The 57,671-nt window shown below is 71.1% G+C and carries 46 protein-coding genes (1 of these 46 running past the window's edge); 19 read left to right on the top strand and 27 right to left on the bottom strand.

Annotation, left to right across the window (positions count from 1 at the left end):
- A protein-coding gene (locus ACIRQH_RS23570; protein ID WP_404227037.1) for an NAD(+) synthase crosses the window boundary here: on the bottom strand, nt 1-1,649 show its 5' portion. Its footprint begins 397 nt before the window's first position; 1,649 of the gene's 2,046 nt are visible here — the first part of the coding sequence; the start codon lies at nt 1,647-1,649; its stop codon lies beyond the left edge, outside the window.
- 234 nt (nt 1,650-1,883) lie between these two features.
- Here ACIRQH_RS23570 and ACIRQH_RS23565 point away from each other — a divergent pair, with 234 nt between their 5' ends.
- Entirely contained in the window at nt 1,884-2,468 is a 585-nt protein-coding gene (locus ACIRQH_RS23565; RefSeq protein WP_388929854.1) for a hypothetical protein, read from the top strand.
- Between the two features lie 95 nt (nt 2,469-2,563).
- On the opposite strand, the gene ACIRQH_RS23560 is transcribed toward ACIRQH_RS23565, so the two are convergent.
- The 3 genes from ACIRQH_RS23560 to ACIRQH_RS23550 all read right to left on the bottom strand — a co-directional run bounded on the left by ACIRQH_RS23560 (nt 2,564) and on the right by ACIRQH_RS23550 (nt 6,139).
- Nucleotides 2,564-4,468 (bottom strand): protease pro-enzyme activation domain-containing protein, encoded by a 1,905-nt coding sequence (locus ACIRQH_RS23560; protein ID WP_404226942.1) that lies wholly within the window; start codon nt 4,466-4,468, stop codon nt 2,564-2,566.
- A 385-nt stretch (nt 4,469-4,853) separates the two neighbouring features.
- Nucleotides 4,854-5,477, bottom strand: coding sequence for a DUF305 domain-containing protein (locus ACIRQH_RS23555; RefSeq protein WP_358815254.1), 624 nt, complete (start codon nt 5,475-5,477; stop codon nt 4,854-4,856).
- Nucleotides 5,474-6,139 (bottom strand): DUF3105 domain-containing protein, encoded by a 666-nt coding sequence (locus ACIRQH_RS23550; RefSeq protein ID WP_358815253.1) that lies wholly within the window; start codon nt 6,137-6,139, stop codon nt 5,474-5,476. Before ACIRQH_RS23550 ends, ACIRQH_RS23555 begins: the two co-directional genes overlap by 4 nt.
- A gap of 333 nt (nt 6,140-6,472) precedes the next feature.
- Here ACIRQH_RS23550 and glnA point away from each other — a divergent pair, with 333 nt between their 5' ends.
- On the top strand, nt 6,473-7,834 hold the full coding sequence (gene glnA, locus ACIRQH_RS23545; RefSeq protein WP_358815252.1) for a type I glutamate--ammonia ligase: 1,362 nt from the start codon (nt 6,473-6,475) through the stop codon (nt 7,832-7,834).
- A 95-nt stretch (nt 7,835-7,929) separates the two neighbouring features.
- Here glnA and ACIRQH_RS23540 read toward each other — a convergent pair whose 3' ends face one another.
- From ACIRQH_RS23540 to ACIRQH_RS23530, 3 genes are read right to left on the bottom strand one after another with little or no spacing between them, the layout of a single operon-like run.
- On the bottom strand, nt 7,930-8,949 hold the full coding sequence (locus tag ACIRQH_RS23540) for a TolB family protein (RefSeq protein ID WP_388864969.1): 1,020 nt from the start codon (nt 8,947-8,949) through the stop codon (nt 7,930-7,932).
- On the bottom strand, nt 8,946-10,568 hold the full coding sequence (locus ACIRQH_RS23535) for an MFS transporter (protein WP_404226941.1): 1,623 nt from the start codon (nt 10,566-10,568) through the stop codon (nt 8,946-8,948). Before ACIRQH_RS23535 ends, ACIRQH_RS23540 begins: the two co-directional genes overlap by 4 nt.
- Nucleotide 10,569: 1 nt before the next feature.
- Entirely contained in the window at nt 10,570-11,442 is an 873-nt protein-coding gene (locus ACIRQH_RS23530) for an alkaline phosphatase family protein (RefSeq protein WP_388865150.1), read from the bottom strand.
- A 352-nt stretch (nt 11,443-11,794) separates the two neighbouring features.
- Here ACIRQH_RS23530 and ACIRQH_RS23525 point away from each other — a divergent pair, with 352 nt between their 5' ends.
- Nucleotides 11,795-14,791, top strand: a complete 2,997-nt coding sequence (locus tag ACIRQH_RS23525) for a bifunctional [glutamine synthetase] adenylyltransferase/[glutamine synthetase]-adenylyl-L-tyrosine phosphorylase (RefSeq protein ID WP_388864973.1) — start codon at nt 11,795-11,797, stop codon at nt 14,789-14,791.
- A 121-nt stretch (nt 14,792-14,912) separates the two neighbouring features.
- Here ACIRQH_RS23525 and ACIRQH_RS23520 read toward each other — a convergent pair whose 3' ends face one another.
- Both ACIRQH_RS23520 and ACIRQH_RS23515 read right to left on the bottom strand, forming a co-directional pair.
- Entirely contained in the window at nt 14,913-15,773 is an 861-nt protein-coding gene (locus tag ACIRQH_RS23520; RefSeq protein WP_358815247.1) for a phosphatase PAP2 family protein, read from the bottom strand.
- Nucleotides 15,774-15,881: 108 nt separating this feature from the next.
- The gene (locus ACIRQH_RS23515) at nt 15,882-16,916 is read right to left on the bottom strand and encodes a LacI family DNA-binding transcriptional regulator (RefSeq protein WP_355870368.1); all 1,035 of its coding nucleotides are present in this window, start codon (nt 16,914-16,916) and stop codon (nt 15,882-15,884) included.
- Between the two features lie 467 nt (nt 16,917-17,383).
- Between ACIRQH_RS23515 and ACIRQH_RS23510 the strand changes: the two genes are divergently transcribed.
- The 7 genes from ACIRQH_RS23510 (at nt 17,384) to ACIRQH_RS23480 (ending at nt 30,269) form a co-directional block, all read left to right on the top strand.
- On the top strand, nt 17,384-18,658 hold the full coding sequence (locus ACIRQH_RS23510; RefSeq protein WP_358815246.1) for an extracellular solute-binding protein: 1,275 nt from the start codon (nt 17,384-17,386) through the stop codon (nt 18,656-18,658).
- 104 nt (nt 18,659-18,762) lie between these two features.
- Nucleotides 18,763-19,767 (top strand): sugar ABC transporter permease, encoded by a 1,005-nt coding sequence (locus tag ACIRQH_RS23505; protein WP_358815245.1) that lies wholly within the window; start codon nt 18,763-18,765, stop codon nt 19,765-19,767.
- A gap of 13 nt (nt 19,768-19,780) precedes the next feature.
- Complete coding sequence (locus ACIRQH_RS23500; RefSeq protein ID WP_358815244.1) at nt 19,781-20,689, top strand: carbohydrate ABC transporter permease; 909 nt, start codon at nt 19,781-19,783, stop codon at nt 20,687-20,689.
- Between the two features lie 256 nt (nt 20,690-20,945).
- Complete coding sequence (locus tag ACIRQH_RS23495; protein WP_404226940.1) at nt 20,946-22,625, top strand: glycoside hydrolase family 13 protein; 1,680 nt, start codon at nt 20,946-20,948, stop codon at nt 22,623-22,625.
- Between the two features lie 235 nt (nt 22,626-22,860).
- Complete coding sequence (locus tag ACIRQH_RS23490; RefSeq protein ID WP_358815242.1) at nt 22,861-24,243, top strand: alpha-amylase family protein; 1,383 nt, start codon at nt 22,861-22,863, stop codon at nt 24,241-24,243.
- Nucleotides 24,244-24,387: 144 nt separating this feature from the next.
- Nucleotides 24,388-29,787: a pullulanase-type alpha-1,6-glucosidase gene (gene pulA, locus ACIRQH_RS23485; protein ID WP_404227036.1), complete on the top strand. Its 5,400-nt coding sequence runs from the start codon at nt 24,388-24,390 to the stop codon at nt 29,785-29,787.
- Nucleotides 29,788-29,912: 125 nt separating this feature from the next.
- Entirely contained in the window at nt 29,913-30,269 is a 357-nt protein-coding gene (locus tag ACIRQH_RS23480; RefSeq protein WP_388864980.1) for a 5-carboxymethyl-2-hydroxymuconate Delta-isomerase, read from the top strand.
- Nucleotides 30,270-30,291: 22 nt separating this feature from the next.
- Here ACIRQH_RS23480 and ACIRQH_RS23475 read toward each other — a convergent pair whose 3' ends face one another.
- The 5 genes from ACIRQH_RS23475 to ACIRQH_RS23455 form a co-directional block, all read right to left on the bottom strand.
- Nucleotides 30,292-30,993 carry a TetR/AcrR family transcriptional regulator gene (locus ACIRQH_RS23475; RefSeq protein ID WP_358815239.1) on the bottom strand — a complete coding sequence of 234 codons (702 nt, stop codon included), beginning with the start codon at nt 30,991-30,993 and terminating at the stop codon, nt 30,292-30,294.
- Between the two features lie 57 nt (nt 30,994-31,050).
- Complete coding sequence (locus ACIRQH_RS23470; RefSeq protein WP_404226939.1) at nt 31,051-32,103, bottom strand: PDR/VanB family oxidoreductase; 1,053 nt, start codon at nt 32,101-32,103, stop codon at nt 31,051-31,053.
- Entirely contained in the window at nt 32,100-33,020 is a 921-nt protein-coding gene (locus tag ACIRQH_RS23465; RefSeq protein ID WP_404226938.1) for a metal-dependent hydrolase, read from the bottom strand. The genes ACIRQH_RS23470 and ACIRQH_RS23465 overlap by 4 nt, the downstream gene beginning before the upstream one ends.
- Before the next feature lie 138 nt (nt 33,021-33,158).
- Nucleotides 33,159-35,087: a hypothetical protein gene (locus ACIRQH_RS23460; protein ID WP_404226937.1), complete on the bottom strand. Its 1,929-nt coding sequence runs from the start codon at nt 35,085-35,087 to the stop codon at nt 33,159-33,161.
- A 50-nt stretch (nt 35,088-35,137) separates the two neighbouring features.
- Entirely contained in the window at nt 35,138-35,647 is a 510-nt protein-coding gene (locus ACIRQH_RS23455; protein ID WP_404226936.1) for a tetratricopeptide repeat protein, read from the bottom strand.
- 157 nt (nt 35,648-35,804) lie between these two features.
- Between ACIRQH_RS23455 and ACIRQH_RS23450 the strand changes: the two genes are divergently transcribed.
- Nucleotides 35,805-36,242 carry a hypothetical protein gene (locus ACIRQH_RS23450; protein ID WP_358815234.1) on the top strand — a complete coding sequence of 146 codons (438 nt, stop codon included), beginning with the start codon at nt 35,805-35,807 and terminating at the stop codon, nt 36,240-36,242.
- A 110-nt stretch (nt 36,243-36,352) separates the two neighbouring features.
- Here the strand turns inward: ACIRQH_RS23450 and ACIRQH_RS23445 are convergent, their stop codons facing one another.
- The 9 genes from ACIRQH_RS23445 to ACIRQH_RS23405 form a co-directional block, all read right to left on the bottom strand.
- Nucleotides 36,353-37,894, bottom strand: coding sequence for a DUF1996 domain-containing protein (locus ACIRQH_RS23445; RefSeq protein ID WP_358815233.1), 1,542 nt, complete (start codon nt 37,892-37,894; stop codon nt 36,353-36,355).
- 212 nt (nt 37,895-38,106) lie between these two features.
- Nucleotides 38,107-38,763 carry a response regulator transcription factor gene (locus ACIRQH_RS23440; RefSeq protein WP_358815232.1) on the bottom strand — a complete coding sequence of 219 codons (657 nt, stop codon included), beginning with the start codon at nt 38,761-38,763 and terminating at the stop codon, nt 38,107-38,109.
- Nucleotides 38,748-40,019, bottom strand: a complete 1,272-nt coding sequence (locus ACIRQH_RS23435) for a sensor histidine kinase (RefSeq protein ID WP_404226935.1) — start codon at nt 40,017-40,019, stop codon at nt 38,748-38,750. The genes ACIRQH_RS23440 and ACIRQH_RS23435 overlap by 16 nt, the downstream gene beginning before the upstream one ends.
- 259 nt (nt 40,020-40,278) lie before the next feature.
- Nucleotides 40,279-41,283 (bottom strand): NAD-dependent epimerase/dehydratase family protein, encoded by a 1,005-nt coding sequence (locus ACIRQH_RS23430; RefSeq protein WP_388864991.1) that lies wholly within the window; start codon nt 41,281-41,283, stop codon nt 40,279-40,281.
- Nucleotides 41,284-41,405: 122 nt separating this feature from the next.
- A complete protein-coding gene (locus ACIRQH_RS23425; RefSeq protein WP_358815229.1) occupies nt 41,406-42,002 on the bottom strand; it encodes a winged helix-turn-helix domain-containing protein in 597 nt (198 codons plus the stop codon).
- A gap of 329 nt (nt 42,003-42,331) precedes the next feature.
- A complete protein-coding gene (locus ACIRQH_RS23420; protein ID WP_404226934.1) occupies nt 42,332-43,261 on the bottom strand; it encodes a DUF6891 domain-containing protein in 930 nt (309 codons plus the stop codon).
- Nucleotides 43,262-43,364: 103 nt separating this feature from the next.
- On the bottom strand, nt 43,365-44,393 hold the full coding sequence (glnII, locus tag ACIRQH_RS23415; RefSeq protein ID WP_358815227.1) for a glutamine synthetase: 1,029 nt from the start codon (nt 44,391-44,393) through the stop codon (nt 43,365-43,367).
- A gap of 412 nt (nt 44,394-44,805) precedes the next feature.
- Nucleotides 44,806-45,492: a hypothetical protein gene (locus ACIRQH_RS23410; RefSeq protein WP_404226933.1), complete on the bottom strand. Its 687-nt coding sequence runs from the start codon at nt 45,490-45,492 to the stop codon at nt 44,806-44,808.
- Nucleotides 45,493-45,705: 213 nt separating this feature from the next.
- A complete protein-coding gene (locus ACIRQH_RS23405) occupies nt 45,706-46,068 on the bottom strand; it encodes an arsenate reductase family protein (protein WP_404226932.1) in 363 nt (120 codons plus the stop codon).
- A gap of 209 nt (nt 46,069-46,277) precedes the next feature.
- Here ACIRQH_RS23405 and ACIRQH_RS23400 point away from each other — a divergent pair, with 209 nt between their 5' ends.
- A complete protein-coding gene (locus ACIRQH_RS23400; RefSeq protein ID WP_388864996.1) occupies nt 46,278-46,586 on the top strand; it encodes a hypothetical protein in 309 nt (102 codons plus the stop codon).
- A 134-nt stretch (nt 46,587-46,720) separates the two neighbouring features.
- Here the strand turns inward: ACIRQH_RS23400 and ACIRQH_RS23395 are convergent, their stop codons facing one another.
- Complete coding sequence (locus tag ACIRQH_RS23395; RefSeq protein ID WP_404227035.1) at nt 46,721-47,857, bottom strand: winged helix DNA-binding domain-containing protein; 1,137 nt, start codon at nt 47,855-47,857, stop codon at nt 46,721-46,723.
- Between the two features lie 242 nt (nt 47,858-48,099).
- Between ACIRQH_RS23395 and ACIRQH_RS23390 the strand changes: the two genes are divergently transcribed.
- From ACIRQH_RS23390 to ACIRQH_RS23365, 6 genes are all read left to right on the top strand, one after another.
- Nucleotides 48,100-48,606 (top strand): FxLYD domain-containing protein, encoded by a 507-nt coding sequence (locus ACIRQH_RS23390; RefSeq protein WP_358815223.1) that lies wholly within the window; start codon nt 48,100-48,102, stop codon nt 48,604-48,606.
- Nucleotides 48,607-48,611: 5 nt separating this feature from the next.
- Complete coding sequence (locus ACIRQH_RS23385; RefSeq protein ID WP_358815222.1) at nt 48,612-49,970, top strand: DUF2252 domain-containing protein; 1,359 nt, start codon at nt 48,612-48,614, stop codon at nt 49,968-49,970.
- Nucleotides 49,971-50,099: 129 nt separating this feature from the next.
- The gene (locus ACIRQH_RS23380; protein ID WP_358815221.1) at nt 50,100-50,699 is read left to right on the top strand and encodes a chemotaxis protein CheB; all 600 of its coding nucleotides are present in this window, start codon (nt 50,100-50,102) and stop codon (nt 50,697-50,699) included.
- A gap of 64 nt (nt 50,700-50,763) precedes the next feature.
- Nucleotides 50,764-52,644: a CheR family methyltransferase gene (locus ACIRQH_RS23375; protein ID WP_388865002.1), complete on the top strand. Its 1,881-nt coding sequence runs from the start codon at nt 50,764-50,766 to the stop codon at nt 52,642-52,644.
- Between the two features lie 9 nt (nt 52,645-52,653).
- Complete coding sequence (locus ACIRQH_RS23370) at nt 52,654-53,502, top strand: ANTAR domain-containing protein (protein WP_404226931.1); 849 nt, start codon at nt 52,654-52,656, stop codon at nt 53,500-53,502.
- A gap of 152 nt (nt 53,503-53,654) precedes the next feature.
- Entirely contained in the window at nt 53,655-54,395 is a 741-nt protein-coding gene (locus ACIRQH_RS23365) for an ANTAR domain-containing protein (protein ID WP_358815218.1), read from the top strand.
- Between the two features lie 93 nt (nt 54,396-54,488).
- On the opposite strand, the gene ACIRQH_RS23360 is transcribed toward ACIRQH_RS23365, so the two are convergent.
- A complete protein-coding gene (locus ACIRQH_RS23360; protein WP_404226930.1) occupies nt 54,489-55,214 on the bottom strand; it encodes a DUF1269 domain-containing protein in 726 nt (241 codons plus the stop codon).
- 274 nt (nt 55,215-55,488) lie between these two features.
- Between ACIRQH_RS23360 and ACIRQH_RS23355 the strand changes: the two genes are divergently transcribed.
- Nucleotides 55,489-55,803, top strand: coding sequence for a hypothetical protein (locus ACIRQH_RS23355; RefSeq protein WP_358815216.1), 315 nt, complete (start codon nt 55,489-55,491; stop codon nt 55,801-55,803).
- A 37-nt stretch (nt 55,804-55,840) separates the two neighbouring features.
- On the opposite strand, the gene ACIRQH_RS23350 is transcribed toward ACIRQH_RS23355, so the two are convergent.
- Nucleotides 55,841-56,425 (bottom strand): hypothetical protein, encoded by a 585-nt coding sequence (locus ACIRQH_RS23350; protein WP_388929837.1) that lies wholly within the window; start codon nt 56,423-56,425, stop codon nt 55,841-55,843.
- A gap of 4 nt (nt 56,426-56,429) precedes the next feature.
- Nucleotides 56,430-57,374: a zinc metalloprotease HtpX gene (gene htpX, locus ACIRQH_RS23345; RefSeq protein WP_358815214.1), complete on the bottom strand. Its 945-nt coding sequence runs from the start codon at nt 57,372-57,374 to the stop codon at nt 56,430-56,432.
- Nucleotides 57,375-57,671 lie beyond the last annotated feature (297 nt).

Raw genomic sequence — 57,671 nt, 5'->3', positions numbered from 1 at the left:
CCCGGTACGAGCTCCGGGCTGATCTCCGTGTCGAGGATCGCGGCGAGCGTCAGGTCGGTGTCCTCGCCGAACTGGCCGCTGCCGATGACCCAGCGGATCAGATGCTGGATCAGCGTCTTCGGGACACCCGAGTTGACGTTGTAGTGACTCATCTGGTCACCCACCCCGTACGTGGACCAGCCGAGCGCCAGCTCCGACAGGTCACCGGTCCCGAGCACGATGCCACCACGCTGGTTGGCGAGCCGGAACAGGTAGTCGGTGCGCAGTCCGGCCTGCACGTTCTCGAAGGTGACGTCGTACACGGGCTCGCCGGAGGCGAAGGGGTGGCCCATCTCGTCCAGCATCAGCCGGGCGGTCGGCGTGATGTCCAGCTCGGCCGCGGTGACACCGAGGGAGCGCATCAGCTCGTGCGCGTTGCCCTTGGTGTGGTCACTCGTGGCGAAGCCGGGCAGGGTGAAGGCGAGGATGTCGCTGCGCGGGCGGCCCGCCCGGTCCATCGCTCGGGCCGCGACGATCAATGCGTGCGTGGAGTCGAGACCGCCGGACACCCCGATGACCACCTTCGGGCCACCGATCGCCGCGAGCCGCTGCTGGAGCCCCGCGACCTGGATGTTGTACGCCTCGTAGCAGTCCTGGGCCAGCCGGTCGGCGTCCGCGGGCACGAACGGGAAACGTTCGACGCGGCGCCGCAGGCCCAGGTCGCCGGTCGGCGCGTCCAGCCGGAACGACAGCGTCCGGAACTCGGAGGTGCGGGTGGCGTGGGTGCGCCGGTTGTCGTCGAAGCTGCCGGTCCGCAGCCGCTCCTGGCGCAGCAGGTCGAGGTCGACGTCCGCCACGGCGAACTGGTCGTCGAGCGGGAAGCGGTCGGACTCGGCCAGCAGCGCCCCGTTCTCGTAGATCATGGTCTGGCCGTCCCAGGACAGGTCGGTGGTCGACTCGCCCAGCCCGGCCGCCGCGTACACGTACGCGGCGATGCAGCGTGAGGACGCCGAACGGCACATCAGCTTGCGGTCCTCGGCCCGGCCGACGGTGATCGGGCTGCCGGAGAGGTTGGCGAGGACGGTGGCGCCCGCCAGGGCCGCCTCGGCGCTCGGCGGCACCGGCACCCACATGTCCTCGCAGATCTCCGCGTGCAGCACCAGGCCCGGCACGTCGTCGGCGGCGAACAGGAGGTCCACGCCGAACGGCACGGTCTCGCCGTCGAGCCGGATCGAGCCACCGCGTTCGTCGTCGCCCGCGGCGATCTGCCGGCGTTCGTAGAACTCCCGGTAGTTCGGCGGGTACGACTTGGGCACGACACCGAGGACCCGTCCCCGGTGCACGACGACCGCGCAGTTGTAGACCCTGTTGCGATGCCGCAGCGGGGCGCCCACGACCAGGACCGGCAGAAGCTCCGCCGATCCCGCCACCACCGTACGGAGCGCTTCCTCGACCTGGTCGAGCAGCGCGTCCTGGAGCAGCAGGTCCTCGATCGAGTAGCCGCACAGCCCCATCTCCGGGAAGACGGCGACGGCCACACCCTCCTCGGCGCACCTGCGCGCCTGGCGCAGCACCGCCTCGGCGTTGGCGTGCGGGTCCGCGATGACGGTGTGGCCCGTGCAGGCGGCGACGCGCGCGAAGCCGTGCTGATAGAGCGACCGGAAGTTCAGAGAAGGCACCCGGCCAGTGTAATCGTCAGAGCGACGCGATGGGGCGGGGGCCCCGGACCCGTCTGCTCCGTTTCCCGTGTGCGACGGCGAGGAACGGGGAGAGTTCCTTTACGCCTTTTCCGGCCGGCTCAGATTCTCCTCAAGAATCTCCGCAATGACTGACGGGCGTACGTACGCGCCTGGATGGTTTCTCCTGAGCCTTTCCACAGGGGGAGAGGGTGACGGGAAGAGGCCATGAACACTACGGCGACATCGAATGGCGCGGCGGGGACGAGACCGGGGCCGCAACGGCGACGGATGGCGGCGCGGCGGCCGATCGCCCTGTTGCTCTGCGGGCTCCTTCCGGCCGCCCTGCTCGCGGGCTGTTCCGGCGGCCGCACCTCGTCGGCGCGTCATGGCGCGCGTCCGTCCACCGCCGTATCCGACGGCGCGACAACGGCACCCGCCTCCCCTGCTGTCGCCGACCCTCGTGCGCCCAGCGCGGCCAGGACTCCCGACCTGTCAGCCCTGGGTGTCGATGTGGTGGTCAGCGGAAAGGCCCTGACCGGACAGCGCGCCTACGCCATTCCGAGGCGCGGCACGGCGGCTGCCGCACTCGCTGTCGCCGTCGACTGTCAGGGCCCCGGGAAGGTGCTCGTCACGCTGGAGCCCAGGGGTATTTCGATACCGCTGAACTGCGAGAAGAAAGTCGTGCCGACCCTGAATGAAATCGGGTTGGCGGAGAACGGCCATTCCGCGTCCATCGGTTTCGTTCCCACCGGGGACGTCACATGGTCGTTCGCCGCGGGCTGGGACGCGAATCCACCGGACCGCGCATAGGACGAAGTGGCCCCCGCCGCCGGGCGGCGGATCACGCGGAACGCGCGATGCGCCCGCCTCCCGGGGGAGGCGGGCGCATCGTGGGTGAATGCCGGTCAGTGACGGCTGTACGAGCTGACGTAGCCCGGGGCGGGGGAGCCCACGCCGGTCACGTCGTCGTAGCCCTTCACGGCCTTCAGCGAGCTGTCCGCGCCGAGGGTGCGCACCGAGGTGAGCAGGCCGTCCGCCGCGTCGATGCCGTTCGCGAAGTCGACGCGCGCCACGGCGAGTCCGGTCCCCGAGGTGGGGTGGTCCGTGACGTCGTGGTACGACTTCGAGCCGGCCTTGGAGTAGATCGACGGGTTGGCGAAACCGATCGCCTTGCCGCCGCGCGCCTCCTGGGCGAGCGCCTGGACGGCCGCGATCACCGGAGCGGCGAGCGAGGTGCCGCCGATGCGGTACTCGCTGTACTGCTCCGTCCCGTCCGGGAAGGTCTGCGTCTGGCCGACCTTGAAACCGGTGTTGGGGTCGGCGATCGCCGAGATGTCCGGGACGACCCGGTTACCCGCGGCGTTGTTCGCCTTGGCCAGCGCGTTCGGGACGACACCCTTCTGGTAGAAGGGCTCCGCCACGGTCTTGCTGGTACCGCCGCCGGCACCCGAGGTGAACGCGCCCGGGAACCCGGTCCAGCTCTTGCCGTCCTCGGACAGCGTGGCCTTCTCGGTGCCCCAGCCGGTCTCCCACAGGTACTTGTCGCCCTTGCCGACCGCCAGCGAGGTACCGCCGACCGCCGTCACCCACGCCGAGTTGGCCGGGGTGTCGACCTGCTTCGTCCCGGTGTTGGCGACCTCGTCGCCGTTGTCACCGGAGGAGAAGTAGAAGCCGATGCCCTCGACCGCGCCGAACTGGAAGACCTGGTCGTAGGCCGCCGCGAGGTCCGGGGTCTGGTTGGCCTCGATGTCGCCCCACGAGTTGGAGACGATGTCGGCCAGGTGCCCGTCGACGATCTTGCTCAGCGAGTCGAGCAGGTCGTCGTCGTAGCAGGACGCGGCACCCACGTACGTGATGCTCGCGCCCGGCGCGACGGCGTGCACGGCCTCGACGTCGAGGGTCTCCTCGCCGTACCAGCCGGCCGCCCCGCACTCCTCGGTCTTCGTGTAACCCACCGGCAGCACCTGACGGAGCTGGCTGGTGGAGTACTTCGCGTCACCGTGCTTCTTGGCGTAGGTGGCCGCGTCGTAGGCGATGGTCGGCGAGGCGTACGCGTCCGTGATGGCGACGCGGACGTTCTTGCCGGTGCGGCTGCCCGCGCCGTACGCGGCACGCAGCTGCTTGCCCGTGTACCCCTGCACGGCGTACGGGATCTTCTTCCCGTACGCGGACGGCAGGGTGCTCGCGGTGTTCGAGCCGTAGTACGAGGAGAACGGCCCGGCGTTCTTGAACACCGCGTCCGGCGGGGGCAGTTGGTCCGCGTGCTGCGCCTTGTGCGGGGCGTTGTCCAGGCCGGTGACGGTCAGGACGGCGCCGTTCAGGGCGGCCGGCGCGGAGGCCGTCTTCGACGGCGCGCGGTAGGTCTTCTTGCCCTTGGTGAAGTTGTGCAGCTGCGTGCCGAACGCCTTCTCGGCGGCGGCCACGTCACCGCTGACGGAGACGTAGTGCTGCGTGGTTCCGGTGACCTTCAGGCCCGCGGACCGCAGCCACGAGGTCACCGCGGCGACCTGCGCCTTGGTGGCGCCGAAACGTGCCTGCGTCTTCTTGGCGCTCAGGTACTTGCCGTACGAGGCCGAGTTCGGGTCGGACACGGACCTGGCGTACGCGGCCAGGCCCTTGGCGTCCCGGCCGGCGAGGTAGACCCGGGCCGAGACCTGGGAGCTGTCCGAAGCGGCGCCCTTGTCGGCCGTGGTGGTGGCCCACGCGGGCTTGGTGCCCGAGAGGGTGTCCCGGCTCGGACCGTCCGCGGCGTGGGCCGCGGGTATGCCGAACGCCAGCGCACCGGCGAGCAGCGGCAGTGTCGCTGCCATGCTCACTCCGGCACGCCTGGTGGCGCGATTGGATCTCATAGAACCCCCTGCGATGCGGTTCGTCGCATGTAGTGGTTGGTCGGTGAACCACGTGGGACCCCACGCCCTACCAGGGCGGGAGGAATGGATCACAGATGGGGGCCACTCTTTCGATGAACCGTTCATGCCAGGGGAATGAAAGTGCCAAGGAAACCCCAAGTGGCCGTGATTAACGGCTGTTTGGGACGATTTGATGGATCTTCATGCCCAAGATCGAGGGTTTTCCCTCGGTCTGTCGGGATCGGCCGCAGGGTCGGAGTCCGGACGGCGGAACCGGCACGGTGTACAGGGGCGGTGGAACCGGGCGGGAGGAGCGGCACCGGAGCCCGGGCCGCCCCCCGTCCTCCTAGTCGCGCGCCTTCGCGCCCCGCTGCTCGAGCAGGCCGGCCATCAGATCGAGTTCCGACTGCTGCGAGGCGACCATGCCCTGCGCGAGCCGCTTCTCGACGCCGACCGTGCACTTCTCGACGCAGCCCTCGGCCATGTGGATGCCGCCCTTGTGGTGGTCGGTCATCAGCTGGAGGTAGAAGACCTCGGCCTGCTTCCCGTCGAGCGTGCCGAGGCGCTTCATCTCGGTGTTGGTGGCCATGCCCGGCATCAGCGAACCATCCTTGCCGGAGGCCATGTCACCCATGCCCATCCAGGTCATCGGCGCGTCGGCCGACACCTTCGGCAGCTCCCACAGGTCGAGCCAGCCGAGCAGCATGCCCCGCTGGTTGGCCTGCGTCTGCGCGATGTCGTACGCGAGCCGCCGCACCTCCGTGTTCCTGGTGCGGTCCCGCACGATGTACGACATCTCGACGGCCTGCTGGTGGTGGACCGCCATGTCCCGGGCGAAGCCCGCGTCCGCCGAGTCGGCGGCGGGCGCCCGCGTCCCCGGGTCGTCGCCGTCGGCCACCGCGTAGGTGATCGCCCCGGCCGCGACCAGCACGGCCGCGGCGCCGCCCGCGATCCACCCGAGGTGCCTCACTGGGAGAGGCCGTTGGTGCAGGCGGCACCCGGCTCGGGCGTCTGCTTGCCCTGCACGAACTCCGAGAGGAACGCGTCGACGTTCTTGTCCGACGCGCCCGTCACCGTGCGCTGCTTGCCCCAGGCGCTCAGCGTGATCGGGTCCTTCTGGTCGTCGACCGGGCTCATCAGCGTGTACGGGGTCTTCTTGACCTTCGCGGCGAGCGCCTTCACGTCGTCCGCGGACGCCTTGCTGTTGTACGTCACCCACACGGCGCCGTGCTCCAGCGAGTGCACGGCGTTCATGTTGTTGATCGCCTTGGTGTAGACGTCGCCGTTGCAGTTCATCCAGACCTGGTTGTGGTCACCGCCGACCGGGGGCTCCATCGGGTAGGACACGGTCTTCGTGACGTGGTTGCGCGCCAGGGTGCCCTTCCAGGTCTTCACCCCGTCCGCGCCCGTGACGAAGTGCCCGGAGGCCTGCTTCGCGTCGCTCGCGGTGTCCTTGTCGTCGGACTGGGACCGGACGAGCACGACACCGCCGACGGCGAGGCCGATCACGACGACCACGGCGGCGGCGATCACCAGGATCCGGTTGCGCCGGTCACGGGAGCGCTCGGCACGGCGCAGCTCCTCTATACGTGCCTTGCGCGAGCCGGTGCTGGTGTTCTTGGCGGAACCCATGCTGAGTCCTTATGAGGATGGGACGGTCGGTCCGCTGATCGTAATCGTGCGGGGAGCGTTGTCGGCAGAGCGGGCGCGGGATTGGCCGAAGCCGTACGGGGCCGGTCGCAGAGTGGGTGAGGGTCGGCCCTTACAGGTGGGGCCGTGAGCAGGCAGTATGGGCACCGGAGCAGGACACCTCCCGTACGCGAGGCGTTCAGACCGAGGTCGCCCGGCCGATCAAGGTCCGCAACGCGCATGAAATGGTGTTGTGGTGGGATGCTCAGGAGCCCCGATCGTCTCCGAGGCGTGGGAGCAGGCGGCCTGACCAGCAAGGATGGGTGGAAGCGGAAGATGGACAAGCAGCAGGAGTTCGTGCTCCGGACGCTGGAGGAGCGTGACATCCGGTTCGTACGTCTGTGGTTCACGGACGTACTCGGCTTCCTGAAGTCGGTGGCCGTGGCCCCGGCCGAGCTGGAACAGGCCTTCGACGAGGGCATCGGCTTCGACGGCTCCGCCATCGAGGGCTTCGCCCGCGTCTACGAGTCCGACATGATCGCGAAGCCGGACCCAGGCACCTTCCAGGTGCTGCCCTGGCGCGCCGAGGCCCCCGGCACGGCCCGGATGTTCTGCGACATCCTCATGCCGGACGGCTCCCCGTCCTTCGCGGACCCGCGCTACGTCCTCAAGCGCGCCCTCGCCAAGACGTCCGACCTGGGCTTCACCTTCTACACCCACCCCGAGATCGAGTTCTTCCTGCTGAAGAACCGCCCGCTGGACGGCTCGCGGCCCACTCCCGCGGACAACTCGGGCTACTTCGACCACACCCCGCAGAACGTGGGCCAGGACTTCCGGCGCCAGGCCATCACGATGCTGGAGTCGATGGGCATCTCGGTCGAGTTCAGCCACCACGAGGGCGCCCCCGGCCAGCAGGAGATCGACCTGCGCTACGCCGACGCGCTCTCCACGGCCGACAACATCATGACCTTCCGGCTGATCATGAAGCAGGTCGCGCTGGAGCAGGGCGTGCAGGCCACGTTCATGCCGAAGCCGTTCTCGGAGTACCCGGGCAGCGGTATGCACACCCACCTCTCCCTCTTCGAGGGCGACCGGAACGCGTTCTACGAGTCCGGCTCGGAGTACCAGCTCTCGAAGGTGGGCCGCTCCTTCATCGCCGGCCTGCTCAAGCACGCCGCGGAGATCTCCGCCGTCACCAACCAGTGGGTCAACTCCTACAAGCGCATCTGGGGCGGCTCGGAGCGCACGGCGGGCGCCGGCGGCGAGGCTCCCTCGTACATCTGCTGGGGCCACAACAACCGCTCCGCCCTCGTCCGCGTCCCGATGTACAAGCCCGGCAAGACCGGCTCGGCGCGGGTCGAGGTCCGCTCCATCGACTCGGGTGCGAACCCCTACCTGGCGTACGCGCTGCTCCTGGCCGCGGGCCTGAAGGGCATCGAGGAGGGCTACGAGCTGCCGCCGGGCGCCGACGACGACGTCTGGGCCCTCTCCGACGCCGAACGCCGCGCGATGGGCATCGAGCCCCTCCCGCAGAACCTGGGCGAGGCCCTGGCCCTCATGCAACGCAGCGAACTCGTCGCCGAGACCCTCGGCGAACACGTCTTCGACTTCTTCCTCCGCAACAAGAAGGCGGAGTGGGAGGAGTACCGCAGCGAGGTCACGGCGTTCGAGCTGCGGAAGAACCTGCCGGTGCTGTAGGCGCGGGCCGGTGCGGGTGCCTCATGGGCTCCGCGGGGAATGACACGCAGGGCCGACGGTCGGTGATCGTCGGCCCTGCGGTGTGTCCGGCGCGGCTAGCCGATGTACGCCGGGGACACCGCCGCCGTGCTGATGCGGCGCGGCTCGCCCGTGCCGTCGGACGGGAGCGAGTACAGGTCGGCGCCGTAGTCGCCGGGGAGGGCGTAGACCAGGGTGTGGTTGTCGCGCCAGACCGCTTGGTCGTCGACGCTGCGGGACTCCGCGAGCGCGGTCTCCCGGCCGGTGCGCAGGTCGAGGACGTACAGGTGCCAAGGGGCGTCCGCGGGAAGGCCCTTGACGCGCTTCTTGAAGGCGACGCGGGTGCCGTCGGGGGAGAGGGACGGGCATTCGACGTTGGTGTGCACGGTGGTGACGGTGCGGGCCCGCAGGTCGCCGCGGACCAGGTGGGTCGAGCCGTGCGTGGCCATCGTGGCGTAGAAGGTCCGGTCGTCGTCCGCGAAGGTCACGCCCCAGAAGTTCACGTCCGCCGCGTGATAGGTCCTCCCGTCCTTGACCACCCGGTACGCCTCCAGCGACGGCGTCAGCCGGCCCGTGCGCGTGTCGACGATCGCCGCCCGCGTCGAGAAGTTCGTGCCCGCGTACGAGTCGCCGCCGACGAACGCCGTCCAGGCCGCGAACCGCCCGCTGGGCGAGACCCTGGCCCGGGACGGGATCCCCGGCACGTCGTAGCGGGCCCTCTCGTGCAGCGTGGCGTCCAGGATCACCGCCCGGTAGGTGTCCCGCACCGCGCCGTGCGCCGCCTGGAGACACACGCCGGTACCCGAAGCGGCGTAGAAGCGCAGGCACTTGACGCTCGACGCGACGCGCGGGCCCGCCGGGTCCGACGCCGGGACGGCCGTCAGCTCGTCGCGGTGCGGACCCCACGCCATGTTGCGGAACACCAGCCGCCGGGAGTCGGTCAGGGACACCGGCCCGGCGGTGATCCGCGGGCCGCCCGGCCGGGCCTGGTTCCTGCGGTCCGCGCGCGCCGAGGCGTGCAGCACGGAGGCCACCGCGACGCCCGCGAGGACGACCAGCGCACAGACCAGGACCAGGATGCGGGTACGCAGTGTCATACGAGGCCTTCTGAGGGGACGGTGGGGCGGATCGGGCGGAGGCTGAGCGCGAGCAGGGCGCACAGGGCGAGCAGGACGGCCGACGCCGTCAGCGCCGTGCGGTCGCCCCACGCCGTCCACGCCGCGCCGAAGCCGAGCGAGCAGACGAACCGGGCCAGCGCCTGGCCGGTCTGGACGAGCGCGAGCCCGGACGAGCGCAGCTCGCTCGGCACGCTGTCCGAGGCGGCGGCCATCAGGACGCCGTCGGTCGCCGCGTAGAAGCCGCCGTGCAGCAGCAGCACGGCGCAGGCGGCGGCCGTGCCCTGCCAGGAACTGAGCAGCAGGGCGTACGCGAGGAGCAGGGCGCCGTGCCCGCCGAGGAACACCCGCCACCGGCCGGCCCGGTCCGCGAGCCTGCCGAGCGGGACGGCGAGGAGGAGGAAGGCGGCGGCGGTGCCGAGGGGCAGCAGCGCGAACCAGCGGTCCGGTACCCCGAGACGCCGCTGGAGGAGCAGGAACACGAAGGAGTCGCTGACCGTGGCGAGCCCGAGCAGCAGAGCGCAGACCGCGATGCGCCGCAGCTCCGGGCGGTGCAGCAGGGCCAGGGCGGCGCGCAGGGTGGGGCGCGGCGGGGGGACCGGTGCGGAGGCCCCCTCGGCAGGGCCACCGGCGCCGGGCGCGGCGGACGGTGCCGCGGATTCGCGGCCGGCCGCCGGGCCGGTCCCGGCTTCACCCCGGGGCTGCGGGGCCACCCAGGCATCACCCCGGGGCTGCGGGCCCACCCCGGTTCCACCGCTGCTCCGGGAGCCGACCCCGGCTGCACCGCCGGCCTGCGCGTCGGCCCGCGCTTCTGTGTCCGTTCCGCCCGCCGTACGGGATTCCCGAGCGGGACGGTCCGGGGCCCCGGGCTCCCGGCCGCGACCGGGGCCGGATCCGGGCCCGCCGCGAGGTGGCCGGCCGGTGCCCGCCTGTGTCGCCGGGCCGCCCGGGACGAAGAGCACCAGGACGAGCACGCCGACCACGGCCACGCAGGAGCTCACCGTGAACACCGCGTCGTAGCCGTCGACGGTGGCGCGCAGGATCAGGAAGGCGACGAGCGGGCCGAGCAGAGCGCCCGCGGTGTCCATCGCGCGGTGCACGCCGAAGGCACGGCCGCGGTTCTCGGGGGTGCTCGACAGGGAGATCAGGGCGTCGCGCGGGGCGGTGCGCAGCCCCTTGCCGGTGCGGTCGGCGGCGAGGACCAGACCGATGGGGGTGAGCGTCTGCGCCACCAGGAGCAGCGGTTTGCAGGCCGCGGAGAGCGCGTAGCCGGCGCCCGCCACCCACTTGTGGCGGCCGCCTCCCCGGTCGGCGAGATGGCCGCCGACGAGGCGGACCAGGGCCGAGAAGCCGTTGTAGATCCCGTCGAGGAGTCCGAAGCCCAGCGGGGACAGGCCGAGCCCCGCCACCAGGTACAGGGGCAGCACCGCCGTCACCATCTCGGAGGAGACGTCGGTGATCAGACTGACCGTGCCGAGGGCCAGCACCGTGGGCGCGACCGCGGCACGGCGCCGCCCGGCTCGGGGCCGGGCGGCGTCGTCCGCGGACAGCGCCGCCGCCGGGGTGTCCGGGGTGCCGGCGCGGCTGTCCGCCACATACATGTCAGGACGTCCAGATGCCCGTGATGTCCTTGGCGGAGGCCGCGTTGCCGGCGTGTGTGAGGCCGTGCATGTCCTCCAGCGTGCGCAGCAGGTCGTAGTGGTTGTAGGTGGTGGCCGAGGAGGAGCCCGGGGTCACCTGCTGGCCGTAGAGCACGGTCGGGATCTTGTTCCCGGCGAGCCGGTTGTCCTCGTCGAAGGTGACGACGAGGAGGCTGTTGTGGGTCTTGGCCCAGGTGGCGTAGGCGCCGATGTTGTTCTTCAGCCAGGTGTCACCGGTGGACACCGAGCAGTCGTGCATGTCGCTGCACAGGTTGGGGACGACGAAGGAGACCTGCGGGAGCGTCGTGTAGTCCGTGGGGAACTGCGCGAACGTCCTGGCGCTGGACGTGGGCACGTTGCTGAAGCCGAACCAGGGGTTGTGCTTGCGGGCGTAGTTGCCGCTGCTGCAGGTCGTCGAACCCTGGCTGGGCAGCGTCTCGTTGTAGCTGCCCCAGGTCTTGCCCTTGGCGATCAGCTCGGAGGCGAGGTTCGGGGCGGAGGAGAAGCCGGGCGTGTAGCAGCTGTCGTCCGTGATCCCCTGGGTGGAGCCGGAGAACAGGGCGAAGTAGTTGGGCTGGCTCGGGTGCGTCTCGGCGTACGACTGGGAGAGGTTGGCTCCGCCGGTCTTGAGCGAGTTGATGTAGGGGGCGCTGGAGGAGCCGATCACCTGGCTGTACGCGTGGTTCTCGAAGACCACGACCACGACGTGGTCCGGGGTCGGGACGGCCGCCGCGGCGTGCGCGGGGGCCGAGCCGGCGAAGCCGGTCCAGACCCCGGCCGCTGCCGCGGTGAAGGCGAGGGCGGATGCCACGACGGTACGACTGCGGCGGTACACGTTTCTGCCGGGCACTGCAGACCTCCGGTGGGGGATGACGACGGGGCGGTGCGGACAGAGCATGCACACGCCAATATTCCCGGGGCCCACGTCCCTCAACCGGCGGGGTGAAGAGCGGATGAACGGCTGCCGTCGGCGCTCGCGGGCGAGTTGCCCGAGAGCCTGGTGGAGCGGCTCCGCCGCCCGGGTCGAGGGTCATGTCCACGGTTCGGCTCCCTTGCCGTACGGCGTCCGGTTCTGTCCATGGAAGGCCTGACCGGCGCGGGGCGCCACCCCGCCGACCGGGGTTAGGCTCGCTTCGCACGACCTTGATCCGAAGGCGGTGCGGGGTCCGATCCGACGGGAGGCCGGGATGACGGCGCCGGGGCGCAGGAGCAGTACCTTCACACGGCTGCTGCGGCACGGTTTCACCGATCCCTCGGCGGCCGAACGTCTGCTGGAGGGCCCCGAGCTGGCGCCCATAAGAGTCGACCCGGTCCTCCTGGACGCCCTCGGCGCCACCGCCGATCCGGACCTCGCCCTCCTCGGACTCGTCCGGCTCGTCGAGGCGCAGGACGGGGACTCCGCCCGGCGGGAGCTCCTCGACACACTGATCGCCGCCAAGCCGCTGCGGGACCGGCTCCTCGGCGTCCTCGGCGCCTCCGAGGCGCTCGGCGACCACCTCGCCCGGCACCCCCAGGACTGGCAGGTCCTCGTCACCTACGAAGCGCAGGACCTGCACCCCGGCGTCGCGGAGTTCGAGGAAGGACTCGCCGACGCCGACGACCCCGTCGCCCTGCGCGTCGCCTACCGCCGCTGCCTGCTCTCCATCGCCGCGCGCGACGTGTGCGGCACCACCGACCTCGCCCAGACCGCCGCCGAGCTCGCCGACCTCGCCACCGCGACCCTGCGTGCCGCCCTCGCCATCGCCCGGGCCGCAGCGCCCGAGGATGCCGCGCTGTGCCGCCTCGCGGTGATCGCGATGGGCAAGACCGGGGGGCACGAGCTGAACTACGTGTCCGACGTCGACGTCATCTTCGTGGGGGAGGGCACGGAGGGCGCGGACGAGTCCAAGGCCGTGCAGGCCGCGACCCGGCTCGCCTCCCACATGATGCGCATCTGCTCCGAGACCACGGTCGAGGGCAGCATCTGGCCGGTCGACGCCAACCTCCGCCCCGAGGGCCGCAACGGCCCGCTGGTGCGCACGCTCAGCAGCCACCTCGCCTACTACCAGCGCTGGGCGAAGACCTGGGAGTTCCAGGCGCTCCTCAAGGCCCGCCCGGTGGCCGGAGACCTGGAGCTGGGCGCGGAGTACGTGGCCACGCTGGCTCCGCTGGTGTGGCACGCCGCCGAGCGGGACAACTTCGTCCCCGACGTGCAGAAGATGCGGCGCCGGGTCGTCGAGAACATCCCGGCCACCGAGATCGAACGCGAGCTGAAGCTCGGACCCGGCGGCCTCCGTGATGTCGAATTCGCCGTGCAGCTCCTCCAGTTGGTGCACGGCCGGGTCGACACCTCGCTGCGCAGCGGCACCACCCTGGACGCCCTGAAGGCACTCGCCACGGGCGGCTACGTGGGCCGCGCCGACGCCGTGCAGCTCGACGACGCCTACCGCTTCCTGCGCTCGATGGAGCACCGCATACAGCTCTTCCGGCTGCGGCGCACCCATCTGGTACCGGAGGACGAGGCCGACCTGCGGCGGATCGGGCGGTCGCTCGGTCTGCGCGTCGACCCCGTCAAGGAACTGAACCGGGAGTGGAAACGGCACGCCTCCGTGGTGCGCCGGCTGCACGAGAAGCTCTTCTACCGGCCGCTGCTGGACGCCGTCGCCCAACTGGCGCCGGGCGAGACCAGGCTGAGCCCCGGCGCGGCCCGGGAGCGGCTCGTCGCCCTCGGCTACGCCGACCCGGCCGCGGCGCTGCGCCACCTGGAGGCCCTGGCGTCCGGGGTGTCGCGCAAGGCCGCCATCCAACGCACCCTGCTGCCGGTCCTGTTGGGCTGGTTCGCGGACTCCGCCGATCCCGACGCCGGTCTCCTCAACTTCCGGAAGGTCTCGGACGCGCTCGGCAAGACCCCTTGGTACCTGCGCCTGTTGAGGGACGAGGGCGCCGCCGCGGAGAACCTCGCCCGGGTGCTCTCGGCGGGGCGGCTCGCCCCCGACCTGCTGCTGCGCGCGCCGGAGGCCGTCGCGCTGCTGGGCGACGGCGAGAGCGGCGGCCTCGAACCGCGCGACCGCGCGCACCTGGAGCAGGAGATCCTCGCCGCGGTACGCCGGGCCGACGGCGGAGAGCAGGCGGTGACCGCGGCGCGCGGGGTGCGGCGGCGGGAACTGTTCCGCACGGCCGCGACGGACATCGTCGCCTCCTACGGCACCGAGGAGACCCCGGCCGTCGCCGACCAGGGCGCCCTGGTCGACCTCGTCGGCGGCGCGGTCTCCGACCTGACGGCGGCGACGCTCGCCGGGACGCTGCGGGCCGTGGTGCGCGACGGCTGGGGCGACACCCTGCCCACCCGGTTCGCCGTGATCGGCATGGGCCGCTTCGGCGGACACGAGCTCGGCTACGGCTCCGACGCGGACGTCCTCTTCGTGCACGAACCCCGCGAGGGCGTCGACGACCAGGAGGCCTCACGGGCCGCGAACACCGTGGTGTCCGAGATGCGGCGGCTGCTGCAGATCCCCAGCGCGGACCCGCCCCTGCTGATCGACGCGGACCTGCGCCCGGAGGGCAAGTCCGGTCCGCTGGTCCGGACGCTGAAGTCGTACGAGGCGTACTACCGGCGCTGGTCGCTGGTGTGGGAGTCGCAGGCCCTGCTGCGGGCGGAGGTCGTCGCGGGCGACGTGGACCTCGGGGGCAGGTTCATCGAGCTGATCGATCCGCTGCGGTACCCGGCGGAGGGGCTCGGCGAGGAGGCCGTCCGGGAGATCCGCCGGCTGAAGGCCCGGATGGAGTCGGAGCGGATGCCGCGCGGCGCCGACCCGACGCTGCACAGCAAGCTCGGGCGGGGCGGCCTGTCCGACGTGGAGTGGACGGTGCAGCTCATCCAGCTCCGGCACGGCTGGGTCGAGCCGGGCCTGAGGACGACCCGGACCAGGGAGGCGCTGGCCGCCGCGTGCGCCGCTGAGCTGCTGTCCACGGACGACGCGGCCACCCTGGACGAGGCGTGGGTCCTCGCCACCCGCGTACGGAACGCCGTGATGCTCGTACGGGGCCGGGCCGGCGACACCTTCCCCTCCGACGGCCGCGAGCTGGCCGCCGTGGGGCGCTACCTGGGCTACGGCCCCGGCCACGTCGGGGACATGCTCGACGACTACCGCCGCACCACCCGCCGGGCCCGTGCCGTCGTGGACGAGCTGTTCTACGGCGCGTGAGGGGCGGAGCCCGCGCCGGCGCGCCGGGATCGGTCCGGCAGCGGTGCGCGGGGAGCAATGACGAAGGACGGTCACACAAAGTGACCGTCCTTCGATCGTCGTGGCCCCAGCGGCTCCTCGGTCAGGTCTTCGCCGGCAGGTTCTGCGCGGCTCCGGTGCCCGGGACCCACTGCGGCAGCCGGTAGGGCAGCGCTCCGTACCAGAGACGGGCCACCAGGAAGCCGAAGGCGAGGCACAGCATGCCGCCCACCGCGTCCAGCCAGAAGTGGTTGGCCGTCGCGACGATCACCATGAGGGTGGCAGCCGGGTAGAGCAGGCCGAGGATGCGGGCCCACGGAGCCGAGGCCAGGGCGAAGACGGTCAGGCCGCACCACAGGGACCAGCCGATGTGCATGGACGGCATCGCGGCGTACTGGTTCGACATGTGCTTCAGGTCGCCGGAGGCCATCGACCCCCAGGTCTGGTGGACCGTGACGGTGTCGACGAAGTTCCCGCCGGTCATCAGGCGGGGTGGCGCGAGGGGGAAGAAGTAGTAGCCGAGAAGGGCTACCGCCGTGGTCGCGAAGAGCGCGAGACGGGCGGCGGCGTACCTGCCCGGATGGCGACGGTACAGCCACACGAGAACACCCAGCGTCACCACGAAGTGCAGCGTCGCGTAGTAGTAGTTCATCCCGATGATCAGCCATGTCGCCGAGTTCACGGCGTGGTTGACCGACTCCTCGACGGCGATGCCGAGGCTGTGCTCCAGCCGCCAGATCCAGTCCGCGTTGCGCAGCGCCTCGCGCCTTTGCTCCGGCACGGCGTTGCGGATCAGCGAATAGGTCCAGTAACTGACGGCGATGAGCAGGATTTCGAACCAGAGGCGGGGGCGACGCGGGGCCCGCATACGACGCAGGAGGTTGTGACCCGCCTTCTCCTCCGCGACGGGTTGTGGAGTGGCCTCATTCCGGCCTTCCAGTGTCGTCACGGTCGTCTCACCCATAGGCGCAGAGTCTGCCAGAAAAGCCTTCGACCACCGATCATCCACCGGATGGGGTCGAGTCGCACTTTCTACGCCCAGAAGAGGCCTTGAAACCGCAGATCATCCTTCTCAGGGACGAATGCGGTCCCCCGGCGCCGAAGCGGTCGAACCGCGCACCACCAGTTCCGGCATGAACACGAACTCGCTGTGCGGCGCGGGGGTCCCGCCGATCTCCTCCAGCAGCGTGCGCACCGCCGCCTGCCCCATCGCCGGCACCGGCTTGCGGATCGTCGTCAGCGGCGGGTCGGTGAACGCGATGAGCGGAGAGTCGTCGAACCCCACGACCGAGACGTCCGTGGGAACCTCCAGACCGCGCTGGCGCGCCGCCCGTATCGCGCCGAGCGCCATCATGTCGCTGGCGCAGACGATCGCCGTGCAGCCACGGTCCATGAGAGCGCTCGCGGCGGCCTGGCCGCCCTCCAGCGTGTACAGCGAGTGCTGGACCAGTCGCTCCTCGACATCCGCGGGGAGAAGGCCCAGCTGCTCCTGCATCGTGCGCACGAAGCCCTCGATCTTGCGCTGCACCGGCACGAACCGCTTGGGGCCGAGTGCGAGCCCGATGCTCGTGTGCCCGAGGGAGGCGAGGTGGGTGACGGCCAGGGCCATCGCCGCGCGGTCGTCCGGGGAGATGAACGGCGCCTGCACCTTGGGGGAGAAGCCGTCGACGAGGACGAAGGGGACACCCTGGCCGCGCAGTTGCTCGTAGCGCTGCATGTCCGCGGAGGTGTCGGCGTGCAGTCCGGAGACGAAGATGATGCCCGCGACGCCTCGGTCCACCAGCATCTCGGTCAGCTCGTCCTCGGTGGAGCCGCCCGGAGTCTGGGTCGCGAGGACGGGGGTGTAGCCCTGGCGCGTCAGGGCCTGCCCGATGACCTGCGCGAGCGCGGGGAATATCGGGTTCTCCAGCTCGGGGGTTATGAGGCCCACCAGGCCCTCGCTGCGCTGTCGCAGACGGACGGGGCGCTCGTAGCCCAGTACGTCGAGCGCGGCCAGGACGGACTGGCGGGTGGTCGCGGCGACGCCCGGCTTCCCGTTCAGGACGCGGCTGACAGTCGCTTCACTGACCCCCGCCTGGGCTGCGATGTCGGCAAGCCGTGTGGTCACAGGATTGGACTGTACCGGTCGTGTCCCGCCCTGCCCACCAACCGGACGCCGTGTGCGGGCGGTTGTACGGCCCGCTGCGGGCTGCTGCGTCATCGCGCTCCCTCGTGTTCCGGTCGGATCGGCGTCCCGGGCGTGCGCCGCGGGAAAGGGTGGCTCCTGCAAGACGCTGACGGCCCGATGATCCCCGTGCGCGACCTCCATGGCAAGAGCTTGCAGAGTCTTGCACAGCGGCCCGGAAGTCCGCTGAGCGGCCTCACAGAAGGGTTTCGGGGTGGCACAAGGGAGGTCACGGGGGCGTAACTCTCGGCAGCTCTTGCACTTTTTTGCTGCAAGGTCTTTCGCGCCGCTTACAACGCTGTTACGTTCACGTCGCCCGGCGGACGCAACGGCGCAGTCGGCAAGTCGGCAAGGGGATCGGGCGGGACCGCATCCCCACCTACTCGGGCATTCACCCTCAAGGAGATCTCATGCGGCGTGGCATAGCGGCCACCGCGCTGGTGGCGTCCCTCGCCCTCGCGGCGACGGCCTGCGGCGGCAGTGACAGCGGCAGCGACAAGTCGGACGGCCCCACCACCATCACCTGGTGGGACACCTCCAACGCCACCAATGAGGCGCCGACGTACAAGGCCCTGGCCCAGCAGTTCGAGAAGGCCAACCCCGGTATCAAGGTCAAGTACGTCAACGTGCCCTTCGACCAGGCGCAGAACAAGTTCGACACGGCCGCCGGTTCCAAGGGCGCCCCGGACATCCTGCGCTCCGAGGTCGGCTGGACCCCGGCCTTCGCGAAGAAGGGCTTCTTCCTGCCCCTCGACGGCACCGCGGCCCTCGCCGACCAGGCCAAGTTCCAGCCCAGCCTGATCGAGCAGGCCAAGTACGACGGCAAGACGTACGGTGTTCCGCTGGTCACCGACACCCTCGCGCTCGTCTACAACAAGGCGCTCTTCAAGAAGGCCGGCATCACCGAGGCCCCGAAGACCTGGGCCGACCTGAAGACCGCCGCCGCGAAGATCAAGTCGAAGACCGGCACCGACGGCTACTGGGGCTCGACCCAGGCGTACTACGCGCAGTCCTTCCTCTACGGCGAGGGCACCGACACCGTCGACGCGAGCGCCAAGAAGATCACCGTGAACTCGGCCGCCGCGCAGAAGGCGTACGGCACCTGGCAGGGGCTGTTCTCCGGCAAGGGCCTGCACAAGGCCGACACCACCGCCGACGCGTACGCCCACATCCAGGACGCGTTCGTCAACGGCAAGGTCGCCGCGATCGTGCAGGGCCCCTGGGAGATCACGAACTTCTACAAGGGCTCGGCCTTCACGGACAAGTCGAACCTCGGTATCGCGACCGTCCCGGCCGGCTCCTCCGGCAAGGCGGGCGCCCCGACCGGCGGCCACAACCTCTCCGTGTACGCGGGTTCGGACAAGGCCCACCAGGAGGCCTCGCTGAAGTTCGTGAAGTTCATGACCTCCGCGAAGTCGCAGGCGACGATCGCGCTCAAGAACTCCACGCTGCCGACGCGTGACGACGCCTACACCGCCGAGGTCAAGGCCGACCCGGGCATCGCCGGCTACCAGACGGTGCTCTCCGCCGCCCAGCCGCGCCCGGCGCTGCCCGAGTACAGCTCGCTGTGGGGCCCGCTCGACACCGAGCTGCCGAAGATCGCGGGTGGCAAGGAGTCCCTGGACAAGGGCCTGAGCAACGCCGAACTGGCGATCGCCAAGCTGGTCCCGGACTTCAGCAAGTGAGCCCGTGTGGCCGCCGGTTCCGCACCCCCGCCGGACGGGGAAACGGAACCGGCGGCCACCGGCTGTGTGCGCCCAACTCCTGATCTTGCAGAAGGTGTCGAACCATGACAGTCGCCATCGACCGAGCGACCGGCAAGCGCCGCGGTGACCGAGCACCGCGTCCCGGCCGGATGCAGCGTCTGAAGCACTCGTACCAGAAGTACTGGTACGCGTACGCGATGATCGCCCCGGTCGTCGTCGTACTCGGCGGATTGGTGCTCTATCCCCTGGTGCGGGGCCTCTATCTGACGCTCACGGACGCCAACAGCCTCAACTCGGCCCGCACGATCGGCGTCAACCACATCGACGCCACCTACAAGTTCATCGGCCTCGACAACTACAAGGACATCCTCTGGGGCCCGACGTCGTACGACCGCTTCTGGTCGCACTTCATCTGGACCATCGCCTGGACCGCCCTGTGTGTCGCGCTGCACTACTGCATCGGCCTCGGCCTCGCGCTGCTGCTCAACCAGAAGCTGCGCGGCCGCACCGTCTACCGGCTGATCCTCGTGCTGCCCTGGGCCGTGCCGACGTTCGTCACCGTCTTCGGCTGGCGGTTCATGCTCGCCGACGGCGGCATCATCAACTCCATGCTGGACGCCGTGCACCTGCCGTCACCGGCGTGGCTGGAGGACACCTTCTGGCAGCGGTTCGCCGCGATCATGGTCAACACCTGGTGCGGTGTGCCGTTCATGATGGTCTCGCTGCTCGGCGGACTGCAGTCCATCGACGGCACGCTGTACGAGGCCGCCGAGATGGACGGGGCGAACGCGTGGCAGCAGTTCCGCTTCGTCACCCTGCCGGGCCTCAGGTCGGTCAGCTCCACCGTCGTGCTCCTCGGTGTCATCTGGACCTTCAACCAGTTCGCGGTGATCTTCCTGCTGTTCGGCAACACCGCCCCGGACGCGCAGATCCTCGTCACCTGGGCCTACTACCTCGGCTTCGGCCAGCAGCCGCGCGACTTCGCGCAGTCGGCCGCCTACGGCGTGCTGCTGCTCGCCATCCTCGTCGTCTTCACCTCCTTCTACCGCCGCTGGCTGAACCGCAATGACCAGCAGCTCGCGATCTGAGGCGGGAGTCTCCATGAGCACCACCACCCTGCGGACGCCGCCGGCCGACCAGGCCCCCGACCGGGACGAGCCGCCGCGTCCGGCGCGCAAGCGCGGTGAGCGCGGCCTCGGCGGCAAGCTCGCCTCCCACGGCATCCTGACCGTCGCGAGCCTCGTCGCGCTGTTCCCGATCGCCTGGCTCGTCTTCCTGTCCCTCGGCCCGGACAAGGACGACTACCTGCACCCCGGACGCATCTGGGACACGATGACGTTCGACAACTACTCCTTCGTGCTCCAGCACACGAGCTTCTTCGACTGGATGAAGAGTTCGCTCATCGTGTCGCTGGGCACCACGGTGATCGGCGTGATGGTCGCGGCCACCACCGGCTACGCCGTCTCGCGCATGCGCTTCCCCGGCTACCGGAAGTTCATGTGGGTCCTGCTGGTCACCCAGATGTTCCCGATCGCCGTACTGATCGTGCCGATGTACCAGATCCTCTCGGACCTGCAGCTCATCGACTCCTACTTCGGGCTGATCCTCGTCTACTGCTCGACGGCCGTCCCCTACAGCGCCTGGCTGCTCAAGGGGTACTTCGACACCATCCCGTTCGAGATCGACGAGGCCGGACGCGTCGACGGGCTGAGTCCCTTCGGCACCTTCTTCCGGCTGATCCTGCCGCTGGCCAAGCCGGGCCTCGCGGTGGCCGCGTTCTACAACTTCATCACCGCGTTCGGCGAGGTCGCCTTCGCCTCGACGTTCATGCTGGACGACTCGAAGTACACCTTCGCCGTCGGACTCCAGAGCTTCGTCAGCGAGCACGACGCGCAGCGCAACCTGATGGCCGCGACCGCGGTCCTGGTCGCGATACCCGTGTCCGCGTTCTTCTACCTCGTGCAGAAGAACCTGGTGACCGGACTGACCGCCGGCGGCACGAAGGGCTGACCCGCAAGGGAACGCCCCAGAACGCCCGCAGACTCCCGCGCGCCGACGCGCGCGGGTGGCGGCCGCGGTGCCCATCCGACCCCGCCGGTACCGCGGCCGCCTGATCACCACCCCGACGCCTCCGCCTTCCGTATACCGCCAGACCTTCCGCGCACCGTCGCTCCCGGTCCCGCGTGCGGCGGGGGCAGCCCCCACCGAACTCCTCCCCACGACCGGCCGCGCCCGGCCGCGGGGAACCCATCGCATCAAGGACGCCATGAGCCAGCACTCCGCCGACCAGGCCCCGAACTCCGTTCTCGCCACCGTCGCCGCGCACCGCGACTGGTGGCGCGACGCGGTGATCTACCAGGTCTATCCGCGCAGCTTCGCCGACAGCAACGGCGACGGCATGGGCGACCTGGAGGGCGTACGCTCCCGACTCCCGTACCTGCGCGACCTCGGCGTGGACGCCGTGTGGCTCAGCCCCTTCTACGCCTCGCCGCAGGCCGACGCCGGCTACGACGTGGCGGACTACCGGGCCGTCGACCCCATGTTCGGCAACCTCCTGGACGCCGACGCGCTCATCCGCGACGCCCACGGACTCGGCCTGCGGATCATCGTCGACCTGGTGCCCAACCACTCCTCCGACCAGCACGAGTGGTTCAAGCGTGCCCTGCGCGAGGGCCCCGGCTCCGACCTGCGCGACCGCTACCACTTCCGCCCCGGCAAGGGCGCGGACGGCGAACTGCCGCCCAACGACTGGGAGTCCATCTTCGGCGGCCCGGCCTGGACCCGGGTCACCGAACCCGACGGCACCCCGGGCGAGTGGTACCTGCACCTCTTCGCGCCCGAGCAGCCCGACTTCAACTGGGAACACCCCGCCGTCGGCGACGAGTTCCGCTCCATCCTGCGGTTCTGGCTCGACATGGGCGTCGACGGCTTCCGCATCGACGTCGCGCACGGCCTGGTCAAGGCGGAGGGCCTGCCGGACCTCGGTGACCACGACCAGCTGAAGCTGCTGGGCAACGATGTCATGCCGTTCTTCGACCAGGACGGCGTGCACGAGGTCTACCGGCAGTGGCGCACCATCCTCGACGAGTACTCCGGTGAGCGCATCTTCGTCGCCGAGGCGTGGACGCCGACCATCGAGCGCACCGCCAACTACGTGCGCCCCGACGAACTCCACCAGGCCTTCAACTTCCAGTACCTGGGCACCCACTGGGACGCGGCCGAGCTGCGTTCGGTGATCGACCGCACCCTCGACGCGATGCGTCCGGTCGGGGCCCCCTCCACCTGGGTCCTGTCGAACCACGACGTGACCCGGCACGCCACCCGGTTCGCCAACGAGCCGGGCCTCGGCACCCAGATCCGTACGGCGGGCGACCGGGAACTCGGTCTGCGCCGGGCCCGCGCGGCGAGCCTGCTGATGCTGGCGCTGCCCGGCTCCGCCTACCTCTACCAGGGCGAGGAGCTCGGCCTTCCCGACGTCGTCGACCTGCCCGACGAGGTGCGCCAGGACCCCGCCTACTTCCGGGGTGCCGGACAGGACGGCTTCCGCGACGGCTGCCGGGTTCCGATCCCGTGGACCCGCGCCGGCTCCTCGTACGGCTTCGGTGACGGCGGCAGCTGGCTGCCGCAGCCCGCCGAGTGGGCGGAGCTGAGCATCGAGGCGCAGACCGGCGTGGCGGGCTCGACCCTGGAGCTGTACCGCGACGCGCTCGCGGTGCGCCGCGAGCGGTCGGACCTCGGGGCGGGCGACACCGTCGAGTGGCTGGACGCGCCCGAGGGCGTCCTCGCCTTCCGGCGGGGCGAGATCGTCTGCACCGCGAACACGGGCGGCGTGGCCGTGACCGTCCCGGCGTACGGCCGGGTGCTCGTCGCGAGCGGCGAGGTGACCGTGCAGCGCGACGGCGAGGCGGAGCTGCCCGCCGACACGACCGTGTGGTGGGCAGCCTGACCCTGCCCCACCACGGCTGAGCGGTGCCCCGGTCCTCCAGGACCGGGGCACCGCTTTTTCACGCGCTGAAATCTCTTACGACATCTTGCTGAAACTTGTTGGCAAGAGATACGTTCCGGCACACGCCCGATTGATTTACCGGGCAACTTCCCTCCAGGGCCCCCCACTTGCACCCCGGAGCCCCGGGCACCCGCACCCGCTCACCCCCACCGCACAACGACGTGCAGGAGATGACATGGCCAAGAGAACTCTTGCCACCGCGCTCGCACTCGCCGCCGGCATGGCCGCCTCGGTGGTCCTCCCCGCCGGCACGGCCGAAGCCACCCCGCCCGGCACCAAGGACGTCACCGCCGTCCTTTTCGAGTGGAAATTCGACTCGGTCGCCAAGGAGTGCACCAACACGCTGGGCCCCGCCGGATACGGCTACGTCCAGGTGTCCCCGCCCGCCGAGCACATACAGGGCTCGCAGTGGTGGACCTCGTACCAGCCCGTGAGTTACCGGATCGCCGGGCGGCTCGGTGACGCCACCGCCTTCAAGAACATGGTCAGCACCTGCCACGCGGCCGGCGTGAAGGTCGTGACGGACACGGTGATCAACCACATGTCCGCCGGATCCGGCACCGGCACCGGCGGCTCGTCGTACACGAAGTACAACTACCCCGGTCTGTACTCCTCGTACGACATGGACGACTGCACCGCCAGCATCAGCGACTACACCAACCGCTCCAACGTCCAGAACTGCGAACTCGTCGGCCTCGCCGACCTGGACACCGGCGAGGAGTACGTCCGGTCCACCATCGCCGGGTACCTGAACACCCTGCTCGGCTACGGCGTCGACGGCTTCCGCGTGGACGCGGCCAAGCACATCCCGGCGGCCGACCTCGCCAACATCAAGTCCCGGCTGAGCAACCCGTCGGCGTACTGGAAGCAGGAGGTCATCTACGGCTCCGGCGAGGCCGTGCAGCCCACCGAGTACACCGGCAACGGCGACGTCCAGGAGTTCCGCTACGCCTACGACCTCAAGCGGGTCTTCAACAACGAGAACCTCGCCTACCTGAAGAACTACGGCGAGGGCTGGGGCTACCTGAACAGTTCCGTCGCCGCCGTCTTCGTCGACAACCACGACACCGAGCGCAACGGCTCGACGCTCACCTACAAGGACGGCGCGAACTACACCCTCGCCAACGTCTTCATGCTCGCCTACCCGTACGGCGCCCCCGACATCAACTCCGGCTACGAATGGTCCGACGCGGACGCCGGACCGCCCAACGGCGGTACCGTCAACGCCTGCTGGCAGGACGGCTGGAAGTGCCAGCACGCCTGGCCGGAGATCAAGTCGATGGTCGCCTTCCGCAACACCACCCGCGGGCAGGCGCTGAGCAACTGGTGGGACAACGGCAACGACGCCATCGCCTTCGGTCGCGGCAGCAAGGGATTCGTCGCCATCAACCACGAATCCTCGTCGCTGAGCCGGACGTACACGACCTCCCTCGCCGCGGGCACCTACTGCAACGTGCAGAACAACACGCAGGTCACGGTGAACGGTTCGGGGCAGTTCACGGCAACCCTGGGCGCCAACACGGCACTCGCGATCTACGCGGGCAAGTCCAGCTGCTGAAAAGTCTTTCCGCATGTTGCAAGACTCTTGCTGTAAACCTTGCGTGAGCGATACGGTCACGCGGGCGTTCGGCACCGAAGCCTGAACGCAGCGCGGGGTCGGACCCGAGTACGCCGTCATCGCTAGGAGTTCACTGCTGTGGACCTGATACCGAGAGGGTCGGCGCGCCGCTTCGGCCGCCCCCGGCTGCGCGCAGCCGTCCTCGCCGCCGCACTGGCCGTATCGCTCGCGCAACCCCTCGCGGCGCGGGCCGAGACCCCGCCCGCACCCCCGTCCGACGCGAAGCTCGCGGCCGAGCCCGCGCGGCACGACGCCACCCGCGACCAGTTCTACTTCGTGATGCCGGACCGCTTCGCCAACGGAGACACCTCCAACGACGAGGGCGGACTGACCGGTTCCCGGCTGTCGACCGGATACGACCCGACCGACAAGGGCTTCTATCAAGGCGGGGACCTCAAGGGCCTGACGAAGCGGCTCGACTACATCAAGGGACTCGGCACCACCGCCATCTGGATGGCGCCGATCTTCAAGAACCAGCCCGTGCAGGGCACCGGCAAGGACGCCTCGGCCGGCTACCACGGCTACTGGATCACCGACTTCACCCAGGTCGACCCGCACTTCGGCACCAACAAGGACCTGGAGAAGCTGATCTCCACGGCCCACACCAAGGGCATGAAGGTCTTCTTCGACGTCATCACCAACCACACGGCCGACGTCGTCGACTACCAGGAGAAGTCCTACGACTACCTCTCCAAGGGCGCCTTCCCCTATCTGACCAAGGACGGCCGGCCCTTCGACGACGCGGACTACGCGGACGGCACCCACGGCTTCCCGTCCGTGGACACCGACTCCTTCCCGCGCACCCCGACGGTGCCCGCCGCGAAGAAGAACGCCAAGGTCCCGTCCTGGCTCAACGACCCGACCATGTACAGCAACCGGGGCGACTCCACCTACGCGGGCGAGTCCACCACGTACGGCGACTTCTCCGGCCTCGACGACCTGTGGACCGAGCGTCCCGAGGTGGTCAGCGGCATGGAGAAGATCTACGAGCGCTGGGTGAGGGACTTCGGCATCGACGGCTTCCGGATCGACACCGTGAAGCACGTGAACATGGAGTTCTGGACGCAGTGGGCGACCGCCCTCGACGCGTACGCCGCCCGGCACGGGCGCAAGGACTTCTTCATGTTCGGCGAGGTCTACTCCGCCGACACGTCGGTCACCTCGCCGTACGTCACCGAGGGCCGGCTCGACGCCACCCTCGACTTCCCCTTCCAGGACGCGGCCCGCTCGTACGCCTCCCAGGGCGGCAGCGCGAAGAAGCTGGCGTCGGTGTTCGGGGACGACTACAAGTACACGACCGACAAGGCCAACGCGTACGAGCAGGTCACCTTCCTCGGCAACCACGACATGGGCCGTGTCGGGTACTTCCTGGACCAGGACAACCCGAAGGCGACCGACGCCGAACTGCTGAAGAAGGACGAGCTCGCCAACGAGCTGATGTTCCTCAGCCGCGGCAACCCGGTCGTCTACTACGGCGACGAGCAGGGCTTCACCGGCTCCGGCGGCGACAAGGACGCCCGGCAGACGATGTTCGCCTCGAAGGTCGCCGACTACCTCGACGACGACGAGATCGGCACCGAGCGCAGCCACGCGAGCGACGCCTACGACACGAATGGCCCGCTCTACCGCCGGATCAGCGCTCTCTCCCAGCTCCGCAAGGCCAACCCGGCCCTCGCCGACGGTGTCCAGACGGAGCGCTATGCCGCGGACGGCGCCGGCGTGTACGCCTTCTCCCGCACGGACGCGAAGTCCGGCACCGAGTACGTCGTCGCCGTGAACAACGCGGACGAGGCGAAGTCGGCCACGTTCGCCACGGGTTCGGCGCGCATGGACTTCCGCGGGATCTACGGCACGTCCGCCTCGGTGCGCAGTGACGACGACAGGAAGGTCACCGTCTCCGTCCCGGCCGGTTCGGCGATCGTCCTCAAGGCCGCGGGCCGGCTCGCCGCCCCCGCGACGAAGCCGACGCTGACCCTGAAGGCCCCCGACGCGGGCGCGACCGGCACCGTCGAGCTCGGCGCCGACGTCACCGGCGGTCAGCTCGACCGCGTCGTCCTCGCCGCCCAGGTCGGATCCGGCAAGTGGCGGACCCTCGGCTCCGCCGACCATGCCCCCTACAAGGTCACCCAGACCATCGGCAAGGACGTACCGGCCGGAACGCCCCTGCGCTACAAGGCCGTTGTCGTCGACTCGGCGGGTCGCACCGCGAGCGCGACGGCCGCCTCGGTCACCGGCACCCCGCCCGCCGCGGAGATCCCGACGGCCTCCTCCCGCGACTACGCGGTCGTGCACTACAAGCGCACCGACGGCGACTACACCGACTGGCGGCTGTACGCCTGGGGCGACCTCGCCGACGGTGAGGCCACGACCTGGCCCGCCGGTCACGACTTCGTCGGCCGCGACGCCTACGGGGCCTTCGCCTACGTCAAGCTGAAGCCGGGTGCTTCCGGCGTCGGCTTCCTCGTCATCGACAAGGACGGCAACAAGGACGTCGCCACCGACCGCACCATCGACGTCACGAAGACCGGTGAGGTCTGGCTGGAGCAGGGCAAGGAGCCGGTCCTCACCGAGCGGCCCGACCTGCCGGCCCAGGACAGGACCAAGGCGGTGCTGCACTACCACCGCGCCGACGGCGACTACACCGGCTGGGGTCTGCACACCTGGACCGGCGCCGCGACGCCCACGGACTGGACGAAGCCCCTGGAGCCGGTGCGCACCGACGCCTACGGAGCCGTCTACGAGGTGCCGCTCGCCGAGGGCGCGACCAGCCTCAGCTACATCCTGCACAAGGGCGACGAGAAGGACCTGCCCACCGACCAGTCCCTCGACCTGACCGCGAACGGCCACGAGGTGTGGATGCTGAACGGGCAGGAGAAGTACCTGCTCCCGCAGCCCGCCGGCAGTGCGGCCGCCCTCGACCCGACCACCTCCAAGGCGGTCTGGATCGACCGGGACACCGTCGCCTGGAACGGCTCCGACGCCGCCGTGTCCACCCAGCTCCTCTCCTCCCGCGACGGGTCGATCGCCGTCAAGGACGGGACCCTGACCAGCGACGACGAGCGCCGGCTCCGACTGCGGAAGACCACCCTGACCGACGCCCAGAAGGCGGCGTTCCCGCATCTGAAGACGTACACCGCCTGGTCGGTCGACCCGCGCGACCGCGACCGGGTCCGGGCGTCGCTCGGCGGCCAGCTCGTCGCCTCGCAACGCGCGGCCGACGGCGCCGTGCTGGCGGCGACCGGTGTGCAGACCGCCGGCGTCCTGGACGACCTGTACGACGCGCGGAACGCGCACCTCGGACCGGTCTTCCACGACGGTGTCCCCACCCTGTCGGTGTGGGCCCCGACCGCGCAGTCGGTGAACCTCGACCTCGACGGCACCACCGTCGCGATGCGACGGAACGACACCACCGGCGTCTGGTCCGTCACGGGCAGGCGGTCCTGGAAGGGCAAGCCCTACCGCTACGTCGTGAAGGTGTGGGCGCCGACCGTCGGCAAGCTCGTCACCAACAAGGTCACCGACCCGTACTCGGTCGCCCTGACGACCGACTCGGAGCGCAGCCTGGTCGTCGACCTGGACGCCCCGTCCCTCGCCCCGTCCGGCTGGTCCTCGCTGAAGAAGCCCAAGGCCGTCCCGCTGCGGGACGCGCAGATCCAGGAACTGCACGTCCGCGACTTCTCGGTGGAGGACACGACCGTCCCCGCGAAGGACAAGGGCACCTACCTCGCCTTCACCGACAAGAACAGCGACGGCTCGAAGCACCTGAGGAAGCTGGCCGCGTCCGGCACCTCGTACGTGCACCTGCTGCCCGCCTTCGACCTCGCGACCGTCCCGGAGAAGAAGGCGGACCGGGCCGGCACCGACTGTGATCTGGCCTCCTACCCGGCCGACTCCGAGAAGCAGCAGGAGTGCGTCGCGCGGACCGCCGCGAAGGACGCGTACAACTGGGGCTACGACCCGTACCACTACACGGTCCCCGAGGGGTCGTACGCGACGGATCCCGAAGGCACCGGGCGCACGGTCGAGTTCCGCAACATGGTCAAGTCGCTGAACGAGGACGGCCTGCGGGTCGTCATGGACGTCGTCTACAACCACACCGCCGCGAGCGGCCAGGCCGACACCAGCGTCCTCGACCGGATCGTGCCCGGCTACTACCAGCGGCTCATGGCCGACGGCAGCGTCGCCACCTCCACCTGCTGCGCGGGCACGGCCCCCGAGAACGCCATGATGGGCAAGCTCGTCGTCGACTCGATCGTCACCTGGGCCAAGGAGTACAAGGTCGACGGCTTCCGCTTCGACCTCATGGGACACCACCCCAAGGCCAACATCCTGGCGGTCAGGAAGGCGCTCGACGCGCTCACCCTCGCCAAGGACGGTGTCGACGGCAGGAAGATCGTCCTGTACGGCGAGGGCTGGAACTTCGGCGAGGTCGCCGACGACGCCCGCTTCGTCCAGGCCACCCAGAAGAACATGGCCGGGACCGGGATCGCGACCTTCTCCGACCGCGCCCGCGACGCCGTGCGCGGTGGCAGCCCCTTCGACGAGGACCCCGGCGTCCAGGGCTTCGCGTCCGGTCTGTACACCGACCCCAACTCCTCGTCCGCCAACGGCACGGCGGCCGAGCAGAAGGCCCGCCTGCTGCACTACCAGGACCTCATCAAGGTCGGCCTGACCGGCAACCTGGCCGCGTTCAGCTTCACCGACTCCGCGGGCAAGGAGGTCAAGGGCTCCGAGGTCGACTACAACGGCCAGCCGGCCGGATACGCCGAGGCGCCGGGCGACGCGGTCGCCTACGCCGACGCACACGACAACGAGTCCCTGTACGACGCGCTGACGTACAAGCTGCCCGCGACGACCGGCGCCGCCGACCGGGCCCGGATGCAGGTCCTGGCGATGGCGACGGCCACCCTCTCGCAGGGACCGTCCCTCTCCCAGGCCGGATCCGACCTGCTGCGCTCGAAGTCCCTGGACCGCAACTCCTTCGACAGCGGTGACTGGTTCAACGCCATCCACTGGAACTGCCAGGACGGCAACGGCTTCGGGCGGGGGCTGCCGCCGGCCGCGGACAACGCCGCCAAGTGGCCCTACGCCAAGCCGCTGCTGACGTCCGTCTCGGTGGGCTGCGCCCAGATCGACGGCACGTCCGCCGCCTACCAGGACCTGCAGCGCATCCGTACCGGCGAGGACGTCTTCTCGCTCTCCACGGCCGCGCAGGTGCAGTCGAGGCTCTCCTTCCCGCTGTCGGGCAGGGACGAGACCCCCGGAGTGATCACCGCGCGCCTCGGCGGCCTCGTGATCGTCTTCAACGCGACCCCGACGAAGCAGGAGCAGACGGTCGGCTCCGTGGCCGGAACGCCGTACGCGCTGCACCCGGTGCAGGCCAAGGGCGCGGACCCGGTGGTCAAGTCCTCGTCCTACGCGCGGACTTCGGGCACCTTCACGGTCCCGGCCCGGACGGTGGCGGTGTTCACCCGGACCCCGTAGTCGGCAGTCGGCAGTCGCACACCACACCCTGGCGCTCCAGGGACGACGCCCCAGCCCTGCCCGGCCTTCGCCGCCGGGCAGGGCTAGGGTGTCCGGGACTTTCCCGCCCGGAACAGGAGCGCCCCATGCCGCAGATCACCGTCGACTACTCCGCGACGCTCGACGACGCCTTCGACCGACAGGGTTTCGCCCTCGCGCTGCACGACGAGGTGGTCGTGACGGCCGCGGCGAAGATCGGTGCCTGCAAGACGCAGTTCCGCCGCACCGAGGACACCGTGGTCGGTGCGGACACCGCCGGGCACGCCGTCGTGCACGTCACCCTCGGTCTGCTCGCCGGACGGACCGAGGAGGTCAGGACGAAGCTCGCCGGGGCGACCCTGGAGCTGCTGAGGACCTACGTGAAGCCGGCCTCGGGAGTGGAGCTGCACGCCTCCGCCGAGGTCCGCGACCTCGACCCCTCGTACAGCAAGTTCGAGGCGTAGTCCCGGTCTCCCGCGCTCGCCCTTACGGCGTGGGCGGGGTGGCCAGTGAGATGAGCCGGACGGCGAGATCGGTGAACGGGCCGTCGCCCGGCTCGCCCTCCAGGCCCCGGCGCAGCAGACCGGCCACCTCGTCGTCGTAGGCCGCGCTCACCGCAGCCAGCGCCGCGAAGTCGTGCACGAGCTGGACCTCCAGCTCGCCGCGCGGGATCCGCCGCCCGTCCAGCCAGATCAGCGCGGTCGACTCGACCAGCGAGATCCAGGAGCGGACCACCAGCTCCAGCCGGGCCGGCGGGTTCTGCACGTTCAGATGCGACAGGACCTGGAGGTAGGCGGCCTGCCGGACGGAGTCGACCAGGGCGTTGGTGGTGGACGAGCCGACGGCCGGGCCGCCCCGCATCAACGCGGCGAAACCGGGCCCGTGATCGTCGACGAAGTCGAAGAACCGGCGCATCACGCGCAGCAGCCGGGCGCCCAGGGGGCCTTCGTGGGCCTCCACGAATCGGCCCGCGAGATCGTCCGCCGCCCGCTGCAAAGCGGCCTCGTACAAGCTGAGTTTGCCCGGGAAGTAGTGGTACACGAGCGGGCGTGAGATGCCCGCGGCGGAGGCTATCTCGTCGATGGAGACCTCGTCGGGCGAGCGTCGGCTGAACAGTTCGAGGGCGACGCCGATCAGCTGCTGCCGTCGCTCCTCGACACCCATCCTGCGGCGTACCCCGGTTGTCATGCGAACACCTTACCGATCGGATCCGGCCCGGAACGGGCCGGTCCGGGCCGCCGGCGCTCACATGTCCAGCACGATGCGCTCCCCCCGCGCGCGGGAGACACAGATCAGCATCGAGTCGTCACGCTCCGCGTCCGTCAGCAGTTCGTCCCGGTGGTCGATCTCCCCCTCCAGGACACGCTGTTGGCAGGTTCCGCAGAACCCCTGCTCGCACGAGTACAGGGTGTCGGGGAACTCCGCTCGGACGGCGGCGAGGACCGTGGAGCCCGCGGGCACGGTCACCGTACGTCCGCTGCGCCGCAGTTCCACCTCGAAGGAACGGTCACCGGATCCGGGTGTCCGGGCCGTGAACCGCTCCAGGTGCAGGGTGCTCCCCTCGGGGACGCGGGCCTCGACCGCGGCCATCAGCCCCTCGGGGCCGCAGCAGTAGACCGCCGCGCCCGCGGGAAGGTCCGCGAACAGCGCGTCCAGGTCGGGCAGTCCGTCCTCGTCCTCGGCGACCACGGTGACCCGCGTGCGGTCGAGCTTCTCGATCTCCTCCAGGAACGGCATCGAGGCGCGTGTCCGGCCGCCGTACAGCAGCCGCCGGTCGGCGCCCTCCCCGACGGACCGCAGCATCGGCAGGACGGGGGTGATACCGATCCCGCCCGCGACGAACACGTAGGCCGGGGCGTCCACGAGGGGGAAGCGGTTGCGCGGCCCGCGCACCTCGACCTCCGTACCCTCCTGGAGCTGCTCGTGCACCTCCCGCGATCCGCCCCGCCCGTCCTCGACCAGCCGGGTCGCGACGGTGTACGAGGAGCTGTCCTCCGGGTCCCCGCACAGCGAGTACTGCCGGACGAGTCCCGAGGGCAGCACCAGGTCGAGATGGGCGCCCGGCTCCCAGGAGGGCAGGTCCGCTCCCTCCAGGCGCAGTTGGACGACGCCGTCGGCGATCCGCTCGTGCCGGGTGACCAGGAGCCGCAGCGCCCGTGACCTGGGCCGGCCCGAGACCGGTTCCTCCAGGGCGGGCATCGGCCACAGCGGTGACGCCCCGATCCGGCGCCGCAGCGCCCGCCGGACCAGCAGGGCCGTACCGGCGACCGCGACGACGGTCCGCAGCCGGGGCGTCACGCGACACCAGCACCCTTCTCGGCGAGGGAGGCCGCCACGGCGGCCGGGGAGGAGGCCAGATAGGCGACGGCCTGTTCGGTGGAGCCCTCCTGCGAGGGGTGGTACGTGCGGCTCAGATAGCGGGGGATCGACCGGAGCATGTCGCCGGGGGACGGCAGCACGCCGCGCTTGCCGCTGACGTAGAAGTCCTTGAAGGTCGCGTGGCCGTCCGTCAGCGTCGGGTCGTTCTCCATGAAGAACCGGGCCCCGCGCTGCCACAGGAAGACGAGCGCGGTGAAGGCGGTCGCCCAGGTCCGCGCGCGCCGCCGGTAGCTTCCGTCGACGTGCTGGAACAGCTCGAACGCCACCGAGCGGTGCTCGACCTCCTCGGCGCCGTGCCAGCGCAGCAGGTCCAGCATGGTGGGGTCGGCGCCGCGCCGGTCCAGCTCCCGCGCGTTCAGCACCCAGTCGCCGAGGAAGGCGGTGTAGTGCTCGATCGCCGCGATCAGGGCGACCCGCTCCAGCAGCCACCACTTCCGTGCCCGGCCCGGTGGCAGGGTCCGGTCGCCGAGCAGCTTCTCGAAGAGCCAGTCGACCTGCGCGGTGTACGGCGTCGGGTCGAGCCCCAGCTTCTTGAGGTGCGGGAGCACCTCGTCGTGCGCCTGCGAGTGCATCGCCTCCTGGCCGATGAACCCGATGACGTCCGCGCGCAGCCGCTCGTCGCGGATGAGCGGCAGCACCTGCCGGTAGACGTGCACGAACCACCGCTCACCGGCCGGCAGCAGCAGGTGCAGCACGTTGATGGTGTGCGTGGCGAACGGATCGCCCGGCACCCAGTGCAGCGGTGTGTCCTCCCACGAGAACGACACCTTGCGCGCCTTGAGCGCCGTCCACTCGGACTCGACCGGCACCGGCAGCCGGGCCTGCGTGTTAGACATGGCGTCAATGTACTGACGGGTAGGCGCGTGGAGAACCCCTGTGCGCCCACTTATTTACGTACGCGTCAGCAACCTGTGGACGAGACGACGCTGCCGGCCACCCCGCCCGAGGTGGTCGACAGCGTCGAGGCGTCCGGTTCAGCGCAGTCCGCTGATGCCCCGGCCGTCCTCCAGGGTCCCCTTCAGCTGGGCCTGCGCCCCCTGCTTCGTCCGTACGGCCAGCAGCGGCCCCTCGGCCGAGCCGCGCACCCCGCCGCTCGCCGCGATCGACGCCGTGTCCTGGGTGCCGGCGGCGAGCAGGTACCAGGACCCGGCGCCCGACTTCCACAGCACACCGGCCAGCACGTGCGGGTCGCGGGAGCCGCACGCGGGGGAGTTCTCGGCCTTCGCCGCGACCGCCCCGTACGTCCCGCCGGGGGTACGGAACTGGGCCAGCACCCGGGTGCCGCCGCCCCGCCAGGTGTCGGCACGGGTGCACACCCAGGTCGCCGAGCCGCTCGCGTCGGGCAGTGACTGCTGCGCGAACTGCCAGGCGTTCACCGACCGCACGCCCTGCGAACGCACCGAGGCGAGAGAGCACGCGAAGGGCGCCCATCCCCGCAGGTTCGCGGCGCCCGTCGCCTCCCGCGGGGCGGCGGGCCGGCCCGAGGTGAGGTGGGCCGGGATCAGCTCACCGAGGTCACTCAGCAGACGGGTGCCCGACCCGTTGTCGACCTGGAGCACGTTCCACGACGTGCACGCGCCGGTCTGCGGCGGGCCCGCCAGCGGCGAGGTGGAGCCGTCGGCGGACAGCGTGAGGTCCATCGTGCCGGTGTTCGGCTTCAGCAGGTCGCGCTCGGCGGCCTTCTTCACCCAGGGCGCGGTCAGATAGCGGACGTTGCCGTCGGCGCGGCTCAGCACCACCGCGCTCGCCTCGGCCCCCCTCGCCCCGTCCACCCGGGCGAAGTCGAGGGCCGCGCCGCTCGTGCCGTCCTTCGGCTCGGCGTAGCGGGCGATGCGCAGACCGTCGTAGAGGAGCACCACCCGGGCCTGGTCGACGGTGCCCGCGTACAGCAGCTGGGGCGGTCCGGGCGGGGCGCCCGACGGGGTGCCGGGTGTCGCCGACACCTGGACGGACTCCCCGGGCCTCGCCCACACCGCGAGCGCGCGGCGCAGCAGCCCGGTGTCCTTGACGAGGTCGCCGCGCGCGGGCCACACGGAGAAGTCGGTGCGCGCGGAGGACTCCCAGGCGGCGGGCGCCACCCGCTCCAGCCGGGCCGGGTTCAACGCGGCCTCGGCGGCCGGGTTCTGCGCGTAGGAAGGGGCCGCGGCGCCGTCCGGGCCCCAGCCGTCGCCCGGCAGTCCGAGCAGCGCGCCGCACACCGTCAGCGCGGCGGCGGCCGCGAGGGCGGCCCTCAGGTGCTGCCTGCGCCGCATCAGGTCGGTGGGCCGTGCGTGCAGTGAACAGGGGTCGAACTCCGGGGAGGCGAGCAGCGCGTCCCGCGCCTCGACGCCGGCCGCCTCCGTCAGCGCCGCCGCCGGGTCCGTCACGCCCGCGGCCGCCAGCATCTTGCGCAGCTGCGGGTCGGGCAGCTTCTCCAGGCCGCGCAGCACGTACGCGGCGCGGGCGGGGCCGGAGAGCGCGGACAGCCGCTGGTCCAGGGCGAGTTCGTCGGCACCGCCCGAACGCGGGAACAGTCGCAGGCCCCACACCTGGGGGAGCAGGGGCGGCAGCTGGGACCGCTTCGGCCAGGCCCGCCGCTTCAGCGGCAGCCCCGCCTCCAGCGCCGAACGCACCACCTGGAGGCGGACGAACGCGTAGCCCGGATCGCCGTCACGGCCGCCGCCGCTCTGCTGGGCCGGGATGACCGACGCGTCGCCGGACGCCCGGCCGCGGGGCAGCGCACGCTGGGTGAGGGCGTGCGCCGTCAGGACCCGCCGGTTGCGGCCGAGGCTCGGCGGCAGCACCAGATACGCGAGCCGGACCAGCCGCGGGTAGTGCTCGACGAGTGCCGCCTCGGCCTGCTCGACGTCGACGACCGTTCCGGAGGAGGCTGCGGGGCGTTTGGCTACATCCTGTGACTGCACGTTCAGCAAAACGAGCGAACGGGTGGATGGTCACCGGCCCCGCCGGGAGCTCAGGATCCGGACTCCTCCGGCTCCACCAGCAGGCGTGCGTAGTTCGCCATCGACCGCTGGTAGCGCGGCAGATGAGGGGCCAGGGCACCGATCACCAGGGCCAGGCCCTCGCGTTCACGGCCCAGGTCGGCGAGGCAGAGCGCGAGACAGGCGCGCACCGCGTCGTCCAACTCATCCGAGGGTGCGACCAGTTCGGGGGTGAGCAGCTTGACGCCCTCGTCCGGCTGTCCGATGTTGCGCAGCGAACTGGAGAGCTGGATCCTGGTGCGCCGGCCCTTGTATCCGCTCAGGCCGCGGGCCAGGGCCTCGCGGTAGAGCGGCACGGCCCGGTCGGAGTGGCCCGTCGAGTCCCAGGCGCAGGCCTGCTCGAAGGGGCCGAGGGGGCTGTCGGCGGGCAGTTCGGCGACCAGGGCGTCGATCACCGCCCGGAAGTCCGCCGCCCGCTCTTCCTCGTAGGTGTCGAAAGTGGCCCAGGCGGCCGCCGTACGCTCTTCCCAGTCTTCGTTCACGAGGGACACCCTCGCACAGCTGTACCACCGGCGGTATCGGGTTCCCCACGCGAAAACGGCGTCCCGTTGAGCAGGGGGCGGCCCGGAGCCGTATCGAAGACAGAGCCCCTGCCGGGGCTCGCTTCGGCGTGAGCGCCGACAGGTACCGGAGGAACGTATGAGGGTGACACGCGAGAGGCTTCTGGCCGGGGCGGCCGTGACCGTCCTGCTGACGCTGACCGGCTGCGGCGGCGGAGCGGACGACAAGGCGGCCACCGCGCGGGAGACCGTCCCGGCCACGGCGACCGGCAGCCTGGAGGACCTGGCGGCCGAGGTGAAGTGCAGTCCGGACATCCAGACCGACGCGGACGAGATCCGCCAGGGGGTCTGCAAGGTCGACGCCGGCAAGTTCATCCTGGCGACGTTCGCCACCGACCGCGGTCAGCGCGAGTGGCTCAACGGGGCGAAGGACTACGGCGGTTCGTACCTCGTCGGTGCCAAGTGGGTGGCCGTCGGCGACCAGAAGATGGTCACGACCCTACGGGGCCGGCTCGGCGGAACCCTGGAGGAAGGGACCTCGCACGGCGCGCACGCCGGTCACGAGCACAGCGGCTGACCGTGCGGACGGGGTCCCGGCCCGACGGGCCGGGGACCTGAGGACAAAGGACCTGAGGACAAAAGAAAGCCGGTGGCGGGATGATCCCGCCACCGGCTTCCTCATGGGGGTCACTTACAACGCTGGCCCTTGTTGATGCAGTCGACCATCTTGTTCATCAGGGCGTCGTCGAAGACGTTGATGAAGTCGTCGTGGTCGGTGGCCGCCTTGTGCAGCTGCTCGGGGAATCCGTCCACCGCGTAGGCGTTCTTGATCTGCCCGTTCTGCAGGGTCGGGGCCCGGAAGCCGTAGACCAGGCGCATCGTCAGCTGCGGAATGGCCTTGAAGCCATTGGCGCAGTTGCCCTGGGCGTCCGCGAAGGCCACGTGCGTGCGGTGGTTGGCACTGTCGGCGTTCACTCCGTCCCAGCAGCTCTGGAAGGCGAAGGTGCGCACCACGGTGCTGCCGCGCGGGCAGATCGGGTACTGCTGTGTGAGCTGCACCTTGTTCTCGAAGCCGGTGCAGGACCAGTGGGCGTTGGCGTTCGCGAGACCGTTGGTCGTGGTCTTCGCGTCACCGGTGATGATGCGCAGGAACTTCGGCATCGCGACGACCTGGCTCTTCGCGCTGCCGACGAACTTGATCTGCGCCTGCTTGACCTGCTGGATCTGGCCGACGTTTCCTTCCTTGCCACCGCCGTCGTTGTTCTGGTCGAAGTCCTGCGTTCCGTTCTGGATACGCACGACCGGCCAGTAGTACGTCGACTTGTCGCCCTGGTTGGCGCAGGTGGTCTTGGCCGCGGCGAACGTGTCGTTGTTGGCGAACGCGTCGTTCGACTGGTTGCCGACGTAGTCGTGCAGGTGGTGCGCGCCGTTGCTGACGCCGGGCGCCACGATCACGTTGTCGGTGTTGAACTTCTTGTTCGCGTTCACGCCGCAGGACGTGGTGAACGTGCCCGTCGAACCGCCCGCCCGGGTACGTGCCTTGCGGGGGACGTTCGCCTGGGCCTTCGTGATGTCGACGAAGTCCGCGGCGAGCGGTCCGTTACCGGCCTGACCGCCGTTGCCCGTCTGCTGGCCGCCGCCCTGCTGGCCGCCGGCGCTCGCGCTGGCGGACGGGGACGGAGCCGGACTGGCCGTGCCGCCGTTGTTCTGACCGCCGTTGTTCTGGCCGCCGTTGTTGCCCCAGCCGGCGTTGGTCTGGTTGGCGGGGGTCCCCGTGCAGGAGGAGAGGCCGTCGAGCGAGCCGGGAGCGGTGCCGCCGACCCTGCTGATCTCCAGCTTGATCCGGTCGATGATCACCGCCCGGTTGTTCTTCAGCGGTCCGAGGATGGAGTTCTGCACGAACCCCGCGTCCCTCGTCTGCGCGTCCCGGGTGGTGGCGAGCCGCTGATAGGCGGCGGTGATCTGCCCGTCCAGCGTGGCGAGTTCGCCGTCGACCTCACCGCGGGCCCGGTTCGGGACGTTGGTCAGCTTCTGGCCGACGTCCGGACAGCTGATGGTGGCCACCTGAGCGGTGGCGGCCTTCGTGGTGTTGGGAGAACCGTTCTCCTCGTGCGCCGAGGCGTAGAAGTTCGCCCAGACCAGTCCACCCCCGCCGATAGCGAGCGCTGCCGACGCGGCGATGGCCCGAACGGCCAGCGGCGAACGGCGTTTTCGTACATTGCGTCCCATGGAACTCCTCTGACTTCCTTGCGGGGCATCGAGGGCGCCCGACAGGAGTGAAGCGGCTCCATTCCATACGCACGGGGCGGGTGGGGTGTTCAGAAACCCCCGAAAATCTTAGAACTTCGTGAGACCAATTCGGGCACAATGGGCTCAGAAGCCCCCGAATTCACGGGAGTTGTTCTCGCTCAAAAGGTTTGAGGGCGCTTTTTGACTGAAATTCAGTGGGCGTCCCGGTCCAAATAGGCGAGCACCGCGAGGACGCGCCGATTGTCGTCGTCCGACACCTCGAGGCCCAGCTTGGCGAAGATGTTGGAGGTGTGTTTGGCGATCGCCCTTTCCGTCACGACGAGCTGCGCCGCGATCGCCGCGTTGGAACGTCCCTGCGCCATCAGATCCAGCACCTCCCGCTCCCGCGGAGTGAGCCGTCCGACCGGCTGGTCCCCGACCGTCCGCCGGGCCAGCAGCTGCTGGATCACCTGCGGGTCCATGGCCGTGCCTCCGGCCGCCACCCTGCGTACGGCGTCGATGAACTGCTCCGCGTCGAACACCCGGTCCTTCAGCAGATAGCCGACCCCGCCACTGCCGTCGGCGAGCAGCTCGCGGGCGTACAGCTGCTCGACGTGCTGCGACAGGACGAGCACCGGCAGCCCGGGCCGCTCACGCCTGGCCGTCAGCGCGCACTGCAGCCCCTCGTCGGTGTGCGAGGGCGGCAGCCGTACGTCCACCACCGCCACGTCCGGCTGCAACTCCCGCAGCGCCCGGGCGAGTTCGGGCCCGCTCTCGACCGCCGCGGCGATCTCGAAGTCGTAGGCCTCCAGCATCCGGACCAGGCCGTCGCGCAGCAGGAAGAGATCTTCGGCTAGGACAACACGCAAGGGATCTCCAGGGTGACCCGGGTGGGACCGCCCGCGGGGCTGCTGACGGCGAGGACGCCGTCGAATGTACCGAGCCGCCGCTCGATCCCGCCGAGTCCGGAGCCGGCGCCGACGCGGGCGCCGCCCCGGCCGTTGTCGGTGACGGTGATCCGGAGCGTGCCGCCGCGGTGGTGCACGTCGATCCAGAGCCGGTCGGCGTCCGCGTGCTTGACCGCGTTGGCCAGCACCTCGCTCACCGCGAAGTACGCGGCCGACTCGACCGGCGCCTCCACCCGCCCGGCCAGGTCGACGTCGACCTCGCTCACCGGCGGCAGGCTCAGCGCCAACGCCCTGATCGCGTCGCCGAGTCCGCGTTCGGCCAGTACCGGCGGATGGATGCCCCGGACGAGGTCGCGCAGCTCGACGAGCGCCTCGGCCGAGGACTTCCGCGCCTGTGCCAGCAGGTGCTTCGCCCGCGCGGGGTCCTTCTCGATGAGCGCCTCGACGGTTCCCAGGTCCATGCCCACCGCGACCAGGCGGGCCTGCGCGCCGTCGTGCAGGTCCCGCTCGATGCGGCGCAGTTCGGCGGCCGAGGTGTCCACGGCCTCCCGCCGGGTCTCCGTCAGCACCCGTACCCGCTCGGCGAGTTCACCTGCGCCGGGGGCCAGGACGGCACGGGTGACGCGGAAGTGGAGCCGCAGGAGGGGAGGGGCGAGGAAGAGGGAGGCGGCCAGGAGCGCGGCGCCGAGGACCCCCGCGGCCAGGGCCGACGCCTGACCGGAGACGGGAACGAACCCGTACCACCAACCGACGTACGTGCCGTCCGTGAACACGCGCCACAGGCCGAGCGCGAGCGCGAAGCCCTCCAGCGGGTACAGCACCAGCGCGGCGGGCAGCACCGCGGTGACGAACCCCGCGGTCATGTCGAACAGCAGCCAGCGCACGTCCCGCCAGGTGGCCGGGTCGCGGAGCATGCCGAAACACCGCGCCCAGGGGTTGGCCCCCTCGGGCAGCGGCCGGTAGGCGGCCGGGATCCGCACCTCGCACCACCGGGCCGCGACCAGCCGCCGCGCGTCCGCGAAGCCCCGCATCGCGGTCAGCACCCGCGGTGTCGTGACGATCCCGACGCCGACGGGGACCAGCAGGACGGACACGACGGTCAGGACGAACAGCCCGACCGACCCCGCCAGCCCCGTCACGGCGACCGCCAGCCCCCGTGCCCCGGCCAGCAGGGCCTCCCGCCCGCGTGCCCGCGCCTCGAACCTCTGCGACTCCATGCCCCGAGTCTCGCCGACCGACGGAACCCCGTCACTGGGCCGAACCCCCTGCCGGGGGGTGGTGCCAGCAGCACCCCCCGGCAGGGGCGGGGTGGGAGCGGGCTGCCGATCGTGGTTGTCCCGGGGCCCGTTCACGGCTCGCGCCCCCGGGAGGACGGGAGCCCGAGCCGTGGCCGGATGACGGGTCGGTCCGCCCCGGCCGGTGCGGCCGGGCGTCGTGACGCCTCACCCGTCGCGTCGCGGGCGGCGCCGCGGCGTCTCACGTGCCGAGGACCTTCGCCTCCACCGCGGGGTCGAGGCCCACCGCCGGCCGGTCGGGCCGCAGCGGCGCCGTCCCGCCGCGCGACCGGAGCCACTCCCAGGTGTCGGCGACGGTCTCCCGCACGGGCCGGCAGCGGAGCCCGGTCGCGACCGCCCGGGAGACGTCCATCGAGTACACCGCGGCGTGCAGTTCGCTCGCGGGCGGCACCCATACCGGCAGCTGCGTCCACGGCTCGATGCCCGCCGCGAGGACGGTCTCCGGATCGGTCCACCGCAGCTCCGCGCCGCCCCCGGTGACCTCGGCGCACGCGTCGAGCAGCGCCCCCATCGTGCTGTGGCCCTGCGTGCTCACCAGGTCGTACGCGCCGCCGAGCCCCGCCTCCGCCGCCGTGAGCGTCCACTCGGCGAGGTCCCGCACGTCGACGTACTGGAGCGGCAGTTCACGCGGGCCGGGCGCGAGAACGGGGCCACCGGCCGCGATCCGGTTCAGCCACCACGGCAGCCGCCCGATGTTCTCGTAGGGCCCGAGGATCAGCCCGCACCGCACGAGCAGGGACTTCTCCGGCCCGAAGGCGTCGATGGCGGCCAGCTCGCCACCCCGCTTGTCCCGCGCGTAGTCGGTCGCCTCCGCGTCGGGCGACGCCCCGTCCACGACCGGCGCGTCCTCGCCGGCCCCGGCCTCCCGTGGCCAGGCGTACACGGAGCAGCTCGACACGTACACGTAGCGGGAGACCCGCCCGGCCAGCAGCCGCGCGCTGTCCCGGACCACGCGCGGCGCCCCCGACCAGGTGTCGACGACGAGGTCCCACGCGTCGGCGGTGCCGGCGAGCGCCGCGAGCCCGTCCGGAGCGGTGCGGTCGCCCAGCAACGACCGCACCCCGGACGGTGGTTCGTGCCGGCCGCGGTGGAAGACCGTGACCTCCCACCCCCGGCCGAGCGCCGCCTCCACGACGGCGCGCCCCACGAACTCCGTCCCGCCCAGCATCAGAAGTCTCCGTGTCATACGGACGACTCTGCCCGCCGCACCCGGCCCGCGGAACAGAAATCTGCCGACAGAAGATCCGGCCGGGGCGGCGGGTGCGGAGGCGGACGGGTCACGGGAGAGCCGGTCGAACCGGGCTCAGGTCAACGGCCGTTCGACGGGGCGTACTTGTAGCCCACGCGGCGCACCGTCTGGATGGACTGCCGGTGCTGCGCCCCGAGCTTGCGGCGCAGTCGCGCGACATGGACGTCGACGGTCCGTCCGTCGCCCACGTGGCCGTACCCCCACACCGTGGAGACCAACTGGTCGCGGGTGTGCACCCGGTGCGGGTGCTGGACGAGATGCGCGAGCAGCTCGAACTCCAGGTAGGTGAGGTCCAGGACCCGTCCGTCGACCTCGGCGGTGCGCTGCACGGTGTCGATGCGCACCAACGGTTCACCGGCGCCCGTGCCGGTGAGCGACGGCTCGGCGCTGTCCGGTGCCGCCCGGTCCGGTACGGCCACGGGCAGCAGGGGCTGCTGGTCCGCCGGCACGAGGACCAGGTAGCCGATCATCGGCGGCTGGCCCGGCAGGACCGGCAGGGTGTGCGGGGGAGCGGGCAGCCAGGTGGCGCCCGGCGGCAGGAAGCCGGCGACGTCGACCACCTCGTCCCGGTCGACGGCACGCAGTCGGTGCCGTCCCGGAGAGGTCGAGGGGGTGGGAGCCGTCGCTACGGAGGAGAAGGAACGAGTGGTCGCCATGAGAGGTCAGCTCTTTCGCGCGAGAAGTCCGTCGGGGTGATCGACGACCGCGAGTTCGTGGTCGGGTCGTCGAGGACGTACGTCGTGCGCGCTGGCCGAAGGCCGGGGTGTACGGCTTTAGAGGGCCGGCGCGTTCGTCGCGCGGCAACACACCCGGTCGAAGTCGTGGTGCTGACGGGAAGGCCAGAAGGGCTCGAGGTCATGGCGACCCGTCGCGATGCACTTCCGGAAGCTGGCCATGCCCCCATTGAAGCAGAAGGCGGGGCGCGGGAGGAGAGTCCTTCCACGGACCGGACGCATCCTTGGCGTGAACGTGACGCCGCGAGCCCCTATCCGACCAGGCGCTTGTGCCACGTCAGGCGGGTCACGTGGACGGCGCTGTCCGGGGAGCCGTCCCACTGGGCGGACAGGCCCGCCGCGTCCAGCGCCGCGACGACCTCGCGGCCGACGGACGCCGTGGTCGCCGCCGAGCCGTCGAACCCGCCGTACAGCAGCGTCAGTCCGTGACCCGCCGCGGCGCCCTCCGTGCACTGGGAGTGGAAGTAGACGAAGCCGCGCGCTCCCTCACCGCCCTCGGCCCCTATCTCGGCGGTGCCGCAGGTGCGGCAACAGGTGAAGTCCTCCCGGGCGGTGATCCCGCCCGCGTCGAGCGCCTCGAAGACCTCGGTGAGGCGCTCCGGGTCCGTCACCCCTTCCCAGAGCGCCTGTTCGGCCAGCCGCTCGGTCCACAGCCGGTCGACCAGTTCCCTGGCCTGGGCCCGGGAGACCGGCCGGTGGTCGCCGTCGACCAGATACTCCTCGGCGTCCTCGGTGAGCCGCGCCCGGCCGGCGTACCCGCAGCGCAGCAGCTCCCTGATCCGCGGCTCGATCTCGTCCAATACGTCCGCGGGCAGTTCCGGGACCTCCTGCGGGGCGTCGTGGCCGAGCGGCTCCCATGTGAGGCCCGCGTCCCAGCCGTCGTCGCCCCGGGCCCAGCCCGCCATGGCCTCCGCCACCCGGTCGGCGTCGCCGGCGCCCAGCGTCGTGCCGAAGAAACGGGCGCGGTCCTCGCGGTGCTCCAGGCGGTAGTCACCGCCCCGCTCGTGCCACACCTGCGCGAAGACGTCCGGCACGTCCGGTATCCGCTGCGCGACCAGGAAGCGGTCGCCCGGGCCGCCGATCCGCCGCACCAGCGTCCGCAGCCCGTCCGCCGGAACACCCTGGTGGCGCTGCCCGTTCTCCGTCTCGACGCTGACGGCGAGCTGTTCTTCGTTCCCCATGGGCCGACTCTGGCACGTCCCACCGACAACGCCTCCGCGGGCCGGGGAACGTGAAGGGGCGCCCGCCGGTCCGGCGGGCGCCCCTTCACGGGTGTGCGGTGGATCAGACCTGGCCGGCCTTCTCCAGGGCGGTGCAGCAGGTGTCGACGATCAGGCGCGTCACGACGTACGGGTCGACGTTCGCGTTGGGACGGCGGTCCTCGATGTAGCCCTTGCCGTCCTTCTCGACCTGCCACGGGATACGGACCGAGGCACCGCGGTTGGAGACACCGTAGGAGTATTCGTTCCACGGGGCGGTCTCGTGCAGGCCCGTCAGGCGGTCGTCGATGCCGGCGCCGTAGTGCTTGACGTGGTCCATGGGCTTCGAGCCCTCGCCCAGCGACTCGCACGCGGTGATGATCGCGTCGTAGCCCTCGCGCATCGCCTTCGTGGAGAAGTTGGTGTGCGCGCCCGCGCCGTTCCAGTCGCCCTTCACCGGCTTCGGGTCGAGCGTCGCGGAGACGCCGAAGTCCTCGGCGGTGCGGTAGAGCAGCCAGCGGGCCACCCACAGCTGGTCCGAGACCTCCAGCGGCGCCAGCGGGCCGACCTGGAACTCCCACTGGCCGGGCATGACCTCGGCGTTGATGCCGGAGATGCCGAGGCCCGCCTTCAGACAGTTCTCCAGGTGCGCCTCGACGACGTCACGGCCGAAGATCTCGTCCGAGCCGACACCGCAGTAGTAGCCGCCCTGCGCGGCCGGGAAGCCGCCCTCGGGGAAGCCGAGCGGGCGCGTGCCCTTGAAGAACGTGTACTCCTGCTCGATGCCGAAGATCGACTCCTGGGCGCCGAACTTCTCGGAGACCTCGGTCAGCGCGGCACGGGTGTTGGACTCGTGCGGCGTCATGTCGATGTTCAGGACCTCGCACATGACGAGGACGTCGTCGCCGCCGCGGATCGGGTCCGGGTAGGTGGCCACCGGCTTGAGTACACGGTCGGAGGCGTGGCCCTCGGCCTGGTTCGTGGAGGAACCGTCGAAGCCCCAGATCGGCAGCTCAGCACCCTTGGCGTCGTCGCCCAGGATCTTCGTCTTGGAACGGAGCTTGGCCGTCGGCTCGGTGCCGTCGATCCAGATGTACTCAGCCTTGAAGGTCACGGGCCACATCCTTCGGGGTGTGTCTTGAGGCGCACTTGCGGGTGCTGCGGCGCTGCGGCACCGGGACGCCGCTGGGGATGCCGGCAGCCTGTCAACCGGCGATTTCCCGGTCGTTGCCCGAATGTGAACCCCGTGTTACCCGGCCTGTGTGTGCCCCGTCTCACGCGGGCCGCCCCGCTGCCCGTGTTCGCGCGACGGTGTTCGCAACCGCGATCCGCCGCCCCGCTGCCCGGCCCGGTCCGGAAGGACCCGGCCCGCGACCGGCTCGTATGCGATGGGCGTGGAGACGATACGGGCGATGTGATGCGGTTACGCACCCGTTGCCCGACCGCGCGAAGGCCCTGTCCCCACCGGTCCGGAGGAACCGGCGGGGACAGGGCCTCGACCCGTTGCGTCCGCTACCCGGGGAGCCCTAGCCCACCTTCTCGATGCGGGCCTTGCGGATCAGGAACTTGCCGGGTTCCCTGACCTGTTCGAAGGCCGCGTTGTTCAGCAGGGCACAGCTTCCGGAGACCGAGGTGACTTCCACGGTCGTGGACTTGTTGTTGTCCAGGTTGGTGACCTTCAGCTTCGTCCCGGCCGGGAACTGGTTGCTGGACGCGGCCGGTGCGCCGCCCTCGCCGGAGAGCGTGACCGTCGAACCGGTGCAGACCTGCTGCCCCGTGGCGGCGCCCGCTCCCGCGTTGTCCGCGGGCGCGGTCTGCGCCGGGTCCGCCTGCGCCGGAGCGGAGGGGGCGGGCGCGGCCACGGCCGGCGTGGACCGGCCCGGCTGCGGTGCGGTCTGGGAGTCCTGAGCCGACTCCCCGACCTCGCAGCCGGACGCCTCCTGCTGAACCTTGATCTGCGCGAGGACGGCCTCGCGGTTGGCGATCCGGGCCTCCGACTGGGCGTCGGGCGTGGCCCGCTGGTCCGCGATGAACTTCTGGTTGTTGCCGAGCGCGGTGGCCAGACCCTTGCAGACCGTCGAGGTCTGCGCGTTCTGCACCGACGCGGCGTTCGAGGTGGCGGCGAGGGCGAACGCCCCGCCCCCGGCCACGAGCGCCGCGCCGGTCAGCAGGGCGATCTTCTTCTTGGTGCTGAGCGTTCTCCTACGCGACATGCGCGCCTCCAGTGCGGGGGGAGCGTTACGCCGCTATGTACGGGATACCGAACGGAGTTGCTCAACGATGACCGCGGCCTCGTAAGTAACGTGGATCACAGGGAAGTTGGGGCGGTGTCCGCGCGGGCCCGACCGAACAGCGCTGTTGTGCCGCTTCGTTCGGCGTTCACCACCGGTCCGTTCCGTTCGGCGTTCGCCACCGGCCGCTCGCGCCTACCTCCGGGACAGCGCGTCCCGTACCGCCTCGTCCGTGCGGGCCACGACCGCCGTCCCGTCGTCCGCGGTGATGATGGGCCGCTGGATCAGTTTCGGATGCTCACTGAGCGCGGTGATCCACCGGTCCCGCGAACCGGCGTCCCGCGCCCACCGCGTGAGCCCCAGCTCCTTGGCCACGGCCTCCTGGGTCCGCGTGATGTCCCACGGTTCGAGTCCGAGACGGTCGAGCACGTCGCGGATCTCGTCCTCGCCCGGCACGTCCTCCAGGTAGCGGCGGACGGTGTAGTCGGCGCCTTCCTCGTCGAGCAGGCCGACCGCGCCGCGGCACTTCGAACAGGTCGGGTTGATCCAGATCTCCATGCCGTACACGCTACCTCCTGTTCGATTTTCTGCCATCTCATGCGTCACTCTCGGACCGGGGGTGGAACAGCGTCAATTCCCTTTCTCACCTGGTGCTTTAGCGTCCGTCTGGGCTCCCTGAATGTCAGTGCCGCGCAGTAGACTGATAGCAGTGTTCGAGGATCCCGCCGGGCGGTCCGGAGGGGTCCTGACGCGACAGGAGGATGCTCGTGCCCGCTGCCGCACTGAAGCCGCTGCCCACCCAGTCCACCGCGAGGAGGCCGGTCCAACTGGACCTGCCGTACGAGCCGGTGGAGAAGCGCCCGCTCCCGCCGGGCCGTCCCCGCGACTGGTACGTCACGCACAACCGCCGGCTCAAGGCGATGCGTCTGGCCATCGCCCTGCTCGACTCCGGTGTGTACGTGCCGAACCAGGCGCGCAACGAGACGATCCACAGCGCCGCCCAGCTCATCGGCGTCCACCCGCCGTCGGACACCACGTGCCACATGGTGCGCGCGCTGATGAGGTACGCGCGCTGAGGCGTCCCGCCCGCTGAGGGGTCGGGTACGCCGATCCGAAAGTGCCGGGCGCCCTCGTCGTGCGACGGGGCGCCCGGCATCGGCTGTTCCGGCATCGGTGCAGGGCGTTGCGCCCCGCGCGGGCCGGCGTACCCTCAGCCGGCCGCCAACTCCCTTTCCAGGGGCGTCCGGAAGCGCGGGGTGAAGCGGGTCGCCCCCACCCATTGCTGAAGGCGTCCGGCCTCCGCCGTGATCGCGGCCCGGGCGTCACGGCCCACGCCCTCCGCGTCCAGCAGCCGCCAGGCGATCTCGCCGTCGGGCCGCTGCGCCCAGCCGCCGACCACCCGGCCGTCCCACCACACCGTCGGCCCGACGTTGCCGCTGCGGTCGAAGAGGGCGCCCCGCAGGGACGGGTCGAGATACCAGTCGCGCTCCTGGCGGCTCATCGGCGCCGGGTCGAGGCCGGGCAGCAGCGCGGCCCAGGGTTCCGCGGGTCCGGTGACCGGCTCCTCGTCGCCGGCCGCCACGTAGGCGGTGATCCCGTCGTCGAGCGAGACGGCCACCGCGCCGATCGCGGCCAGCGCCCGCCGCACATCGGTGACCTTCCAGCCCGTCCACCACTTCAGGTCGGCCTCCGTGGCGGGCCCGCACGCGGTGAGCCAACGGCCCAACAGCTCGGATCCGGCCTCGGCGGGCGGCAGTTCGGGATGCGGCGGCGCCACCGCCCAGCGGAACTGGCTCGACGTCCAGGAACCCACCGGACGCCCCCGCACCACCCGGCCCTCGACGCCCAGCACCCGCATCAGCCGGGACGACACGGTCTGCGGGCTCTCGTAACTCTTGCCGGCGCCGTAGGTGAACCGCTCCTTCAACCGGGGCTCGTCCCGGGTGAGTTCGTTCACCGTCGCCTGGCCGCGGCGGGCCGGCGCGGCGAGCGCCGACTCCTCGACCCCGGTGAGCCACTCCTCCGTCAGCCGCCCGTCACTGCCGGCGACCAGGTCCTTGACGAGCCCGGCCCGCGCCTTCACGGCGATGTCCAGCCCGGTCGAGGCGTGCACCACGGCCGCGAGAGCGGTGGGGAACACGAACACCGTGTGCCGCATGCCGTGCATCCGGACGAGCGTCCGGTCCTCGTACAGCGCCCGGTCGACCTCGGCGACGGTCACCCCGGCGTCCACGAGCCGCGCGCCGACCGCCAGGTACACCGTCGACGGATCGGTCCCGTGCAGCGCGACCAGCGCGTCCGCGACCTCCTCGGGCCGCGCCGCCCGCGCGGACGGCGCGAGCCGCATCCGCGTCCCGAGCCGTGCCCGCCGCTCCGCCACCCCGATGTGCCGCGATTTCCCCGTCACGCCGCCTCGCCTCCCGACCCCTGGCCTTCGTGGCGCTCATCCTCCCGGACGGCCGCCCGGTACGGGGCGCGGCTCACCCGTTCGTCCCACCCGGGCATGCGTCGGCCCCGTCCGCGGCCTTGACTGGGGCCACCGCGAGGAGCGGAGCCCGGAGGCGAGACAGGACCACAACAGGAGACGCGATGCAGAGCAACGGCGCACGAGGGCCGGTCCGGCTGATCCTGGCCGTGGCCGCGGTGGTGTCGCTGGCCGCGTCGCTGACCGCCTGTTCCGACGACAGCAGCCCCTCCGACGCGGCCTCCAAGGCCGCCTCCGCCGCCTCCAGAGCCGCGTCGGCGGCCACCCGGGCCGGTGACTCCCTCGCCTCGGCGACCGCCGAGGCCGGCCGGAAGTTCGACGAGTTCAAGAGCGGCGCGGACGCCAAGGACGAGGTCAAGCTCGACGGCTCCGCGAGCGCCGACTCCGACGGCCGCGCCACCGTGAAGGCGACCGTGTCGAACCCGACCTCCTCGGCACGGTCGTACGTCGTCCAGGTCGACTTCCGCGACAAGAGCGGCAACCTCCTCGACACCACCGTCGTGACCGTGAACGACGTCGCGGCCAACGGCTCCAAGGACGCGACGGCCCGCAGCAACCGCGCCCTCACCGGCGACGTCGACACCACCGTCGCCCGCGCCGTGCGGCACTGACGGCCGTGCTCCGCAACGGTGTCACGGCGACCTCGGCGGACCGTGCCGCCCGCGGACGGGCGGCCCGCAAGCGCGTCTCCCGCACCGCGCACGGCACCTGGATCCCCGCCGCCGACCGCCCCGATCCGGTCGGCGTGCTGCAACGGCAGGGCCGGGACCGGCTCCAGGAACTGCTCCCCATCCGGTACGGGCGGATGGCCGCGTCACCGTTCGCGTTCCTGCGCGGAGCCGCCGCCGTCATGGCCGCCGACCTGGCGGCCCAGCCGCACACCGGGCTCACCGTCCAGCTGTGCGGCGACGCCCACCTGCTGAACTTCGGCCTCTACGCCTCCCCGGAACGCTCGCTGCTCTTCGACCTCAACGACTTCGACGAGACGTTCCCCGGCCCCTTCGAGTGGGACGTGAAGCGGCTCGCGGCCAGCGTCGCCGTCGCCGCCCGCGAGAACGGGCACAAGGAGGAGCACGTCTTCGCCGCGGCACGGGCGGCCGCCGGGCACTACCGCGAGACGATGCGCCGGCTGGCCCGGCAGGGCGAGCTGACCGTCTGGTACCAGCACATCGACGCCGACCTGCTGCTGCCGCTGGTCCGCTCCGGACGCAGACGCCGGCGGGCCGAGGCGACCCTCACCCGGGCCCGCCGCCGCACGAGCCTGCACGCGCTCGGCAAACTCACCGAGACCGTCGACGGAAGTCCCCGCATCGTCCACGACCCGCCCCTGCTGGAACCGGCCGGCACCCTCGACATGGCAACGCTCCGCAAGATCTTCAGCGACTACCGCTCCACGCTCACCGAGGAACGCCGCCTCCTGCTCGACCGCTACCGCTTCGTCGACGCCGCCCGCAAGGTGGTCGGTGTGGGCAGCGTCGGCACCCGCTGCTTCATCGTGCTGCTCGCCGGCCGGGACGCCGACGACCCGCTGTTCCTGCAGATCAAACAGGCCGGACGCTCCGTACTCGAAGAGCACCTGCCGGCCGGTCCCTACCTCCATCCGGGGCGCCGCGTCGTCGCCGGGCAGCGGCTGATGCAGGCCGCCGGCGACATCTTCCTCGGCTGGACGACAGGACCCGAGGGACGCGCGTTCTACTGGCGCCAACTGCGCGACATGAAGGGCTCCGCGGACATCGCGGGCATGGACCCCGGTGAACTGCGCGGATACGCCGCACTGTGCGGCACCGCCCTGGCCCGCGCGCACGCCCGCTCCGGCGACCGCATCGCCATCGCCGCCTACCTCGGCGGCGCCGACACCTTCGACCGCTCCCTCGCCCACTTCGCGCTGCGCTACGCGGACCGCACCGCCGCGGACCACCTGGCATTCGGCGCGGCGGTGACGGCCGGCGTCGTCCCGGCCGCCCCCGGCGTGTGACCGCCCCCGCCCACCGCCCCGCTCGCCGGCCATTTCCGGTCCGGAACACGCACCCTCCCGTGCCCAGAATCCGACGTCCGCGGGGGTTCACCGCCGTCGGTGACCCCGATACGGCGCTACGCTCCGTGTATGAGGGCTGAAGCGTCCACTCCGGAGCAGTACGCCGTCGTGGCGGTCGCCTCCTCGGCGGGCGGCATCTACGCGCTCATCGAACTCCTCGGCGGTCTCGGCGCCGACTTCCCCGTGCCGGTCCTGGTCGTCCAGCACCTCGACCGCCGGCACCGGACGGTCATCGCCGACGTGCTCTCCCGGCGTACGGAACTCGCGGTCAAGCTCGCGGAGGCCGACGAGCGGATCGAGGCCGGCACCGTCTACATCGCCCCGCCCGACCGCCATCTGCTGGCCGGTCCCGAGGGTGTCCTGAGCCTGTCGAACAGCGAGCTCGTCCATTTCGTCCGCCCCTCGGCGGATCTGCTCTTCGAGTCGGTGGCCGGTGCGTACGGGGACCGGGCGATCGTGTGCGTGCTCACCGGATCGGGTGGTGACGGTGCGATGGGGGTGGACGCCGTGAAGTCGCGCGGCGGCACGGTCATCGCCCAGGATCCGGCGAGCGCGCAGTTCCGCGGGATGCCGGAGGCGGCCGTGGCCACGGGCGCGGTCGATTTCGTCCTGCCATTGGAAGAGATCTCCGAACTGATGCGGGGTCTGGTCGCGGGCGAGAAGCAGTGAGCGACAGGCAGTGACCGACAGCAGAGCGACACGAAGTGAATGACACGAAGTGAATGAGGAAGTCATGGCTGACGGGCGGGACGTCGAGACCGACGAGGAACTGGAAGAGCTCCTCGGCTTCCTGCGGGACGCACGCGGATTCGACTTCACCGGGTACAAGCGGTCGACGCTGGGCCGCCGCATCCGCAAGCGGATGGCCGACGCCCAGTCCACGTCCTACGCCGACTACCGGGACCGGCTGGAGACGAGCGCCGACGAATTCGGCGCCCTCTTCAACACCATCCTGATCAACGTCACCTCGATCTTCCGCGACCCCGAGGCCTGGAACTTCCTCCAGAACGAGGTGGTGCCCGAGGTGCTCGCGCAGCTCGGGCCCGAGGAGGAGATCCGGGTGTGGAGCGCGGGCTGCTCCAGCGGCGAGGAGGCGTACTCGCTGGCGATCATGTTCGCGGAGACCCTCGGCCTGGACGAGGCGCTCAACCGGGTGAAGATCTACGGCACGGACGTCGACGAGGAGGCGCTCCGGGAGGCCAGGGCGGGCCTCTACCCGGCCAAGGCCCTCGACTCCCTCGCCCCGGAGCTGCGCGAGAAGTACTTCGACGCGAACGGTGCCCAGTTCAGCTTCCGCGGTGATCTGCGCCGCCGGGTCATCTTCGGCCGACACGACATCACCCGCGACGCCCCGATCTCACGCCTCGACCTCCTCGTCTGCCGCAACACGCTGATGTACTTCAACGTGGAGGCGCAGACCCAGATCGTCGACCGCTTCCACTTCGCGCTGCGCGAGAGCGGCTTCCTCTTCCTCGGCAAGGCCGAACTGCTCCTCAACGACGCCGACCGCTTCGACGTGGTCAGCATGCGCCAGCGGATCTTCCGCCGCCGCCCCGGGAGCCAGCCCACGCCCTACCAGCCGACCGGCGTGAAGATCAGGGCCGGCTCCGCCACCGAGGTGAAGACGGTGGCCCGCACCCGGCAGGTCCGCGACCTGGTCGTCGACGGCGCGCCGATCCCGATGCTCGCCGTCGACGCCGACGGCATCGTCGTCCTCGTCAACAGCCAGGCCCGCACCCAGTTCGGACTCACGGCCGGTGACCTCGGCCGCCCCTTCCAGGACCTGGAGATCTCCTACCGTCCCCTGGAACTGCGCTCACTGATCGAGCAGGCGACGAACGAGCGCCGCTCCCTGCGTATCAACGGCACCGAGCGCCGGGTCGGCGAGGAGCAGCAGTACTACGACATCCTCATCCAGCCGCTGATGTCGGCGGGCAACCCGCCCGTGGCCACCAGCATCACCTTCACCGACGTCACCGTCGCCACCCAGCTCAAGTCCGAGGTCAAGCGCGTACGCGAGGACCTGGAGACCGCCTACGAGGAACTCCAGTCCACGAACGAGGAGTTGGAGACCACCAACGAGGAACTCCAGTCGAGCATCGAGGAGCTGGAGACCACCAACGAGGAACTCCAGTCCACGAACGAGGAGCTGGAGACCACCAACGAGGAACTCCAGTCCGGCAACGAGGAACTGGAAACCATGAACGAGGAGCTCCGGGTGCGTACCGAGGAGCTGGACGCCGCCCGCCTCTTCCTCGAAGGCATCCTCTCCAGTGTCGGCGCCGGCGTCGTCGTCCTCGACCGGGACCTGAGGGTGACCAGCTGGAACTCGGGCGCCGTCGACCTGTGGGGACTGCGTGGCGACGAGGCGATCGGGCAGCCGTTCTTCTCGCTGGACTTCGGGCTTCCCACGGACTCTCTGCGCACGGTGGTCCACGAGTGTCTCGACACCGGCAAACGGGGCACTCCGCGCTATGTGGCGTCGGTCAGCAGACTGGGGAAGTCCCTCCGGTGCGCCGTGCTGACCAGTCCCTTCGACGGCGACGGCGGCGGGGTGGTCATGCTCATGGAGGAGAGCTCCGGCGACGCCTCCGCCCGGACCCGACAGGCGTAGGGTAAGGACATGGAGCCCCTGGGCGGTCGGACCGACCCGGTGGCGCGGGCCCTGCGCCACGCCACCCTGGCCCGAGAGCGCGCGGAGCGCGAGCTGGCCGCCGCCGCACGCCAGGTGCGACTGGCCGAGCGCACCGGGATGGACCTGCACCACCGTCTCGCGCGACTCCACCGGGACTCCGCCTCCTGCCAGCGCACGGCGGCCGAGCTCCAGGAGGCCTACGCCCGGCTGCTCAGCGGCTCCGCCGCCGACGGCCCGCCGGCGACCGCGCCCGACTTCATGGCGTCCGTGGCCGAGGTCTGCGGCACCCGTGGCGCCGCCCTCAGCTACCTCGCCGCCGACCGGAGCCAGCTCGCGGTCGCGGCGTCCGACGAACCGGCCCGCGCCGCGCAGGAGTTGGAGTTCCTTCTCGGTGAGGGACCTGCCACTGACGCGAGCGTGGCGGGCACCGCGGTGCGCGCCGCCGGGCCCGAGCTGCGCGAGCGCTGGCCGGTGTACGGGACGGCACTGCCCGAACTGGGCTTCGACGAGGTGGCCGCCGTACCGCTGCGGCAGCACGACAACTGCGTCGGCTCCCTCACCGTCTTCGACCCGCGGTCCGGTGCGGCGGGTTCCCTCACCGAGGTCGCGGACGCCCTGACCCGGACGATGGTGCTCGGCCCGCAGGCCGACCCCGGGCTGTACGGCGGCACGGATGTACGCGCGGTGGTGCACCAGGCCGCGGGCATGGTGTCGGTCCACGCGGGCTGCGCCGTCGCGGACGCCCTGGAACTCGTCAAGGCCCGTGCCTTCAGCGAGGGTCTGCCGGTTGACACCGTGGCCGAGCGGATCGTCGGGGGAGAGCTGCTCCTCGGCTGACACGGACGGACGCCCACGGCGCGCGGACGGCGGACACCTCGGACCGGCGCCCGGCACACTCCCGGCAAACACGGAGCCGATTCCGCGGACCTGAAGCACCAGAAGCAGGAGAGAACCCCAGTGGCAGAGATCCGAGAGGTGGCAACGACCCCATGAGCACGCCCATGCCGCAGCAGCGGCTGGCCCACGCCTTCGTCGAGTTGGCCGGGCACGGGGTGACCGAGCCCGACGACCCGTCCGGCCTGCTCGCCACACTCGCCGCGTTCGGACCGCGGCTCCTCGGCAGCCACGGTGCCACCGTGATGCACGTCCCCGACGACCATCTCCCGGTCCAGCTCGCCGGGACGGACCCCGACCTGGTGGACCTGGAGTGGGAGGCGGTGGAGTGGGGTGAGGGGCCGGGGCACGACGCCCGGCGGTCCGGCCGCCCGGTGCCGGACAGCCTCCTGGACGCCCCGCAGGCCCAGCAGGCCTGGCCGCGCTACGCCCCCCGCGCCGTGGAGCTCGGCTGCCGTCGAGCCGTCGCGCTGCCGCTCTCCGCGGGGCCCGGCCGGGGCCTGACCCTGGGTGCCCTGGTCCTGCTCTACACCGCGCCCGCCCCCCTCTCCGACGATGTCCTGGCCCTCGCCCGGGCGTTCGCCGACGCGGCCGGCTACACCCTGGCGCGCGACCGCGAGATCCGCCAGAGCCGTGCCCTCGCCGACCAGCTCGGGCACGCGCTGAAGAGCCGGGTCGTCATCGAACAGGCCAAGGGAGTGCTCGCGGCCCGCCGCAAGGTGTCGGTCGACGAGGCGTTCGGCGTCCTGCGCGCCCACGCGCGGTCGCAGCAACGGCGACTGGCGGAGGTGGCCCGGGACGTGGTCGACGGACGACTGGACCTGGGAACCGAATGAGCCGTACCGGACGCCGGCCGGCGCACACGCCTCCGCCCGGCCCCTGACGGCGGGCCGGGCGGAGAAGGCGGGACGGGCCGGGCCCGCCGGGCCTCAGGAAGAGACCGACGCGCTGCTCACGTCCGGCGTGGGCGGGGCGGGCGGAGTGGGCTTCGGCGGCCCGGGCTTCGGCGGGGCGGGCTTGGGCGGCGTCCCGTCGCCGCCGGACTGCGATCGCACGGCGCCGGTCCTCGACGGCGCGGCCGTACCGCCGGACGGGGACGTACCGGTCGCCGTTCGGGGTGCGGCCGTGGTGCCCGCCTCCGGCGCCCGGGCGGTGCCCGAAAGCTTCGACCGCGCGGCCGCGACCGCGTCGCGCAGCGCGTCCTCCTGCTCCTGGCTCAGCGAGGTCTGTACCAACTGGCCGCCGAACTCCGCGATCTGAGGGATCACCTTGTCCCCGGCCGCCTGCTTCACCAGGACGAACAGCGCGGCGGCGCCGGGCCGCAGATTCTGGCTCAGGTCCTTCATGAACCGGTCGTCGACCCCGGTGTCCGTGATCGCGCCGCCGGCCGCTCCGGCCGCCGCTCCCACCGCCGCGCCCAGCAGCGGTGCCAGGAACAGCAGCCCGATGACACCGCCCCACAAGGCGCCGCCCGCCGCGCCCACGGCCGTGTGGCTGACCGCCTGATGCAGCTTGATCCGGCCGTCCTCGTGCCGTTCGACGACGACCGCGTCCTCCAGCTCGACGAGATGCTGCTTCGACAGCTCGAACAGCTTGTCGCGCACCTGGCCGGCGGTCGCCACGTCGTCGTAGGCGACGACGAACAGATTGCTCATGAGGGGAACCCCTTATGTCGATTTCGTTTGACTTTATAGCGATATCGCACAAGGTGCAGTCGGGAGAAATCCAGATGCGTCCGGGCATCCACACTCCCTACGCTGAAGGTGCGTTCACGTACGACACGGCACCTCTTTCCGCCGCACGGGCATCAGTTCACGGACGCGGGGCTACTCTCTACGCACCGACGGACGGCTGCCTTCCCCAGCGCCCCGCCGGCCCATCCAGAAAGCCGTCAAGGCCCTTTCATCCACGCAGCCAAGGAGTCCCGTCATGGGCACCTTGATCTTTTCCGCGACCGCGATCCTGGTCGTCATGGGTTTCTCCAACCACACGCTCTGGCTCGCGGCGGTGGCCGTCCTCTTCCTGTACGTCCGCTACGGCCGGACCGGGGGAAACACGTCCGCCGCGTCCTCCCCGGGCACGCCCGGCACGCCGGCCAAGCCGGGTCCCGCCGCCGGCGGCTCCGGTGCCCGTCCCGACTCCAGCTACCGGGCCTACCGCGACCGGCGCGACCGTCAGGCCCGGTGGGAGCGCCGCTACCGGCGCGAACGCCCCCTGGAGTCACGCCGCCAGGAACGCAAGTAGCTCCGCCCCCGCCCCGGGGCCGCGCGGTCCCGGGGCGTCACAGCCCCGGCGCACCCCAGATCGGGAACCAGCGGCCGAGGTCCTCCTCGACCCGCAGGTCGTTCGCGAGCACCGCCTTGATCTGGAGCTCCAGCGCGTTGTCGCGCCGTTCGCCCGTTCCGGCGAGCGGCGCGAAGGGGTAGAAGGTTCCGCGCTTGTAGAGATAGACGAGACCGAGGTGGCGCTGCCGGCCGTCCTGGAACGCCGCCACGGAGCAGAGCAGCTGGGGTCCGAAGCCGGTGCCCTCCAGGGCGCTGTTGACCGCGTGCAGATCACTCACCAGCGCGGGGAGGTCGTCGGGAGTCCGGCGGGAGACCAGCCACGAGTATCCGTACTCGTCCCGGCTGACCTCCACCGGTGGGCCCGACCGCTCGGCGTCCGCGTCGAGCAGGGCCTGCGCCTCCTGGTGGGCCTCGGCGAAGGCCGCGCCCTCCACGGACGCGAAGCACACCGCGCCGGTGCCGGTCGGCGTGAAACCGGCCGCCGCCTCCAGGGTCACCGCCGCCGACGGGAGCCCGAAGAGCCGGTCGAGGTCCGGAGCGACGGGCTTGCTGCGGCCGAGCAGGATGTCCAGGAACCCCATGCGGTCAGACGGCCTCTCCGGGAGTCGGGGCGATCGGGTCCGGCGCCGCGGGCTCGCCCAGCTCGACGGAGATACGGGCCAGTTGTTCGAGCCGCTGTTCGAGACTCGGGTGGGTGGAGAAGAGGTTGGCGATGCCGGGCTCCCGGCCGAACGCCGGGGTGAAGTAGAAGGCGTTGAAGGCCTGGGCGGTGCGCAGATCCTTCGTAGGGATGCGGCCGATGTCCCCGGTGACCTTGGTCAGGGCCGACGCGAGCGCCGAGGGGCGTCCGGTGAGCAGGGCGGCGGCCCGGTCGGCGGCCAGCTCGCGGTACCGGGAGAGCGCCCTGATCAGCAGGAAGCTGAGGGCGTACACGGCCGCGGACACCGCCATCACCGCCATGAAGATCGCCACGGTGTTCTGGTCCTTGCGGCCCCGCCCGCCGAAGAGCTGCGAGTAGAACGCGAACCGCACGATCAGACCGGCGAGCACACCGAGGAACGACGCCACGGTGATCACGGCGACGTCCTTGTGCGCCACGTGCGACAGCTCGTGCGCGAGGACGCCCTCCAGTTCGTCGGGCTCCAGCCGCCGCAGCAGACCCGTGGTCACGCAGAGCACCGCGTGGTCGGCGTTGCGGCCGGTGGCGAACGCGTTCGGCATGTCGATGTCCGACACGGCGACGAGCGGCTTGGGCATGTCGGCCACCGCGCACAGCCGGTCGACCACACCGTGCAGCTGCGGATACTCCTCGCGCTCCACGATCCGCCCGTGCATGGCGTACAGCGCGATCCGGTCGGAGAACCAGTACTGCGCGATCAGCAGCCCCGCCGCGATCACCACGACCAGCACCCACGACTTCAGCAGCACGATCAGCGCGGCGACGAACGCCACGTACAGCAGTCCGAGCAGGAACAGCGTGACCGTCATCCTCACGGTCAGCCGCCGATCGTTCCGGAACCGGCTCTGCATCTCGCATCACCCCGCAGCTCAGGCACTCGCCCCGGTGTCCATTGTGCGCCCGGCATCCCCCATGAACAGGTGCCGATACCCCCCGAACCGGGCAAAGATATGCCCTGTCAAAAGCCACTTATTTACGCCGCTCCGACACCCGGCCCGGCCCGGGCAGCACGACGGCCGTGGGCCCCCCCCGCGGGGGGGCCCCCCCCGGGGGGGGGGCGGGGGGGGGGGGTTTAACAACAAACGAAACCGAGAAAAACAGAGGGTGGCCCCCCCCCCGGCAGCGGGCCCAAAAGATTGGTGCCACGT

It is taken from the genome of Streptomyces sp. NPDC102279 (assembly GCF_044766365.1).
In the GTDB taxonomy this organism is placed as follows: domain Bacteria; phylum Actinomycetota; class Actinomycetes; order Streptomycetales; family Streptomycetaceae; genus Streptomyces.
Note: the sequence above shows the minus strand (reverse complement) of the source record. Positions and strands in the feature narration are given on the sequence as shown.

Excerpts from the sequence above, each read along its gene's own strand:
- ACIRQH_RS23480 (WP_388864980.1), top strand. The coding sequence starts at position 29,913 with ATGCCGCAGATCACCGTCGACTACTCCGCGACGCTCGACGACGCCTTC.
- ACIRQH_RS23365 (WP_358815218.1), top strand. The coding sequence starts at position 53,655 with ATGAGCACGCCCATGCCGCAGCAGCGGCTGGCCCACGCCTTCGTCGAG.
- ACIRQH_RS23505 (WP_358815245.1), top strand. The coding sequence starts at position 18,763 with ATGACAGTCGCCATCGACCGAGCGACCGGCAAGCGCCGCGGTGACCGA.
- ACIRQH_RS23490 (WP_358815242.1), top strand. The coding sequence starts at position 22,861 with ATGGCCAAGAGAACTCTTGCCACCGCGCTCGCACTCGCCGCCGGCATG.
- ACIRQH_RS23360 (WP_404226930.1), bottom strand. The coding sequence starts at position 55,214 with ATGAGCAATCTGTTCGTCGTCGCCTACGACGACGTGGCGACCGCCGGC.
- ACIRQH_RS23565 (WP_388929854.1), top strand. The coding sequence starts at position 1,884 with ATGAACACTACGGCGACATCGAATGGCGCGGCGGGGACGAGACCGGGG.
- ACIRQH_RS23350 (WP_388929837.1), bottom strand. The coding sequence starts at position 56,425 with ATGGGGTTCCTGGACATCCTGCTCGGCCGCAGCAAGCCCGTCGCTCCG.
- ACIRQH_RS23370 (WP_404226931.1), top strand. The coding sequence starts at position 52,654 with ATGGAGCCCCTGGGCGGTCGGACCGACCCGGTGGCGCGGGCCCTGCGC.
- htpX (WP_358815214.1), bottom strand. The coding sequence starts at position 57,374 with ATGCAGAGCCGGTTCCGGAACGATCGGCGGCTGACCGTGAGGATGACG.
- ACIRQH_RS23355 (WP_358815216.1), top strand. The coding sequence starts at position 55,489 with ATGGGCACCTTGATCTTTTCCGCGACCGCGATCCTGGTCGTCATGGGT.
- ACIRQH_RS23375 (WP_388865002.1), top strand. The coding sequence starts at position 50,764 with ATGGCTGACGGGCGGGACGTCGAGACCGACGAGGAACTGGAAGAGCTC.
- ACIRQH_RS23380 (WP_358815221.1), top strand. The coding sequence starts at position 50,100 with ATGAGGGCTGAAGCGTCCACTCCGGAGCAGTACGCCGTCGTGGCGGTC.
- ACIRQH_RS23540 (WP_388864969.1), bottom strand. The coding sequence starts at position 8,949 with ATGACACTGCGTACCCGCATCCTGGTCCTGGTCTGTGCGCTGGTCGTC.
- ACIRQH_RS23535 (WP_404226941.1), bottom strand. The coding sequence starts at position 10,568 with ATGTATGTGGCGGACAGCCGCGCCGGCACCCCGGACACCCCGGCGGCG.
- ACIRQH_RS23425 (WP_358815229.1), bottom strand. The coding sequence starts at position 42,002 with ATGGCGACCACTCGTTCCTTCTCCTCCGTAGCGACGGCTCCCACCCCC.
- ACIRQH_RS23465 (WP_404226938.1), bottom strand. The coding sequence starts at position 33,020 with ATGTCTAACACGCAGGCCCGGCTGCCGGTGCCGGTCGAGTCCGAGTGG.
- ACIRQH_RS23395 (WP_404227035.1), bottom strand. The coding sequence starts at position 47,857 with ATGCGGCTCGCGCCGTCCGCGCGGGCGGCGCGGCCCGAGGAGGTCGCG.
- ACIRQH_RS23435 (WP_404226935.1), bottom strand. The coding sequence starts at position 40,019 with ATGGAGTCGCAGAGGTTCGAGGCGCGGGCACGCGGGCGGGAGGCCCTG.
- ACIRQH_RS23420 (WP_404226934.1), bottom strand. The coding sequence starts at position 43,261 with ATGGGGAACGAAGAACAGCTCGCCGTCAGCGTCGAGACGGAGAACGGG.
- ACIRQH_RS23445 (WP_358815233.1), bottom strand. The coding sequence starts at position 37,894 with ATGGGACGCAATGTACGAAAACGCCGTTCGCCGCTGGCCGTTCGGGCC.
- ACIRQH_RS23495 (WP_404226940.1), top strand. The coding sequence starts at position 20,946 with ATGAGCCAGCACTCCGCCGACCAGGCCCCGAACTCCGTTCTCGCCACC.
- ACIRQH_RS23560 (WP_404226942.1), bottom strand. The coding sequence starts at position 4,468 with ATGGCAGCGACACTGCCGCTGCTCGCCGGTGCGCTGGCGTTCGGCATA.
- ACIRQH_RS23500 (WP_358815244.1), top strand. The coding sequence starts at position 19,781 with ATGAGCACCACCACCCTGCGGACGCCGCCGGCCGACCAGGCCCCCGAC.
- ACIRQH_RS23450 (WP_358815234.1), top strand. The coding sequence starts at position 35,805 with ATGAGGGTGACACGCGAGAGGCTTCTGGCCGGGGCGGCCGTGACCGTC.
- ACIRQH_RS23410 (WP_404226933.1), bottom strand. The coding sequence starts at position 45,492 with ATGTCGCGTAGGAGAACGCTCAGCACCAAGAAGAAGATCGCCCTGCTG.
- ACIRQH_RS23390 (WP_358815223.1), top strand. The coding sequence starts at position 48,100 with ATGCAGAGCAACGGCGCACGAGGGCCGGTCCGGCTGATCCTGGCCGTG.
- ACIRQH_RS23520 (WP_358815247.1), bottom strand. The coding sequence starts at position 15,773 with ATGGGTGAGACGACCGTGACGACACTGGAAGGCCGGAATGAGGCCACT.
- glnA (WP_358815252.1), top strand. The coding sequence starts at position 6,473 with ATGGACAAGCAGCAGGAGTTCGTGCTCCGGACGCTGGAGGAGCGTGAC.
- ACIRQH_RS23405 (WP_404226932.1), bottom strand. The coding sequence starts at position 46,068 with ATGGAGATCTGGATCAACCCGACCTGTTCGAAGTGCCGCGGCGCGGTC.
- ACIRQH_RS23550 (WP_358815253.1), bottom strand. The coding sequence starts at position 6,139 with ATGGGTTCCGCCAAGAACACCAGCACCGGCTCGCGCAAGGCACGTATA.
- ACIRQH_RS23525 (WP_388864973.1), top strand. The coding sequence starts at position 11,795 with ATGACGGCGCCGGGGCGCAGGAGCAGTACCTTCACACGGCTGCTGCGG.
- ACIRQH_RS23430 (WP_388864991.1), bottom strand. The coding sequence starts at position 41,283 with ATGACACGGAGACTTCTGATGCTGGGCGGGACGGAGTTCGTGGGGCGC.
- ACIRQH_RS23475 (WP_358815239.1), bottom strand. The coding sequence starts at position 30,993 with ATGACAACCGGGGTACGCCGCAGGATGGGTGTCGAGGAGCGACGGCAG.
- ACIRQH_RS23510 (WP_358815246.1), top strand. The coding sequence starts at position 17,384 with ATGCGGCGTGGCATAGCGGCCACCGCGCTGGTGGCGTCCCTCGCCCTC.